Below are 57,355 nucleotides of genomic sequence, written 5' to 3'. Positions count from 1 at the left end.
CATATCTTTGACAAAGTATTCAAACAACTGACACAATACCTCCCAATTTTTAGGTAAAATTTACTTTATTTTTGAAGCGTATGGGTGTAAAGTACAGGTATAAATAACTAACCGAATGAAAAGCAAGAGTAAAATTTCACCGAGTAAACCATTTCAAACAGGCTATTATTTGTGAATCATTGAACAAATAGTGAACATTTTGTGAAATGGTGAGCATAGACATTTCGAATCATTCGGCATGTGAAAGTAAGGGAGGATGTAAGGCTGTGAGTGAGCTGTTTTTAGCAAGATTTCAATTTGCTTCAACGACATTATTTCATTTTATTTTTGTTCCTATGTCAATAGGTTTGGTGTTTATCGTTGCATTGATGCAGACCCTTTATGTCGTCAAGAAAAAAGAGATTTATAAAAAGATGGCGAAGTTTTGGGGTCATCTATTCTTACTCAATTTTGCAGTAGGTGTGGTGACAGGGATTCTCCAGGAATTCCAGTTTGGGATGAACTGGTCAGATTATTCAAGGTTTGTCGGTGATGTATTTGGTGCACCGCTTGCCATTGAAGCACTGCTCGCCTTTTTCCTTGAATCTACATTTATTGGACTTTGGATATTCGGCTGGGATCGTCTGCCGAAGAAGATTCATTTATTGTGTATTTGGCTTGTTTCCCTTGGTACGATCTTTTCGGCGTTTTGGATTTTACTCGCCAACTCATTTATGCAAGAGCCAGTTGGATTTGTCATTAAAAATGGCCGTGCAGAAATGAATGACTTTGGCGCTCTTGTAACGAACCCGCAGCTTTGGGTTGAATTCCCGCACGTTCTGTTTGGTGCGCTGGCTACAGGTGCATTCTTTATTGCAGGAGTTAGTGCCTATAAAATGATCAAAAAACAAGAAATCGCCTTTTTCAAAAAATCATTCCAGATTGCCATGGTTCTCGCTTTAATTTCTGGTTTAGGTGTGGCATTCTCTGGACATGATCAAGCGAAGCACTTAATGGAATCACAGCCAATGAAGATGGCAGCAAGTGAAGCCCTTTGGAAGGATAGTGGAGATCCAGCGGCTTGGACACTATTTGCCAATATTGATACAGATAAAAAAGAAAACTCTGCGGAGATCAATATTCCGTTTGCTTTAAGTTACTTGGCTTATTCGAAGTTTAGTGGAGATGTGCCAGGCATGCTGACCCTTCAAAAAGAATATGAAGCAAAGTTTGGTCCTGGAGACTACATTCCGCCAGTAAAAACAACCTTCTGGAGCTTTAGAATCATGGTTGGTGCCGGCATGCTGATGATTTTTGCCAGTATGATTGGCTTGTACTTGAGCTTTAGAAAGAAACTCGAAACGAACAAATGGTTTTTACGCTTCATGGTAGGGATGATTGCATTCCCGTTTATTGCGAACTCAGCTGGCTGGATCATGACTGAAATTGGGCGTCAGCCGTGGACGGTCTTTGGTATGATGACGACGGCTCAATCGATTTCGCCAAACGTATCGTATGGCATGCTGTTATTCTCAGTCATTAGCTTTACGACGATGTATCTGATTCTTGCCATCTTGCTTGCCTACCTATTCATTCGAGAAATTAAAAAGGGTGCACATTCGGAAGAGGATACAGATCAAAAGGATGAAACGGACCTGTCTACAGATCCATTTGATGGAGGCGCATATCATGGCATATCTTAACGAGATTTGGTTTATTCTTGTCGCAGTATTGTTTGTTGGATTTTTCTTCTTAGAAGGATTTGATTTTGGTGTTGGGATGTCCATGCAGCTGCTTGGAAAGGATGCGCACGAACGCCGCATTTTAATTAACACGATTGGTCCTTTCTGGGATGCGAATGAGGTCTGGCTGATTACAGCTGGGGGCGCTATTTTCGCTGCTTTCCCTAACTGGTATGCCACGATGTTCAGTGGATACTATATACCGTTTGCGGTTCTCCTATTAGCACTCATCGGGCGCGGAGTCGCCTTTGAATTCCGAGGGAAGGTTGAGAAAGCCTCTTGGATCAAAGCATGGGACTGGGTGATCTTCTTTGGCAGTCTGTTGCCGCCGTTTTTACTCGGTGTGCTATTCACAAGTATTTTACGCGGGATGCCAATTGATCAAGACATGAACATGTACGCTGGTTTTACGGATTTTGTGAATCTTTATTCAGTGATTGGCGGGTTAGCTGTGACGGTTCTTTGCCTTCTGCACGGATTGATTTTCGTCACACTTCGTACAGAGGGTGATTTAAGAGATCGTGCGAGAAAGCTTGGCAAGCGTGTCCTGCTTATTGCGCTGCCAGTTCTTGTCCTATTTGTTGGTGTATCTATCATGGAAACAGACATTTATACGGTACGCCCGATCATCACCATTCCGTTAACTGTCCTCATTGTGGTTTGTTACGTAGCGGCGCTATTCTTTATGAAAAAAGAACGTGATGGCTGGACATTCCTATTCACAGGTGCGGGCATCATGGTGACAGTGACGATGCTGTTCACTGCATTGTTCCCGCGCGTCATGATTAGCTCAATCAACCATACGTTTGATCTGACCATTCAAAACGCTGCATCTGGATCTTATTCACTGACGGTGATGACGATTGTTGCCATTTCTTTGCTGCCCTTTGTGCTTGGGTATCAAATTTGGAGCTATTACGTCTTCCGTAAACGTGTAAGCGGTAAGGAGCCAATGACCTACTAATGGATAAACGTTTGCTTCAATTAAAAGGAATGAGAGGGCTTCTTGCCCTCTTAGGTATTGTGTCACTCATCCAAGGAGCAAGTATTATTTTCCAAGCACAGTGGCTGGCACATGCCATTACTACGCTGTTTGACGGGAAAAGCCTTTCGCAGGCAACGCCTTATGTCCTGCTGTTTCTTGCTGCCTTTCTGGTGCGGCACGGTCTCACCTTGATTCGGGAGAAGGTTATGTTTACCTACTCTTCCCGAATTGGAGCAGACGTCAGAAAACAGCTGTTAGACCAACTCTTTCATTTAGGTCCAGCTTTCACAAAGAAAAAGGGTACAGGAAAGCTTGTCACTTTAGCGATGGAGGGAATTGCTCAATATCGTCAGTATTTACAGCTATTTTTACCGAAAATGGTGAACATGGCTGTGATACCGGCAATGGTCCTCATCTATGTTTGGACATTAGACGAAACATCTGCCGTCATTTTAATCGTGACGCTGCCGATTTTAATTGTCTTTATGATTTTGCTAGGTCTTGTCGCTCAGCGTAAAGCGGCCAAACAATGGAGATCGTATGAGAAATTATCCAATCATTTTACTGATTCTCTCCGCGGCCTTGAAACGCTTCGTTACTTAGGCATTAGCAAAAAACATTCCCGCAATATCGGAGAAGTGTCAAAGCGATATCGAAAGGCGACCATGAGCACGCTGAAGGTTGCATTTCTTTCATCATTTGCGCTTGATTTCTTTTCCATGCTTTCGATTGCAACCGTCGCTGTCTTTCTTGGCTTGCGATTAATTGAAGGGGAGCTTCTGTTATTGCCGGCTTTGACGGCGCTCATGCTAGCACCGGAATATTTCCTGCCAGTACGTGAAGTGGGCAATGATTATCATGCCACGCTAAATGGAAAAGAAGCGAATGAGGCGATGCAGGTCATTTTAGAAGAAAAGGGCTTCCGCGCGCAGGAAACACAATCAGTGCAGTTGAACGAGTGGAATGAACAGTCTGCGCTCACCTTGCAAGATGTGAGTGTCCAGCATGACGAACATGCCCCTTATTCGATTCAGGATGTAGATCTCACTGTGAAAGGGAAGAAGAAAATCGGAATCATTGGTGCCAGTGGTTCAGGGAAATCGACATTAACCGATGTGCTCGGCGGCTTTGTTGAACCGACCTCAGGTCAAATCACACTAAACGGCCAGCCGCTTGTTCATTTACAGATGAAGGAATGGCAAAAGGAAGTCGTCTATATGCCGCAGCACCCTTATTTATTTCACATGACATTAAGAGAAAACATTCGTTTTTATGAACCGCATGCAACAGATGAAGAAGTGGAAAGAGCTTCCAGTGAAGCTGGCTTATCTCAGCTCGTGGCGCAGCTGCCAAATGGTCTTGATGAGGTCATTGGAGAACAGGGAAGAGGGCTAAGCGGCGGACAGGCACAAAGAATTGCGCTTGCGCGAACGGTGCTGGGCAAGCGGTCCATTATGCTGTTAGATGAACCAACGGCACATCTCGATATTGAGACAGAGTATGAATTGAAGAAAACAATGCTTCCGCTGTTTGAAGATAAACTTGTGTTCTTAGCGACACATAGGCTTCATTGGATGCCAGACATGGATGAGATCATTGTCATGGATCAAGGAACGATTGCGGAAATGGGTACACATGAATCATTGATGCAAAGAAAAGGCGTGTATTATCAATTGGTACAGGAGCAAATGGGGGCGGTCACACATGGTAAGTAAAGGCTGGTTTATACCTTATATTAAGGAGAATCAAAAGCTGTTTGCGCTAGTTTTATTTCTTGGGGCAATTGCAGTATTCTCTGCTTCTATGCTGATGTATACGTCAGGATTTCTCATTTCAAAAGCTGCCACAAGACCTGAGAATATACTTATGGTCTACGTCCCAATTGTAGCTGTCCGTACCTTTGGTATATCACGCTCAGCTGCCCGCTATGCAGAAAGATTGGCGAGCCACCAGCTCATTTTGACCATGATTGAAAAAATGCGTGTCCGCCTATATGACATGGCTGAACGAAGTGCGAAACAGACAAAGCTGGGTACAGGTGAAATGCTGGGGCTCTTGTCAGATGATGTTGAGAGACTGCAAGATGCCTATTTAAAAACCATCTTTCCATCTATCGGTGCGCTGCTTTTATATGCCGCATCGATTGGGGCACTTGGCCTATTCTCATGGCCTTTTGCTGGCTTGATGCTGCTTTATATGGCACTTCTCGTATTTGTTTTCCCATACGTCACAGTGCTAGTGAACCGGGCGAGACAAATTCAAATGAAAAAAGGCAGAAATGAACTGTACAGCCATTTAACAGATGCCGTCATGGGCGTGAGTGACTGGTTGTTTAGCGGTAGGCAGAAAGATTTTGTTGATGAATATGAACAGAAAGAAGCGCAGCTGTTAGCGCTTGAAGCAGCTAAGCACCGATTTATCCGTCTGCGCCAGTTTTTTGCACAGCTTATCATTGGAGGAGCTGTCGTGCTTGTCGTGTATTGGAGCGGTTCAGTTGTGCAGTCAGGCTCGATGTCACACACCCTGATTGCAGCCTTCGTGCTTGTGCTCTTTCCGTTAACAGAAGCCTTTCTTCCACTCTCAGATGCAGCTGGTGATATTCCAGTCTATCAGCATGCTGTCAGCAGATTACATCATTATGAAAAGCTTTCGTATGAAGGAGAATCTGATCGCAAGATAGTGGATCAGTCAGCTGTTTCTCAAGATGAAGCTGTTTCTTTTGATCAAGTGTCCTTTGGGTATGATTTGCACCAACACGTGCTAAAGCACCTGTCATTTTCATTGAAGCAAGGAGAATCACTTGCTCTCTTAGGAAAAAGCGGTGCAGGAAAATCGACTATTTTGAAGTTGTTAGAAGGAGCTGTCGTGCCAAACCAAGGAGCTGTCAGTATCCAAGGGAAACCGGTCGAAAGCATTCGAGAGAACGTGTCCACCTATGTGTCAGTACTCAATCAACAGCCGTATTTATTCGATACCTCTGTTTTAAACAATATTCGCTTAGGCTCTCCTAATGCGACAGAGGAGCAAGTAAAAGAAGCAGCGAGACAAGTGCAGCTGCACGATACCATCGAATCTTTGCCAGAGGGCTATCACACCGGTGTGCAGGAGACAGGAATTCGTTTCTCAGGTGGAGAAAGACAACGGATGGCGTTAGCCCGGATTTTGCTGCAAAACACCCCGATTGTTGTATTAGATGAGCCCACCGTCGGACTTGACCCACGCACAGAGCGTGAGCTGCTTGAAACCATTTTCCATGTGTTAAAAGGGAAAACGGTCATTTGGATTACCCATCATCTCACTGGCTGTGAGGCATGTGACCGCATTATGTTTATTGAAGATGGACAAATTGAGATGCAGGGGGAGCATCAGGATTTACTGAAAGAAAACCCGCGCTATCAAAAATTGTATGAGATGGATCGTCCGTTTTCTACAATATAAATAGATGAAATGACAAGAACGTTCGGACAGAGATTTCTGCCCGAACGTTTTGTGGTTTTAAGGATTTACCTTTCCAACACCAGCATTTGATACAACTTCTGATTTGACATTGTTCACGTTAAGCAAGGAGTAGTTATAAGGAGGGTTGTACGTACCTGTAGAAGACGTTGGCAGACTGCCTGTGCTGTTAATAAATGAGTTGTTGATGACATGCCATGTACCGACTTGACGGCTGTCCCAGCTGCCGATCGCATTTTTTGTATTTTCAAATACGTTGTGCTCAATTCTCATTTTTGCGCCCATACGAGAGTTAATTGCAGTTGTCAGGATGCCTTTGTAATAGTTGTTATAGACATGTCCTTCCCCAAAGCGCATAGATGGTACACGAGAATTCAGGTTTTCGAAACGGTTGTTGTGGAATGTGATTTTTCGGTTGTAGTTGTCGTTATCAGAGCTGCCCATGAGCATCGTTTTCCAGCTATCATGAACATAGTTCCAAGAGAAGGTAATATAGTCGGAGTCATTTTTCACATCAAATAACCCATCATAATCATCTTTACCAGAGTTTAATGTATTGTACAGTTCATTATGATCGACCCATACGTTTTTAGAAGCGCCTTCGATTCCGATGGCATCCTTATCACCGATTTTGCTGTGATGGATTTTCAGGTTGCGGATGATGATGTTATTGGCACGCCATACTTTAATGCCAATTCCATTAAATTCACCTTTTGTGCCTTTGCCGACGATTGAGACATTGTTTGTATCTTTCACATCGATTTTATTGGCAGATGTATTAGAAGGGGTAATCGTCCCGTCGACAACAATTTTTAATTTTTCGTTTGTTCCTTTACTTTTGAGGGCAGCCAATAGTTCATTTCCAGTTTTGACTGTGACGGTTTTACCGCCTTCACCGCCTGTTGTACCGCCATTTAATGTGGAGAATCCTTGTTGATTAAAATTGGCCATAATAGAAGGGCTTTCGGGATACTTTGCTGCCGCCTTTGCCTCCCCATTAGGTGCAAATAATGAAGTCACGAGACCAACCGCTAACACACCAGCTAACATTGGAACTTTTTTCTTCAAAGTCAACATCTCCATTCATTTTTGTTTTAATGTAAACGTTTCCAAAAATAAGCTGCAATTCAACTGCTCCTCCTTTCTTCGCCAGTATCGCCTTTTTCGGAATGTAGGAAGAGCATAGCATGCAAAAAGGTATCATCGGCTAAGAATTGGCGCTGTGTATTCCATGATTTTCTAGAAAACTAAGGCCATGATTATTTTATTTTCGTCTAAATGAGACAAGGATCATTGACGATAGGTATTGGGATGACCTAGTGATTATGGGGGAGAGCATCTCCGCTTGACAGAAAATCAGAACGCATCATTTTGTTAGAGCCGAAAGAATGTCATAATCATTACATAAGAAAAAACTGGATATTTAACTCTTCAATTGCTGGATCAACAGGGAGAAAAGCAGACAAGCTAAAAAAATAAAATCTATTTTGAACGATATCGTCATACGTGTCGTCTCATGAATAAGAGAAGAAAAAGGAAGGAGGGGTGTGTTTGGAGCAGACAGAAGAGACATTATTGATTCAGCGGGCAAAACAGGGGGATGATGCTGCATTTACAGCTCTTTATCGCCATCATTATTCCTTTCTTTACCGTTATATAATGAAGCTCACCCTTCAACAAGAGCTTGCAGAAGAAATCATGCAAGAAACGATGCTGAAAGCGTACATGAAACTCTCTTCTTTTAGAGGAGATTCCTTATTTTCAACATGGCTCATATCCATTGCATCTAGACAATTTTTGGATCACCAGAAGAAAAGAAAACGTGAACAATTGAGGGAAGGAAAGGCGAATCAAGAGACGATACGCCGTTTTAAATGGGAGATTCAGCAAAAGGGACATACATGGCATGAGATGTGGGATGCTCTTAACGAATTGAAGGCTCAGGAGAGAGCGCCGATTATTTTGCACTATTATTATGGCTTTACTTATCCAGAGATTGCTTCAATGCTCGGGATGAGAGAAGGTACTGTGAAGTCGAGGGTTCATCATGGATTAAAGAAAATTCGAAAGGAGTGGTCTCAATGAAGGAAGATCAGTTCACCGAACTTTTAAAGGAAGAGTTACAGCAGCTAGATGATCAAATCGAAGTGAAAGAGCCAAGTGAACAGGCTGTCATGATGATGCTGAAGCAGGCGAAGGAACAAGAGAAAAGGCGTTTTAAACAAGAAGTACTGGCGTACGTTCTCATCAGTCTGACCATTCTCACACTATTTGTCGCTGCCATCACCCATTTGCCTATCATCTTCATTCTTCTTCAAGTAGTGAGTGTGCCGCTCTGCGTCATTGTCGGCATCAAGGAATATCAACATAGTAAAGGAGGGTCTTCCTTATGAGTCAGTCGGAGATGATCATCTTATTGTGCGCATTGCCGTTACTATTTGCGCAGGGCCTTCTTTTATTTATGGATGCCAAAAAAAGAGGACGTTATAAGTGGTTTTGGGGCATTGTCGGTTTAATTAACTTCCCATCGTCTTCTATTTTATATTGGCTTTGTGTCGTGTACCCTGATCGAAAAAAAGAGAAGGAGATCCGAAAAGATTGAGCAGAGGCCTATAAAACTTTAGGCCTTTTTTCTTGTTGAAGATCAACTAGAAATCATTCATGGTTCATCTAATTGTCAAAGAGTGCGGGATATATAACGTCTAAATCATGATTTCTAGCTCAATAGTCATTCTGTAAGAGATACTTTCTAAAAACGATTGCGGCGGCTGCTTGATCCATCTCAAATCGGCATCATTTTCATCTGTTATCAGTATTGATCCGTTTTTACAAATGGTGTTAAATTAATCTCAATATGCGTTAGAAAATCTAACAGGATAAATGTGTGAAGATATACAAAGGAGGCAGATGAGACATGTTGACCTTAGATCGAGCAGCACAAACAGCACAAAGCTACATCGACCGTGTGTTAGAAGAGGTGGAAAAACGAAATCCTGGTGAGGAGGAATTTCAGCAAGCCGTAAGAGAAATTCTCGAATCACTCGTTCCCGTTTTTGCAAAGCATCCAGAGTATGAAAAACAAGGCATTTTAGAACGACTCATCGAGCCTGAGCGGCTTGTGGTATTTCGCGTACCATGGGTAGATGATGAGGGGAAAGTACAAGTTAATCGGGGATTTAGGGTTCAATTCAACAGTGCCATCGGTCCTTATAAAGGAGGCATTCGTTTCCACCCATCTGTCAATGCAAGCATTATTAAGTTTTTAGGATTTGAACAAATCTTTAAAAACGCACTGACTGGTATGCCGATCGGTGGAGGAAAAGGTGGATCAGATTTTGATCCTAAAGGGAAATCGGATGGAGAAATCATGCGTTTCGTTCAAAGCTTTATGAGTGAGCTCAGCCGATATATTGGACCTGATCAAGATGTGCCAGCAGGTGATATTGGCGTAGGGGCACGCGAAATTGGCTATATGTTTGGGCAGTACAAGAAAATGCGTGGTGCTTATGAAGCAGGTGTGCTCACAGGGAAAAGCCCTGGATTTGGAGGCAGCTTAGCGAGAAAAGAAGCGACAGGCTATGGATTGGTGTACTTTATGGAAGAAATGTTAAAAGCGCATGGACTTCAATTTGAAGGACGTTCAGTTGTCGTGTCCGGCTCAGGGAATGTGTCTATTTATGCGATGGAGAAGGTCATAGAGCTAGGTGGTAAGGTCGTTGCGTGCAGTGATTCAAGCGGAGCGATTTATGATCCACAAGGCATTTCACTTGAAACAGTGAAGCAGCTGAAGGAAGTAAGCAATCAACGGATTGGGGCATACATAGACATTCACCCGCATGCTGAATTGATTGAAGATTGCGAACAAATTTGGTCTGTTCCTTGTGACATTGCGCTTCCATGTGCAACGCAAAATGAAATATCTGAGATGCAGGCACAGCAACTCGTGGAAAATGGTGTCATTGCGGTAGGAGAAGGAGCGAATATGCCTTCTACTCTAAAGGCAGTCAAAGTTTTTGAACAGAATGATATTCTATTCGCGCCGGCAAAAGCGGCGAATGCAGGCGGGGTAGGTGTCTCAGCGCTGGAAATGGCGCAAAATAGTGCAAGAATGTCTTGGACATTTGAGGAAGTAGATGATCAGCTGAAACAAATGATGCAGACGATTTATCGTCAGTGTACAGAGACAGCAGACGAATATGGACACTCTGGAAACTTAATAGTAGGAGCAAATATTGCAGGATTTCGCAAAGTGGCAGATGCGATGATCGCACAAGGCGTGATTTAACTCCTGCTCTCCCGCACCTGTTTATTTCATGACAAGATGGGGAATCTTCCTTGTAAGAATGACAATAAGGAGGCGCGGGAGAAATGAAAAAATGGCTGAAACAAATTTTTAAATGGGCACCTGTGATTTATCCAGTGGTGAGAAAAATATATAAAGAGCGGAAAGCATCTAAACGTCGTAACGTATCAGCCGGATAATCCGGCTTTTTTTTATGCAAGCATGACCGAATTGTGCGCTAAACAAAAAAGATGATAGATTTGAATGATCCATTTCATGCTTCTTTCCGTTAAGTACATAACAAACGGAAAGAGGAGGAAAAACAGATGAACATGAAAAAAGCGATTTTAACCATTCCGCTTAGCGCAGCATTACTATTTCCGGCAGCCCATAGCGCAAGTGCACACGAAGGACATATGCATGGAGAGGCAAAGAAGACATCTTCGTCACAAGAGGTGTCAAACAAAGCAACCGATCTTCGAGCAGCACTAGACCAGTTATTTTCGGAGCATGCCTACTTAGCAGTCATCACAATGCAAAAGGGAATTGACGGCAGCAAAGATTTTAAACAAGCAGCGGCAGCGCTAAATGACAACACAAATGACTTATCGGAAGCCATCGCTTCTGTGTACGGAAAAAAAGCAGGGAAACAATTCAAAGACATTTGGTCAAGCCATATCGGCTACTTTGTGGATTATGTACAAGCAACCGCAAAGAAAGATGAGGCAGGTAAAAAGAAAGCTGTCAAGCAGCTTGATCAATATCGAGTCAAACAAGCCGACATGCTCGATCAAGCAACAGGCGGGAGATTGAAAGCAAGTGAGCTTGAAGAAGGCTTGAAGATGCATGTGAACGAATTATTAAAAGCGTTTGACAGCTACACAGAAAAGGATTTTGATACGACCTATGAGACTGTTAGAAAATCCATTCATCATATGTTTGAAGTAGGCAAAGGCGTATCGTGGGCGATCACAGATCAATTTCCTGGGAAATTTGATCATAAATCTGTCGATACACCAGCCGCAGATCTTCGTGAAGATTTAAACTACTTGTTCTCAGAGCATTTGGCACTTGCGGTCGTTGCCATGCAAAAAGGAAATGATGGTAGCAAGGACTTTGATCAAGCAGCAGCAGCTTTGAACGAGAATACAAATGATTTATCTAATGCGATTGCATCTGTTTATGGTAAGGGTGCAGGAAAACAATTCAAATCCATTTGGTCAAGCCATATTGGTTACTTAGTTGATTATGTCAAAGCGGATGCATCAGGAGACAAAGAAGCGAAAGAAAAAGCTGTGAAAAACTTGGATGCATATCGGATGAAGCAAGCGAAATTTCTAGATCAAGCGACAGATGGCCGTTTAAAGGCGGCGGATTTAGAAGCTGGCTTAAAAATGCATATTGATGAGCTGATCAAAACATATACGTCTTACCATAATGGCGAATATGATCAGCTTTATCCAACAGTGAGAGAAGCATACGGTCATATGTTCATGGTCGGTCAAGATGTCGCAGCAGCGATTGTTGATCAGCATCCTGAACTGTTCAAATCTAACATGCCTAACGAAATGCCGAAAACAGGTATGGGAGGCACAGCCGGTCCTTTAGGTATGTCATATGAAGCATTTGCGGGATTAATCGCAAGCTTGATCCTAGCAGGCGGTGCAATGGGTGCGTTCTTCCTAATTCGTCGTAAGACATCAAATTAAGCTTATATCAAAACAAAAGGGGGGGAACGTGCACAATCGTGCCGTTCCTTTCTTTCAAAGGAGGCAGACTGACTTGAAAAGGTGGCTGTTTGGTCTTCTGATGCTTCTTGTCATCACGGGCTGTGCATCAAAATCGATGGATGATTCGTCATCCGCTAAAACAACCTCATCTCCTGAAAAAATGACAACAAACCAAGCCACAAAACAGTCTCATTCAAAAGCCATGTTAAAAGACGAACCGTCCGGTATTGTCCCGGCTGAAATTGCGATTCCGGCGATTGATGTCAAAGCAAAAGTAGAGAAAACCACTTTATCAAAGGATGGCAGTATGGGCGTTCCAAAAAATACGGACAACACAGCTTGGTTTAAGGATGGTCCGAAGCCAGGAGATAAAGGAAATGCCGTTATGAATGGTCATGTTGATAATAAGTGGGGACCTTCTGTTTTTTATCGATTGAAGGAGCTGAAAAAGGGAAACAAGGTAATCGTGACATCCATATCAGGTAAAAAGCGAACCTTTGAAGTCGTCAAAGTGCAAAGCTATCCGCGTGAAGAAAAACCAAATGCGTTTTTCGGGTATGCTTTTACACGGAATCTCAATTTAATCACGTGTACAGGGACATTTGATCATGCAGCAGGGACTCATGAAAAAAGATTGGTTGTCTTTACGCAGCTGATTTCTTCATAAAAGGCGATGATACGGAGGTGTATCGCCTTTTTTTCATGGTTTCCCCAACGGTCCTGCCAAAAGATTCATAGGTCATTGGATAGGGTTTGTTGTATAAATAGGGGCGTTTGTCATATAAATGAGATGGCAATTTTTATTTCTTTTCAGTAGAATATGAGTAATGAAGAGAACTGCAAGCGTATACACCTTGTCCAGACAAGGCAGATTCTCCACCCTTACATAAGGAGGCCGATCTGATGCTGAGTAAAAGACTGGCGCACATCTTAAGTCAGCTCATGGCAGCGGAGACCCCGCTCACAAGCGCTGCGCTTTCTGTCAGTTTACAAGTAACAAGCCGCACCATTCGTACAGACATCAAGGAACTGAACGACTGTCTTGCTCCTTATCAAGCGGCTGTAACAGCTGTTCGAGGAGCTGGTTATGAGCTGTTGATCAACGATGAGAATGCCTTTCGCCGTTTTATGAAAGAGGAGGTCGAACAGGAAGAGCCGCTGGCGGTCCTTCCGGAGGAGCGAGTCCGGTTTATTTTAAAAAAGCTGCTTCTCGCAGAGTCTTATGTGAAACTGGAAGACTTACAGCAGCTGCTGTTTATTAGTAAATCGACGATGAGTAACGATATGAAATGGGTCAAACGCAAGCTTGAGCCCTTTGATCTGAAGCTGGAAGCGAAGCCGAATAAAGGCTGCCGGATCAAAGGATCGGAGATGAAAATTCGTTATTGTATGTCAGAGTATTTATTCAGTGAACGCCGATCCTGCCAAACGATGCTGAACACGGCAGTCACCATTTTGCCAAAACATGAACTGGAATTGATTCAGAAAACAATCATTGATTATATCAATGAAGAACGAATGAATCTATCAGACATTTGCATGAATAATTTAATCGTTCATGTCGCGATTGCCTGCAAACGAATTAGACACGGAAACTATGTATCTGTTTTGCCAGAGGAAATCAATGAGATTCCACGGGCAAAGGAATACGAGGTGGCTAAAAAAATGGTGGAATGCCTTGAAGGACTGCTGGACGTCTCTTTTCCACAAGAAGAGATCGTCTATATCGCCATTCATTTATTAGGAACAGCCAAAATGGTGCAGTCCTTTTCATCGAGCGCTCAAAAACAAATTGTGGATGATGACACGAGCCGTCTTGTCCAGCTGATGCTCCAAGCCGTTGATCAAAAGCTGCAGCTTGATTTAGCCGGTGATGCGGAATTAATGATTGGGCTGAGTCTGCACTTAAAGCCAGCCATGACCCGGTGTAAATATGGAATGAACTTAAGAAATCCAATGCTTGATGAAATAAAGGCGGGGTATCCACTTGCCTTTGAAGCAGGAATTATCGCCAGCAGGGTCCTTGAAGAAGAGGAGGGGCTGAGTATTCATGAGAATGAAATCGGATATATGGCGCTTCATTTTGGTGCGGCTTTAGAGCGGAGGAAAATGGAGATTCCGCCGAAGCGATGTCTCATTGTCTGTGCATCTGGTGCAGGGAGTGCAAGGCTGCTTCAGGATCGTTTGCGGTCACAATTTGGGACTAAGCTGACCATTTTAGGAACAGCAGAGCTTTATTCGCTTCCGCATGTCTCTTTACATGCCATGGATTTGATTATTACAACGGTCCCGATTCAGATGGATTTACCGATTCCAGTCATACAAGTGAACACCATTTTGGGAGGCGGCGACTTTTTAAAAATTGAAGAAGCCTTGACGAGTGAAACAAGGGTGACATTGGCCTCTCAATATATGAAAAAGGAATTGGTCTTTACAAAACGCGCCTTTCAAACAAAGGAAGAGGTCATCACTTTTCTCACGAAACAAGTTATCGATATGGGATTAGCACCAGCAGAACTTACACCTTCTGTGATGGAAAGAGAAGAGGCTGCACCGACATCCTTCGGGCATTATACAGCCATTCCGCACCCTATGACGCCGCTGACAGAAGAGACATTTTGGGCGATCTGTTCATTAGAAAAACCGATCATATGGGGAGAGAAAAAAGTTCAATTTGTTTGCTTGCTTTGTGTCGAAAAAGAGAATGCCAAAGATTTAAAAGGGATGTATCGTCTGCTGGGCGAGCTTGTGCACAATGTGAAATTCATTCAGCATCTCATCGCCTGTGATACATTTGAAGACATGCTCGATATCATGTATAAAAAGGCCCCTTCGTACAAGAGCTAACAATGTGATCTTAACTTTTTCCGCTTCCTAAAGGAAAAAGTATAGGTGTTTATGAAAGCGGTTTCATAATATGATGAATGTGTAAAGAAAAGCTACACACTTTCAAAAGGGGGCGTTTACACATGAACATCTTATTGGTTTGTGCAGCAGGTATGTCAACAAGCTTACTAGTCACAAAAATGGAGAAAAGCGCACAAGAACAAGGAAAAGACTATCGTATTTGGGCAGTATCTGGAGATTCAGCAAAAAATCATATTGATCAAGCCGATGTGCTTTTATTAGGACCACAGGTTCGATATTTATTACCACAAATGAAAAAGCTCGGAGAAGAAAAAGGGATTCCAGTCGACGTCATCAATACCGTGCATTACGGCGTATGTAATGGGGCTGAGGTTTTAAAATCTGCTGAACAGTTAGTGAACGGATAAAGGGGGCGGAAGGGATGAATGGATTCAACCGATTTCTAGAAGAGAAGGTCATGCCGTTTGCAGGGAAGATTGCCGCTCAAAGACATTTACAAGCATTGCGTGACGGAATTGTTTTAACCATGCCTCTCATTATTGTCGGTTCACTGTTTCTCATTTTAGCCAACCTTCCGATCCCAGGATACAGCGATTTTATGGCAAGTATCTTCGGAGCAGAATGGGCCACGAAACTATCCTATCCTGTTAATGCGACCTTTGACATTATGGCACTTGTTGCAACCTTCGGGATTGCCTACAGGCTTGCTGAAAAGTATGCAGTGGATGCCCTATCATCTGGTGCGATCGCTGTTGCAGCTTTCCTTTTGGCAACACCATATCAAGTTCCTTTCACACCTGAAGGCTCAACAGAAGCCATCTTAGTAGGTGGGGGAATTCCAGTTACATTGATGGGCAGTAAAGGGTTATTCGTTGCCATGATTATTGCCATGCTTTCAACTGAAATTTACCGATTCATCGTCCAGCGGAATATCGTCATTAGGATGCCTGATGGTGTACCGCCAGCAGTGAGTAAATCGTTTATCGCACTTATTCCAGGTTTTGTGGTCATCACGCTGATCTGGGTCGCTAGACTTTTGATTGAGATGACACCATTTGAGAGTATTCATAATATCATCACGGTCTTAATTGGCACACCGCTTTCCATTCTTGGTGGAAGCTTAGGCGGAAGTATTGTCGCCATTGGTGTGCAAATGCTCCTCTGGGCATGTGGTATTCACGGAGCAACCATTGTCGGCGGCGTCATGGGTCCAATTTGGCTCGGTGCGATGGATGAGAACCGTCTCGCATTCCAAGCAGGAGAAGTGCTGCCAAATATCTTCACAGCGCAGTTCTTTGAAATCTTCATCAATGTCGGCGGAAGCGGTGCAACGCTTGCCTTGGTGCTGACGATGATCTTACGTGCCAGAAGTAAACAAATGAAACAGCTTGGCCGACTTGCCATTGGGCCAGCCATCTTTAACATCAACGAACCGATCATCTTTGGAATGCCGATTGTTATGAATCCAATGCTTCTGATTCCGTTTATCCTTACGCCTATCATGATGATCATCACGACATATATCGGAATGAGCACAGGGCTTGTCGCAAAACCGGCGGGGATTGCGGTCCCATGGACGATGCCGCCTATCATTTCAGGCTATCTCGCCACAGGAGGCAAAATCTCAGGTGCTGTCATGCAGCTGATTAACCTAGCGTTGTCATTCGCTTTATACTACCCATTCTTTAGAATGTGGGATAAGCAGAAATTAAAAGAAGAAAGTGAACTAGAAACAAATGCAACAACTGATGAAAATGTCGTCAGCATGTAATAGAGGAAACAAGGGGGATGCGGCCGATGGAAATGGAACAAATTGTGTTTCAACTCATCTTACACGGCGGGAATGGCAGAAGCTCTGCGATGGAGGCCATTACATGTGCAAAGCAAGGGAATTTTGATGAGGCGAAGCAAAAATTGCAGGAAGCACAAGACGCGTTAAATGAGGCGCATCACGCACAGACAGAGCTGATCCAAGGAGAAATTAGAGGAGAAAAGACCGATATTAGCCTCTTAATGATCCATGCACAGGATCATCTCATGAACGCAATGACCGTCAAGGAGCTTGCGGCGGAAATCATCGAGCTCCATGAAAAAATGAAGCAACTCGGAGGTGTCAATTCATGAAAGATGGAATCAAAATTGTCACAATAGGCGGAGGATCAAGCTATACGCCTGAGCTTGTCGAAGGGTTTATCAAACGATATCATGAATTGCCTATAAAGGAATTATGGCTCGTGGATATTGAAGCGGGTCAGGAAAAGTTAAACATCGTGGGTGCTCTCGCGAAACGCATGGTCGAAAAAGCCGGTCTGCCGATTGAGGTACACCTGACGCTTGACCGCCGGGAAGCCCTGAAGGACGCAGATTTCGTGACAACACAATTTCGTGTAGGACTGCTGGAAGCACGGGCTAAGGATGAGAGAATCCCACTTAAATATGGCGTCATCGGTCAGGAAACGAACGGACCAGGCGGCTTATTTAAAGGCCTTCGAACCATCCCAGTCATTCTAGATATCGTGAAGGATATGGAAGAGCTTTGTCCAGATGCATGGCTTGTGAACTTTACAAATCCGGCGGGCATGGTCACAGAAGCTGTGCTACGCTACACAAATCTAAAAAAAGTAGTCGGTCTATGTAATGTCCCAATTGGGATAAAAATGGGGATTGCCAAGGCGCTTGATGTGGAAGTTGAACGGATCGAGGTACAGTTTGCCGGTCTCAATCACATGGTCTATGGATTAGACGTGTATTTAGACGGGGTCAGCATTATGGATCAAGTACTCGATGAATTAGGAAACCCGAATAGTCAGTGGTCTATGAAGAACATTGAAGCGAAAAACTGGGAACCTTCTTTTGTAAAAGGATTAGGAGTGATCCCATGTCCGTATCATCGCTATTACTATAAAACAAAAGATATGCTGGAAGAAGAGCAAAAAGCGGCCCAAGAAAAAGGAACAAGAGCAGAGGTAGTCCAGCAGGTCGAGCACGAATTATTTGAGCTCTATAAAGATCCTGATTTATCGATTAAACCACCACAGCTCGAAAAAAGAGGCGGGGCATATTACAGTGATGCGGCATGTAACTTAATCAGCTCCATCTATAATGATAAGCATGACATCCAACCAGTCAATACAGTGAACAGAGGGGCGATTGCAAGCATTCCGGCTGAATCAGCGGTTGAAGTGAACTGTATCATTACGAAGGACGGACCAAAACCAATCGCGACGGGTGATCTGCCTGTAGCTGTGAGAGGACTCGTTCAACAAATCAAATCATTCGAGCGTGTGGCAGCAGAAGCGGCAGTCACAGGAGATTACGAGACGGCTCTTGTGGCAATGACGATCAATCCGCTTGTCCCTTCTGACGAAATTGCAAAGCAAATTTTAGATGAAATGCTCGAAGCACATCGTGAATATTTACCGCAATTCTTCAAATCAGTCAAAGCGTAAAACAAAATGGCCCCTTTATGGGGTCGTTTTTTATCATTGCCCCATATGGAAATTCAAGAAAGAAGTGTATGATAGTAAAAAACAACATGTATGGCTTCAAAGAAAGGACGGTTTGAGTATGGTTGCAATTGGTTTAATGCTTTACGGCTTTATCGTTCAACCTCTGTTGAGTTATGGCACAGTGGTCTTGTTTTTGTATGGAATCATCGCTTCTTTTATTGGTCTTATTCGTCATAGACAGTATGTATGGATTTATGTTCTTCGCCTACTCGTTTGTTTTACCATTCCAGCAACCAACCTGTTGATGTATTTCGCAACAATTGGTGGAGATGAAAGAGACTTTGATTTTCAGCCGATGCCGTTTGTTTATTATCTTGTCTTTATAATAGAAATCATCATCGTCTTTTTACCAGAGATTTTTTTACTGATCGAAAGAAAGCGGAGCATCAAAGGGAAACAGTGGATATATATAGGGGCGATTGTGGGTGTATCGGTCTTGTTTTGGTGCACGATTTGATGGAAGGCTGACTGGACATCTAAGTCTATTTCCCCTTCTTGTTGCGTAACCTTTTTCGTCTAACCTTTACAAAAGTAATAGAAAGAACAAGGATAGAAATTCCGAGAAACTTAAATAGAAACCGGGTGTGGAACGGTGAATCGTCGAAGCCTGTAGCGATGATGATCGATCCGATGCAAATACCAAAGAACGCTAGTAGATAAGTAAAAAACATACCATCACTCCTCAATGTGTTATTACCATTATAAGGTATATCAGAGAGGTAATTAAACAAAAAAAGAACCCTTCATGATTGAAAGGTTCTTTTACATGCTTAAGCTTGTTTGACGACCGAATCGACTTCTACTGTCCAGCCGAAGATATCTGGTTGTGTTCCTTTTTGAATACCCGTAATGGCTTCATACAATTTCTTCGATACTTCACCTGTTTGACCATCTTGAATCACATATGGCTGATCGTGATAAATTAATTCCCCGACAGGAGAGATGACGGCCGCTGTTCCAGTTCCAAAGATTTCTTCAAGCTCGCCTGATTGATGTGCTTCAATTAACTCATCAATTGAAATTTTACGCTCTGTCACTGGAATTCCCCAGTGTTTTAATAGCTCAAGTACAGAGTTACGTGTGATGCCTTCTAAAATGCTGCCGTTCAGTTCAGGCGTCACGATTTCTCCATTGATTTTAAAGAAAATATTCATACTCCCAACTTCTTCAATGTACTTTTTCTCGACTCCATCAAGCCAAAGAACTTGTGAAAAACCTTTCGTTTCAGCGACTTGCTGTGCCTTGAGGCTTGAGGCGTAGTTCCCAGCTGTTTTGGCATTTCCTGTTCCGCCTTTAACGGCACGGACAAATTCGTTTTCAACGGCAATTTTGACAGGATGGATGCCTTCTTTATAGTAAGACCCCACTGGAGATAGGATAATGAGCAGCTTATATGTGCTTGACGGCGCAACGCCTAAATACGGCTCAGTGGAAATAATGAATGGACGGATATACAATGAAGTGCCCTCTGCATCAGGTACCCAATCCTTATCAATGCGAATGAGTTCATTTAAGCCCTCTAAAACCGTTTCTGTATCAATTTGTGGGATGCACAGGCGGTCATTGGATCTGTTTAAGCGTTCCATGTTCTTTTCCGGACGGAATAAGAGAATTTTCTGATCCTCAGAAACATAAGCCTTCAAGCCTTCAAAAACAGATTGCCCATAATGGTAGACCATCGAAGCTGGGTCCATTGGAATGGCCTGATAAGGGATAATTCTTGGATCATACCAGCCTTGATCAATGGAATAATCCATCACAAACATGTGATCTGTGAAGATTTTTCCGAATTCAAGTTGATCAGATTGAGGTTTTGGTTTTTTTGTTGAACTAAGTTCAACGCGGATGGGTTGTTTTGGCATCGTAAATCTCCTTGCTATTTGATTATTTGAAAATTCTAATAATATGAAATAATTATGATTCTATTCTATACCTTCACAAAATATTAGCAATAGGTTTTCTGGAATTCAGACAAGAAAAATCTGTTAAAGCGCTTTCCTTCTCTCTGCCGTCAGTCTGCCTCATGTCACCCCTTTTTAATAAAGAAATAAAATCCAAATACATTATTAACTGATTAATCTGACAATTTAAAAGCGGATAAATTACCTGTAAGATATTCTTTCAACCATACACCTTTTGACTAGTACATTGCAAGGGGCATTGTCATATTTTAATCCTCTTTTTTTTAACCGATAAAGGAAGAAGAGAAGTGAAAGGAGCAAACAACAAGATGAAACGAGCGATACCAAGCATTTTACTCATTTTATTCATGACCGTGATCAGCTTCGGCTGTCAAGCGATGACAGAGGAGGCTGGCGCCAAGCAGGGAACTGCCTATTACGTGGCGACAAACGGGAACGACAAAAGCCCAGGAACGAAGCAAAAACCTTTTCGCACGCTGAAAAAAGCGGCAAGTATGGCGAAAGCCGGGGCAACCATTTACGTGAGAGGCGGCACATACAAAGAGAAATTGATTGTCCGCCATTCAGGGACAAAGAAAGCACCTGTTATCTTTCAAGCTTACGGAAAAGAAAAACCTGTCATTAGCGGGGCTTCACTCAAAGGAAATCAAGCAGATGGCGGTCTTGTCACGATCGATCAAAAAAGTTACATTACCCTCAAAGGTCTGACGGTGGGACATCTCAAGACGAATAAGGAAGATCTGACCCCAGTCGGTATTTTCATCAAAGGAAGCGGGAAAGGCGTCAAACTTCTCAACAACCGAGTGTATGACATTCAGACGACACACACAAATGGGAATGCGCACGGTATTGCGGTCTATGGAACAAAAGCTCCTGCAGCCATTGAAGACATTGAAATCAAAGGAAACACTGTTGAAAAATTAAAACTGGGCTTCAGTGAAGCGCTTGTGCTCAATGGGAACGTCAAAAAGTTCCGTGTGACACATAACACCGTCCGCCACACTGATAATATAGGCATTGATTTAATTGGTTTTGAGAACGTAGCACCTTCTAAAAAGTACGATCAAGTCAGAAATGGTGTCGTATCTAGAAACAAAGTGTATGAGATTACGAGTGTAGGAAATCCAGCCTATGGCAAAGACATCTCCGCTGGCGGAATTTATGTGGATGGCGGGAAGGACATTGTGATTGATCATAACATCACACATCACAATGACCTAGGGATTGAAGTCACAAGTGAACATAAAGGAAAAATGGCAGATCGCATTCGCATCGAACACAATCAAGTGTATTTGAACCGTTATACAGGCATTTCAATTGGCGGCTATGATAAAAAGCGAGGCGGAACAACAAATACGACGATCTCACATAATATTTTATACAAAAATGACACAGCCGGCTTAGAAGGCGGTCAATTGTTGATGCAATATCAAGCTGTGAACAATCGAATCACGAGCAATATCATGACAGCGAGTGCCTCGCATTACTTAGTCGTGAATCTTTATGGAGTAAATCAAAAGAATATCTTCCAGAAGAACGTATATGACGACCGCAAAGGTGCAAAAGCATCACAGTGGGTATGGCGCGGGAAATGGATGGAAGGCTACAAAACGTATCTCTCTAAAAGCGGTCAAGATAAAGGATCAGCACATCTCAATCCACAATTTATGAATGAGAAAAAATATGATTTTCGCCTGAAGAAGTCATCACCTGCTAAGAAAATCATCGGAAATTAAGCAAGTCTGAATCCAAACTCATTGTTTTAAATTTTCAAAAAAATCATTGACATTGATGTGACATCACATTAAAGTAAAGAAGACATTTCAACGAAAACAAAATTTCATAACGGATCTCTTATCAAGAGAGGCAGAGGGACTGGCCCTATGACGCCCGGCAACCGTTTCTACTATAGAAATTGGTGCTAATTCCTGCAAAGCTGTTACAGCTTTGACAGATAAGAGAGGAAGAATCCCGATACATGTTTCATGCAACGGTGATCAAGCCTCTCTTTCCAAGAGAGGCTTTTTTTCGTCTCTTTTTCAAATGAAAGAACAGTTTACTGGCGTTTTCCCACATTTTTACCTAGTTTTCCGATGTGAAAAATAAAAACAACTTGAGGAGGAACAGCAATGAAGCGTAACTATTTTACATCTTGTCTTATATTTTTAACGGTATTGACCGTCCTATTAACAGGCTGCGGCACTGGATCAAGTGCAGGCTCAAAGACAAATGCGAACGAAAAGGTCTCCTTTGACAATGTACCGAAGCGATTTGCAAAGGGACAGGGAGCAAAAATTAAAGTCATTCGTAAAATTGGAGGAGATGATCATACAGCGCAGTTTTTAGCTGGGACGAAGGCAGAAGGTGAAGCGCTTGGCTTAACGGTAGATGTCTACACCGCAAATGGAGATACAGCGAAGTTCCATGACGCGATCTCTCAGGCGCTGGAAGAAAATTATGATGGCTTTATCATCTCTCATGGGGACGACGAGGCGACCGTCGCTGACGTGAAAAAGATCACAGCGAAGGGTATTCCAGTCGTAGCGTTCGATTCAAATCCTAAGCTGAAGGACATCAAAGGAGTCACAGTGACGTCTCAAGATGACGAACAATTAGCGAAAAAATCACTAGACGCACTCGTGTCTGACTTTAAAGGAACAGCAAATATTGCGTACCTCTGGGTAGATGGATTCCCGCCAATGGTGAGACGGAACAAGGTCTATCAAGAAACGCTCAAACAACATGCAGGGATCAAGGAACTTGACCGCTTTGGTATTGCCTCCTCTGATACGTCTGTTCAAACACAAAATGCAGTGGCAGCGATGCTGAATAAATATCCAAAGGGCAAACTTGACGCTATTTTTGCTACGTGGGATGCCTTTGCCATTGGCGCAGCAAGAGCGCTAAAGGAAGCAGGAAGAACAGAAGTGAAGATTTATGGGATTGATGTGTCAAATGCGGATCTTCAAGAAATGACAGCAAAAGACAGTCCATGGAAGTACACAGCAGCGGTTGATCCGAAGCTCATTGGCGCAGTTGACGTGAGAATTCTTGCGAAGAAAATAGCGGGTGAGAAAACCCCGTCTTCCTATGATCTTGAGGCCTCTCTCATCTCACAAAAACAGCTTAAACAATCAGGAAAGGCCATCAATATGGTCAATCTTGCAGACGAAGGGAAGGGGTTCGGCTCATCGACTGCCTTTGAAGAAGATTGGATGAAGACCTTGAAGAAGCATTATACAAAATAAACGCCGTGCACTCTCTTCTATAGAGGGTGTTTCGTTTTTCAAATGATGATCATGAGAAGGAGGACATCTATGACTTCGCCGCTAGTTTGTATGAAACATATTTCGATTGAATTCCCAGGAGTAAAAGCGTTAGATCAAGTGAATTTCACATTAAAAAAAGGGACAGTTCATGCACTGATTGGAGCGAATGGTGCTGGGAAGTCCACGTTAATGAAAGTTCTTTCTGGCGCTCATTCGCACTATGAAGGAAGCATCCAAATCAATGGTCAGGCGGCATCGATTCAAACCCCAAAGGATGCGGCCTCATATGGTGTGCAGACGGTTCATCAAGAAGTGGATACAGCTCTCGTTCCCTACTTAAGTGTTGGTGAGAATATGATGATGCATCAGATTGAGAAGAAAACATTTGTCGACTGGAAAGAGCTGCACCGTAAGGCAGCTCAACGATTAAAAGTACTGGACATCGACATCTCCACAAAACGCCTTGTAAGTGATCTGACCCTTGCGGAAAAACAGATGGTGCTCATCGCCAAAGCCGTTTCAATCAAATGTAGCATTTTAATTTTAGATGAACCAACAGCTCCGCTAAGTCATACAGAAACAAACAAATTATTTTCAATGATTGACCGGCTGAAACAGAATGGAACGGGCATTGTGTTTATCTCTCATCGCATGCCTGAAATTTTCACCATTTGTGATGAACTGACAGTGATGCGAAATGGAACCGATGTCGCAGCTCATCTTGTTCAAAATACAAATCCGCAGCAGATCATTGAAGAAATGCTAGGTGCGCCATTAGAGGAGCAATTCCCGCTCCGTACACCGTTGAAGGATGCACCTATTGCCCTTGAAGTGAAGCAGCTAAACGACCAGCATAAATTACGCAATATTCATCTTCATGTGAAAAAGGGTGAAATTCTCGGAATTGCGGGCCTTGTCGGTGCTGGAAAAACGGAATTGTGTAAAGCCCTTTTCGGCGCCTCAGAAAAAACGACAGGGACTGTGAAGCTTCATGGTCAAACCGTTCGCATCACATCGCCTCATCAAGCGGTGAGAGCTGGAATGGCCCTTGTGCCAGAAGAACGGAGAAAGGAAGGGATTCTGACAGAAGAGAGCGTGGGGTGGAACTTAACGGCCGCAAGTCTTCGTTCATTCTCAAGCGTGTTCAGCTTTTTACATCGTTCGAAGGAAAAGCGGAAAGCAGACGAAATCGTCAAACGACTAGGTGTCAAAACCCCATCTCTTGAAGCAAAGGTGAAGCATCTATCCGGTGGAAATCAACAGAAGATTGCCATCGGAAAATGGCTGCTGGCTGAAGCGGATGTCTATCTCTTTGATGAACCAACTAAAGGTGTTGACGTTGGAGCGAAAAAAGATATTTTCACGCTGATTGCAGAGCTTGCCGCCCGCGGGAAATCTGTGATTTATGCGTCAAGTGAGCTGTCGGAGATTGCAGGGATCGCAGACCGAGTCTATGTGCTGTATGATGGCAGCATTGCCCGGGAAATGACTGCCCCAACGACTGAGGAAGAGCTTTTATATCATTCAACAGGAGGACAATCATGAGTGAACAACAAATTCCAGCCCCTGTGCAGCAAACGAAAAAACAGCGGCCATCCTTTCATCTATTTGATTTCTTTTATCGATATGGCACGATCTTAACCATTGCTGTATTGATTGTGGTATTTGCGGCAGCGAATCCAGCGTTTTTGCAATCAGGGAATATTATCAATATTTTACGGTCTATCTCCATTGTGACCATTATTGCGGTGGGCCTTACCATCTCCTTGGCAGTCAACGGCTTTGATTTATCGGTCGGATCAGTCGCAACGTTATCGAATGCAATTGTGATTTCTATGTTTGTGTGGTTTTCGCAAAACCCGCTGATTGCGATCCTCTCTGCGCTAGCGGCTGCCCTTATTGTTGGTTTACTCAATGCCTTGATGATTGTCAAAATGAAAATTCCAGATATGCTCATGACATTAGCCATGATGTTTATTATTCAAGGGCTGGCTCAGACGTATACGAAAGGGGCGACCATTTCTGAAAACATGGTGCTGCCTGATGGTACATTCTCAACGGGTACAATCCCTGCCTTTTTCAGCAAAATCGGACAGGTGCCATATATCATTCTCTTAATGGCAGTGATTGTGCTATTTGCACATGTTTTCATGACCTACACAAAGCACGGACGATATATGTACATCATTGGAGGGAATAAGGAAGCGGCTCGATTGTCCGGTATTCATGTGAATAAATATAAAATCGTGGCATATCTGCTTTCGGCTTTATTTGCAGCAATCGGCGGTATTGTGCTGGCATCAAGGGTAATGACAGCGGAAATAAATGCGGGCACACCATATTTAATGGATGGCGTAGCGGCAGCTTTTATCGGTTTTTCCGTCATGGGAGCAGGAAAACCAAATGCATTTGGTACTTTTATTGGGGCTGTGCTCATCGGTATTTTGCAAAATGGACTTGTGATGATGTCTGTCCCTTATTACGCGATGGATATTGTGAAAGGCTCTGTACTCGCCCTTGCGCTGGCGTTGACATATTATAAACAGCGAGGCTGACGACGTATTTTTTAAAACCTTTCGAGTCCCGTCTCCGTCTAGTAAACGGAAAGCGGTGCTGCCGCCGTTTCCCAAAAGGAGATGACAAAAAGAAATGAATATGTCAGCAACTCATGTAGAAGATTTGAAAAACGTCATGGAAGACTGGAAAAATGAATTATTAGTATATAAATTTGCATTAGATGAAATGGATACGAAGTTTTCAATCATTAGCCAGGAATATAATTTAATCCATGGCCACAATCCAATAGAGCATACAAAATCACGGATCAAATCCTTTGAAAGCATTGTAAATAAATTAGCAAGAAAAGGATGCGACATCACAACACAATGTGCCAAGGAGTATATTCATGATATCGCAGGTGTCCGTATCATCTGCTCCTTTATTCAAGATATCTATAATATTATGGATGTATTGAGGCAAAGAGAGGATCTAAAAATCCTTGAAGTGAAGGATTACATTCAACATCCAAAACCAAATGGCTACAGAAGTGTGCATTTAATTGTGGAAATCCCTGTGTACTTAACGAATCGTGTGGAGCATGTGAAGGTTGAGATTCAGGTGCGGACCATAGCGATGGATTTTTGGGCGAGCCTTGAACATAAAATCTATTATAAACTGCAAAACGATGTCCCTCATCAGCTAACCGATGAATTAAAGGAAGCGGCAGATATCGCCCATTACTTAGATGAAAAAATGCAAAATATTAAACGAGAAATCGATTAACGTATAAAAAAGAGCAGCTGCGATATTCACAGCTACTCTTTTTCTTGTTTAAGGATTGGTGCCGCGGTCTCTCTTTTGAATGATATCTTGAGATTGTGCAGATTGGCTCTCTTTTTGGATTGAAGCGCCAATAGAAACACCTGTTATCAAGAGTGTCAAAATCGCAGTTGTGATAAGCCATTTTTTCATCATACATCACTCCATATTCTTAACAAGTTTTTAAGGACAACGCCTTGTTCCAGAAATAAGTGGATTCTTCATGAAGTCCAATATCTGTTAAGTAAGCAGCTGCATCCTGACAGATGGCTTCAAGATCGACAAGAAAATTCATAGTTTCTAATTGATCACAATAAGACTTGATTTGCTCTATCATGTTGTCTTGCTGAAGCATAAGTGTTTCTAAAATAGATAATTTAAGAGAAATGTTTCGTTGTTTTAAATTTTCTGCTTTTTGAAGTGAAAGCTGCACATAATAGTGGAACAAACCAGGCTTTTTCAGCTTGAATAGTGCTTTTGTGTAGGCATACATGGCAAGTAAGTAGCCGCCTGGAGAAGACGTTTCAAATGTCTCGATCAATAAAGCCTTTTCTAGGAGCGGCACAGCTTCACTGTATTCATTTCTAAGACTTTTAATAAAAGCTGCATTGCAATACGCGTGACCAAGTAAATCTGGGTCTTCCATTTGTTCTAGTGAATGAATCACTTCTTCAAATAATGACTCTGCCTCATCATATTTTGATTGATCAGCATAATTCAAAGCGAGCATCATTTGACAGCTGATTGATTTTTTCACATAACATGGATCTGCGTCATAAATAGATGAAGCCATTTTCAAGTGGTGTATGGAGAGGAGCGTGGATCTTATATTATAGTAAAGACACCCTGTTTTATAATGAAATTCTGCTTTTTCAATGTCATCGTGGACGAGATCTAATTTATCCTCTGCCAATTTTAAAAGGTGAAATGCCGTATCCTGATTGCCTCTGCGCATTTCATACATCCCTTTAAAGAAATAGAAATAGTAGCTGAGCATGTCATCTGTACGGATTGCATTTTCATCAACAAAAAGACTGTGATCCAGCGAAGCTGTATCTTCAATGAGATCCTTAAAACGGTACTCTAGCAATTGATAGTAAAGTAGGACATCTTGATTCTCTTCCATGCGATCAAACGCTTGAAGAATCTCTTCTTTTAGCTGGATCGCACCTTGTATTTCTCTTTTTTTCATCATGACATACCAGTCATTTAACATATTCGCTACATCAACGGACGACAAAACACCTGTTTCTGCCAATTTATATCCTCCTTTCTTCATCTATCCATCTCGTTCGATTCCCGCTCATCTGAATTCACTTTCCATATTCAGTATCTTCTTATATTTTAAGCGCTCTCTCGCAATTTGTAAAACATGTTTTTTGATGTAAATTCAACCAGTTGTGAAAGAAATAGGGATCATGTGCCTTTTGTATACGCTTACATATTTTTAGGTAAAAAGAGGGTTTTAGAGAAGATATATTACGATATCAATAGAGAGAAGAAGATCATTCAAGTGTCTGTTTTTGTATGTTAGAAAAAACGGCGGTTTTCAAGGTGTTATCTCGTTTTTTGTGAGATTATCTCACATTATGATTGTGAATCGCTCTTCTTTTAGAATAAAATGAGTTATTCGCAAAAAAGTAAAATTTAAAGAGACTATTGATCTAGAATTGTATGGATCTTTGGTATTGATAAAAAACATCACACACTATAGCTTTAGCGTGGTATAGTATTATTGGTATTGCGAATATTTAGATAAAACTGACAATAAGGGGCGTGTTTTATGAAAAAATCGATGTTACTGATCATGGGACTCATAGTTGTGCTCATCATGGCAGCCTGTGGATCAAAATCGGACAGCGGTTCGGGAGAAGGCAAAGGCACATATAAAATTGGGATAGATGTAACATATCCGCCATTCGAATTTGAAAAGGGCGGTAAAACTGAAGGAATCGACGTTGATCTGATTAACGCCATCGCGAAAGACCAAGACTTCAAAGTGAAACTTGAAGCGATGGACTTCTCAGGCATTATCCCGGCAATGCAGGCAGGTCAGCTTGATGTAGGGATGGGCGGAATGAGCATTACAGATGAGCGTAAGAAGAAGGTAGATTTCTCAGATCCGTACTTCGACGCTGGATTGACAGTTGTTGTTAAAAAGGACAGTAGCATCAAATCAATTGATGATTTAAAGGGGAAAAAGCTAGCTGTTAAAAATGGGACGACGGGTGCAAAATTTGCATCAGATAACGCAGATAAATATGGGTATGAAGTGGTTCAATTTAATGACAGCCCATCGATGTTCCAAGAAGTTTCAAACGGAAATGCAGATGCCTTAATTGAGGATTATCCTGTCATTACGTATGCAATTGCACAGCAAGATTTAAAATTGAAAACAGTTGGAGACCGATTGAATGGAGACCAGTATGGTATCTCTGTGATGAAGGGGAAAAACCAAGACCTATTGAAAAAGATCAATAAAGGTCTAGAGAACCTAAAGAAAAACGGTGAATATGACAAAATTATTGATAAATATTTGAAGTCATAATACAAGCGAGGCGCGCTCCGAGCGCGCTTTCTTTATGATGCGTCGTATGTGAATTAGGGAGGGAGAAACATGGACACGATTATTAATGCATTTCCGTATTTAATGGATGGTTTGCAAACCACTTTATATATTTTTGTTGTTGCCATCATTTTAGGATTTATCATCGGCTTAATAGTGGCATTATTCCGTCTGTCACCTTTTAAAATCTTAAATTTCATCGCACTTGTCTTTGTCAATGCCATCCGAGGCACACCATTTATCGTACAGCTATTCTTCATTTACTTTGGTTTGAATACACTTGAATTCATATCGCTTGATCGAGTGCCGGCAGGGATTATTACAGTAGCGATTAATGCAGGAGCTTATTTCTCAGAAATTATTCGTGCTGGGATTCAGTCCATTGATAAAGGACAAACAGAAGCTGCGCGTTCCTTAGGTTTTACAGGGGGACAAAACATGCGCTTTATCGTCCTTCCACAGGCATTTCGCCGCATGCTTCCAGCAATTACAAACCAAGCCATCATCAGCTTGAAGGACACGTCTCTCTTATCAATTATCGGAATTGCCGATATTATGCAGCGGGGACAAGTACAGGCATCGGCAACATTTGATCCTTTGAATGTCTGGCTCATTGTCGGTATCATTTATTTCGTGATCATTTATTTACTTTCTCTACTGGCTAGCTACGCAGAAAGGAGATTTGATATCAAATGAGTATGATTACGGTGAAAAATTTAAAGAAATCCTTTGGCGATCACGAAGTGTTAAAGGATATTAATGCAGTCATCGAAGAAAAGGAAGTAGTGTGTGTGATTGGTCCTTCTGGATCAGGCAAAAGCACGTTTCTAAGATGTCTCAATAAATTAGAAGATATTACGGCTGGTGAAGTCGTTGTCCACGGACATACGATTACAGATCCAAAGGTGAATATCAATAAAGTACGACAAGAAGTGGGGATGGTGTTTCAGCACTTTAATTTATTTCCTCATAAAACCGTTTTAGAAAACATCACGATCGCACCGATGAAGGTAAAAGGTACCGACAAAAAGGCGGCAGTCGATAAAGCGATGGACCTGCTTGAAAAGGTCGGCTTAAAAGACAAAGCCAAAAGCTACCCTAACCAATTATCTGGTGGACAAAAACAGCGTGTCGCCATCGCAAGAGCCTTGGCAATGGACCCGAAAGTGTTATTATTCGATGAACCGACATCTGCTCTTGACCCTGAAGTCGTCGGGGATGTATTAGCAGTTATGAAACAATTAGCCGTCGAAGGCATGACAATGATTGTGGTCACACATGAAATGGGCTTTGCGAGAGAGGTAGGAGACCGCGTGATCTTTATGGATGGTGGATATATTGTCGAAGAAGACAAACCCGAAGCTCTCTTTGGAAACCCGCAGCATGAGCGTACAAAATCATTTCTTAGTAAGGTGTTATAAAAAAAGAGTAAGGGCATATGGATGCTCTTACTCTTTTTCTTTTACGGAGCCTAAAGGGAACTGGTCCCATTTCCTAGGAAATATTAGCGCTGGAAGAATTCGATCCATTCTTGGTCTGGCCCTCTGAAAAAGAAGTAGCAGTATCCATTTGGTAGCGTCGTAATTTCTTCATCAATTAATTCGATTTGCAGCTTTTGAATACGATTGAATTCAGCATGAATATTGTCAGTTGTAAAGGCAAGATGGTGAACCTTTCCTTCAGATGGCAGATCGCTGCTGTACCCTTGGATGAGCTCAATTTCCGTTTCTGCCTCATCTTTAAAGCCGAGAAATGCAAGCTCAATGATTCCGTTTGTATGAGTGATGCGATCCTTTAATTTCATGCCCACGACTTTTTCATAAAAATCAATGGACGTATCAATATTTGAAACCATAATACCTGTATGATCTAATCGTATTGTCGTCAAAAAAAGAGCCTCCTCTATGGTGTGTTGATATTTTTCTCCTCATCTTATCATAATAGAAGTAACGTATACATTCATATGATAGGATAGAGAGAGTCAATTTAGGATAAGGATGACACGAATGAAAAAAATCTCATTAAAACAAACATTTGCAGAACAAGTGAAAAAGGGATATCCGCTCATTTCTAAAGATGCTGTATCACATGTAAACGGTATGAAAGAAGGCGAGCTGATTGAATGGGTGGATGAGCGAGGCACCTTTTTAGGAAAAGGATATTATGGTGTGCAAAATAAAGGGATCGGCTGGGTACTCACCTTTGATGCCAACGAAAAAATAGACCATGCCTTTTTTGTCTCCAAGCTTGAGCAGGCAGCGAAAAGCAGAACGCATTTATTTCATGATGCACAGACGACTGCTTTCCGTGTGTTCAACGGAGAGGGAGATGGCATTGGCGGGCTCACGATTGATCATTATGACGGCTTCTATCTCATCCAGTGGTATAGCGAAGGAGTTTATACATTCAAGGCGGAAGTATTGGCTGCACTTGAGCATGTATATCCAGACTATAAAGGCATTTATGAAAAGAAACGATTTGATACGTCGGGACAGTATATAGAAGATGATGATTTTGTAAAAGGGGAGAAAGGTCAATTTCCTCTCATCGTGAAAGAAAATGGCATGAACGTAGCGGTTTACTTAAATGATGGTGCGATGACAGGCATTTTTCTTGATCAACGTCATGTGAGAAAAGCAATTCGAGATCGTTATGCAAAAGGAAAGACCGTGCTCAATACATTTTCTTACACAGGTGCTTTCTCCGTGGCAGCAGCGCTTGGCGGAGCGAGCCGGACGACAAGTGTAGATGTCGCAAACCGCAGTTTGAAAAAAACATCTGAACAGTTTGAAGTCAACGATATAGATGTGGACGGGCAGGATATTAAAGTCATGGACGTCTTTAAGTACTTTCCGTTTGCTGCGAAAAAAGGATGGATCTATGATCTTGTCATCTTAGATCCGCCATCCTTTGCACGCACGAAAAAGCACACATTCAGTGCGGCGAAGGATTATAAGAAGCTATTAAAAGAAGCTATCCAAATCACAGCTGAGAACGGCGTCATTGTGGCATCAACGAATAGCAGTGCATTTGGTATGAAGAAATTCAAAGGATTTATTGCGCAGGCCTTTAAAGAATCAGGACAAACCTATCGTATCCTTGAAGAATATACACTTCCTGAGGATTTCCGTACGACGAAGAATTATCCAGAAGGAAATTATTTAAAGGTTGTCTTCATACAAGCATAAGAAAAAAGCCATTTTCCGATAAAGGAAATGGCTTTTTTTATAAGGCAAACGACATGAGGAGAGGTGCTGCACATAATGTAATGATGGCTGAAAGAATCATCGACACACTTGAGATCGTCCCTGAGACGGAGCTCATTTCAAATGCCTTCGATGTTCCTGCCCCGTGTGCCCCAGTACCAAGCAGGACGCCCATGGCAATGTCATTATCAATACGGAAATAACGAATGATCATTGGACCGATGATTGACCCAAACAGTGCGGTTAAAATGACGAATACTGCCGTAACGGACGGCATCCCGCCAATCATTTCTGACACACTCATCGCCACTGGTGTTGTGACCGACCTTGGAACAAGACTTTCAATAAGGCCTGTATCCAAATGAAACAACTTCGCGATAAATGCCGTAGATAGAATCGCAATGACAGAACCGCAAGCCACATTCAAAATAATTTCCACTGCATGCTTCTTCAGAATGTGAAAATACTTATATAAAGGAATGGCAAAAGCAACAGTCGCAGGCTGAAGCATATTCGTGAGCCATTTCCCGCCTTGATTGTATGCATCGTAAGGAATGTTGACGATTAACAGAAAGACGACAAGGACAAGCGGTGTCACAAGTAATGGTGAGACATAGACCTTCGGATGCCGTTTATACACCGCTTTTGATCCGAGATATAAAAGAACCGTTAAGATCAGAAATAGTGCGCCAACTAACATAGCTTTTTCCGCTCCTTTCTTTTCGCAATCATTTGCGTCATGATACCAGTCGAGAGCATGACGACAAAGGTACTCAGTAAGACGACAAGGACAATACTTGTACCAGATTGAGAAATCAATGTTCCATAATCAATGACACCAACGGCTGATGGGATAAAGAATAGCAGCAGTTCTCCGAGCAGCCATACGGCACCAAGTTCAATCCATTTTAATTGAATGATTTTAAAATGAAGTAATAAGAAAATGACCAGAATGCCTAAAATCGTACCCGGTATTCTTAAATGCAAAAAGGCCGCGAGCACATTCATCAATTTCGCAAAAACAAACAAAGCCATAATCTGAAGGACAGCAATCAGCGGCGTTTTGAGCAATTTCACTTTCTGTTCACTCCTTTTTCTATATAAATTGTTCACTGTTTCACAAAAACATGACAACGTTCCAATTGATTAGCTTACTTTAAAGTGTACAGCACGTTCAGTTATAGGTAAAATACATATATCGAATAATTAGTATTCCTTTTGTCTATAGGAAGGGTGAGTCATGTGGACATTAGACATTTAACATATTTCTTAGAAGTGGCGAGGTTAAAAAGCTTCACAAAAGCATCACAATCTCTTTATGTGTCGCAGCCTACCATTTCCAAGATGGTCAAAAATCTCGAGGATGAGCTGGGGGTGCAGTTGTTTTATCGGAATGGCCGACAGGTTGAAATGACAGATGCTGGACAAACGATGTATACCCAGGCGAGTGAAATCACACAATCATTTCAAAATTTAACGAGCGAGCTAAATGATCTAATGAATGTCAAAAAAGGGCATATTCGCATCGGGCTGCCGCCGATGATTGGATCGAGTTTTTTCCCGAATGTCATGGGGGAATTTCGTCAGCAGTATCCTGATGTCACATTTCAATTAGTGGAGCACGGCTCTATTAAAGTAGAGGAAGGGGTCGAAGATGGTTCGTTAGATATTGGTGTCATTGTTCTGCCTGCAAATGATAAAATCTTTCATACGTACACCATTATTAAAGAGGACATGAAGCTCGTGACGCATCCATCACATCCGATGGCAGGTCGAGATAAGGTTGATTTAGCTGATTTAAAGGAAGAGTCCTTTATTTTCTTTCGAGAAGACTTTGTTCTGCATAGCCGGATATTGAATGAATGTATGAATGCGGGCTTCCGGCCCAATGTCATTTATGAAACGTCTCAATGGGATTTCATTAGTGAGATGGTAGCCGAGAACTTGGGAATTGGCCTTCTGCCTGAGCGGATCTGCCGTGATCTTGATCCTGAAAAGGTGAAAGTCATTTCCTTAAATACGTCGATCCCATGGCATTTAGGAGTCATTTGGCGAAAGGATCGCTATTTGTCGTTTGCGGCAAGAGAATGGTTAAAGCATACGAAATCCTATGTATGGGGAGCAGAGTAAAAGGGAGGACGATACGGATGAAAACAAGCATCGCATCTCATTTATTGGAAAAGGTTCGAGCGGAAAATCCACTTGTTCATAATATCACCAATCAAGTCGTGACGAACTTTACAGCAAATGGTCTGCTTGCTTTAGGCGCTTCGCCGGTCATGGCAAATGCCAAAGAAGAAGTGGCTGAAATGGCGCAATTAGCCGATGCGCTTGTGCTGAACATTGGCACACTGACCAAGGAGACGGTGGAGGCCATGATTCTGGCTGGACAATCTGCCAATAAAAAGGGGATACCTGTTCTATTAGATCCTGTCGGCGTTGGTGCGACGGCGTTTCGAATGAAAGCGGCAAAACAGCTGTTAGAGCAAGTGAACATGACAGTTGTCAGAGGGAACGCTGCAGAAATTGCTCATTTACTTGAAGTGGATGGCTGGGAGTCAAAAGGCGTGGATGCGAAAGCAGCGAACGGAGATGTATCGGCACTAGTCAAACAAGCAGCGAGGACACTTCAGACAGTTGTGGTGATCACAGGGGAAGTCGATGTAGTTTCAAATGGAGAGGACGTGTTGTCTATTCATAATGGACATGAATGGCTCACCAAGGTGACGGGAACCGGCTGTTTACTGACGTCTGTCATCGGGGCATTTTGTGCAGTAGGTGAAAGGCCGCTTCACGCGTCGGCAGCTGCTCTATTATTTTATGGTGTCGCAGCTGAAAAGGCAGCTCAGTACAACCAGAATAAAGGGCCAGGTACGTTTCAAATGGAATTGCTCAATGCACTCTCACACACAACTGGCGATGATGTGTTGTCGATAGGGAAAATAGGGGGAATGTCACATGACAAAGGCTGATCAACAGCAAATCAAACAGCAATTATCGGTTTATTTTATTATGGGAACAGTGAATACAAGCCGGCAACCGCATGATGTTTTGAAAGAGGCGATTCAAGGCGGAATCACCATGTTTCAATTTCGAGAAAAGGGCGAGGGAGCCTTGCAAGGAGAAGAGAAGAAACAATTGGCTCGCCAACTTCAAGTACTTTGCCAAGAAGCGAATGTTCCTTTTATTGTAAATGATGATGTGCAGCTAGCGATAGATCTTGATGCAGATGGCGTACATGTTGGCCAGGAAGACACAAACGCAAAAGATGTCAGACAAAGGATTGGGAATAAAATATTAGGCGTGTCAACGCATAACCTAGATGAAGTGAAACAAGCCATGAAGGACGGCGCAGATTATGTCGGCATGGGTCCAGTTTATCCAACAGAAACGAAAAAGGATACACGCAGTGTCCAGGGAGTATCATTGATCACTGAAGTGCGTCATCATGGTCTTCATATTCCGATTGTTGGCATCGGGGGTATCACATATGGCAATGCAGCACCAGTCATACAAGCAGGGGCAGATGGTATTAGCATCATCAGCGCCATTAGCCAGAGCGCTGATCCTAAAAAAGCAGCAGAAGAATTGAAAGCACTTGTTGCATCAGAAAAAGTATCTCTTTAATCTGGAGGAGACATGGATTGACTCAATTCATGTCTTTTCTGATTTCGGGGAAAATAGACAGGTGAGAAACAATTGTGTACAATCAAATTGTTCGATTATTGTCGAAATGACAGGTAAATAAAGGAGAATGAACAATGGAAGTGCTCGATACGTATTTTCGCCGCTACGATGAAGCTGGAAAAGGGCAGGAGCAAATGGATGAATTGCTCGCATTGTTTTCTGACGATGTCATGATTGTCTTAAATGGTGCAGAGAAGCCTGGGATCCAAGCGTTTACACAGTTTTTAAACACATTTTTCCACGTGCATGAAGACATCAAGCATATGTGGGATGGGTGGAAAAAAAGAGAAGACGGAAAGTATGAAACCAACTGGGCCGTTTGTGGAAAACTTTCGGATGGCCGTGTTTATACAGCAGAAGGAATTGATATTGCACAACTGGACGACAAAGGAAAAATCGTTTATTTAGAAAACGTTCCGAAAAATCCAGAGTTATTTCAGCGCTATTAAATAAAAAGCCGGCTCATCAGCTGGCTTTTTTATTTGTCTAAAGAATATGCCTCAATGGCTTCTTTCGCCGATGTTTCTTTATCAAAAATAAGGTGGCGGCTGTACACCTCACTTAAATGCAGTGGTTCTTGATCTAAGTCATCTACAAGCTCAAAGACATCTAATATGGCTGCTAATTTTATGGTCGTTTGTCCGCCTTCAGCATTATCAAAGGTTTCTTCTGGAAAGCTTTTTTGGATGATATCCTTTACTTTACAATGGTTTTTTGCTCGCACCAAAATGATTCGTTCTTCAAATATTTTATCGGGCATACTGCTTGGTGATGAGATGGATTCGAATAATAACTTGGCAGCATATATTTGACGCATAAGTAATGTCACTTCTTTCTTGCAGTTTTTTTTGTTCAAATGAGAGTTTCTCAACATGTGAAATGATTTCCAGTATGTGTATAAAATGATAACATATGAATGATGTTGTGTAGGAGGATGTTTGAACACACATAAAAAGGAGGTGATAGGGATGAAAAGTGTGATTGATAATAGAGGGGAAGAGCATGAAATTTTGTTGATCCTCGTCACATGCTGCTCTTTGATCACACGTAGAAGGTTTGCCAGATTAGAGAAGTATAAAAATAAGTTAAAAGGTCAATTTATACCTTACTGAAACTTGTTTTTGAGAAGAACACAAAAAGCCGGCTCATCAGCCGGCTCTTCCTTATGAATCAGTATCCATATGCATCCCTGTATGTGCCTTTACTTGTATTTCCGTAAAGGTGTCTTCATCTGCTTTTTCAGAGGAGAAGATCGTGCCTAAGTAAGCGGCAAGGAATCCAAGCGGGATCGAGATAATTCCAGGGTTCGACAGCGGGATGAGTGGGTCTCCTGTAAAGATGGCTGCTCCCGATGGGTCCCAGACGCTTGGGCTGAGCGAGACGATAATCAGTGCGCTCAGCAGTCCTACTAAGCTCCCTGCAATGGCACCCGTAGAATTAAATCGTTTCCAAAAAACAGTGAAGATAATCAATGGTAAATTTGCACTTGCTGCCACTGCGAAGGCAAGTGACACAAGGAAAGCAACGTTTAACGATTGGGCAAATAATGCGAGAATGATAGAAAGAATGGCCACGCCGATGGAAGCAAAGCGTGCCGCTTTTACCTGTTCACGTTCACTCGCTTTCCCTTTGCGGATGATCTGACTATAAAAGTCATGCGCAAAGGCAGACGCGGCGGATAGGACGAGACCAGTTACGACCGCCAAAATGGTCGCAAAGGCTATAGCGGAAACAAAGGCAAATAGCAAATCTCCTCCAAGGGCTTGGGCGAGCAGTGGAGCGGCCATATTTCCGGCTGCATCTGCTGCTGTGATCGCTTCTGTTCCAACAAAGGCAGCAGCACCGAAGCCAAGGAAAACTGTCATTAGATAAAAAATACCGATGATCCACGTAGCGGATAGAACAGATTTACGCGCAGAAATGGCATCCTTCACCGTATAAAACCGGATCAAAATGTGCGGCAAACCTGCTGTCCCAAGCACTAGAGCAAGGTTCAAAGACAGGGTCTCTAAAGGCACATCATATTTATTTCCCGGGTGAAGAAATGCCCCACCGAGCGGGGTCGCTGTTTTCATCTCCTCAAACATCTTCAGCAGGCTAAAATCAAACTTTGCAAATACAAGCAGTGAAATAATCAGTGTCCCAAGCATGAGAAGCACAGCCTTTGTGATCTGTACCCAGCTGGTTGCAATCATGCCGCCAAACACGACATAAATGGTCATCAAGACACCTACGATCAGCACCGCAATCCAGTAATCAATGCCAAGAAGCAGCTTGATTAATGCACCTGCCCCAACAAGCTGTGCAATCATATAAAAAGTAGAGACTGTGATTGTGTTAAACGCAGCAACTCCTCGAATGGCAGGACGCTTAAATCGTGCAGCAATCATATCGGCCATCGTATATTTTCCTAGATTTCGAAGCGGTTCGGCCACAACGTAAAGAACGACAAGATACGCCACTAGAAAGCCAATGCTATAGAAAAAGCCGTCAAATCCATTTAAAGCGATCATTCCAGCGATCCCTAAAAATGAAGCGGCAGACATATAGTCCCCGGCGATGGCAAGGCCGTTCTGAAACCCAGTCAGACCTCCGCCTGCTGTGTAAAAATCGCTCGCATTGCTCGTTTTTTTCGCAGCAAAATATGTGATGACCAATGTGAGCCCTACGATCGCTATGAATAAAATAAAAGCGGTCATGCTCATTCGTCATCACCTCTCGATTCAATTTTTAAAGCGCTTACATATTTGTCGAACTGAGCTGCTTTCCTCGCATAAAGTCCACATAATACCCAGGTCATCACAAATTGTGTGAGGGCGAATAACCACGCCCATGAGATCGCGCCAATTGCCGGCGTGTTCAAAAAGGTGAAGTAGGATGTAGCAACCGGAAGTGAAAAGTAAAAGAGAAAAAAGAAAATCGTCATCGGTACGATAAATCTGCGTTTTTCCTCGAGAAGTTTTCGAAAATCCTCTGAAGCGGCAACCTTCTTATAATGAACTTTTTTGTCTGCCATTGTTTCCTCCTTTGTACGAATTAGGGACAAGGTACTCCAATGCATATGAGACGATCTGGCTGTTTATGACAGTATATCATAAAAAAGGCACCCGAAAAGGGTGCTTTCTATCGATAATTTGCAAGAAATGTTTGTCTCGCTTTTTCATATGCTTCCGCATCAAAATGATCTCCGCATTTGTGGATGCACCAAGGCTCTTCTTGTTTCGCAATGCCAACCTCATAGCCCTGTTGCATGAATTCAAAGGATTGCGAAACATCATAAAAATGAAAGCCATCAAAGAGGTCCTCACGCCACTTCACATCATATTGCGTCGCCATGAAAAGACCATCAATCGCCGAAGCGTTCATATAATCTTGCGCTTCTGCCTGTTGACGACCACTTTCAAACGAAAGCAGCTGATAGGTGTCGTGACGATATTCAATGACTTTCCCCCTGCAATCAGAACTTTCCCACCAGATCCCATTGTCAGGCACGCTTTCTGCACCTATGACCCCAATCATCCCAAGTGATGGATGCTGTAAAAAAAGCGGGATCAACTCAAGCAGCATATGCTGTTTGACAATCAAGGTGTCTTGATGAAGATAAATTTTAAACTGAGCTGGATGAGTGATGGCTTCATTATAAGCAGAGGTCATACTGGATGCATGTCTAATCGGCAAAACCTCCACATGATATCCATGGGGAGCAGGAAGTGAAGCGAGCTGCCGAAAGCAAGCCTGAAACATAGACTCATCATTTACACATAAAACAAACAGGATGGTGGGGTTACTCATGAAGCTGAACCGCCTCAACCACATACTGATAGGCGGTAGCGGCCTCATGAAAATCTGAACGAATGCCATGCTTCATGAGTAATTCATGTAAATCATTCATCACGCTCGCGTAGGAAGGATGCTGTACGCGAATGGTTTCGAGTTCGCGAATACGAAAGCCTGCTGAATGAAACAGTGCATGAATTTCATGAAGAGTGAAGAAACGTAAATGAGTTTGATCCATTAATCCTGCATCTGTATAAGTGAATCTGCCGGCTAATAATTCTAAAACGGTTGATATGTGACCGATATTTGGAATGGATGACAGGATGGCTCCTTCTTTTTTAAGGAAAGGTTTGACCTTCTTTAAAACGGCCCACGGGTCCAATAAATGTTCAAGGACATCTCCGAATATAATGCAGTCAAATTGTTCCTGTTCGTAAGGGAGCGTCATCTGTTCAATATTTCCGCATAGCACATGATCTAGCTCTTGCTCAGCCTCTTTTGCTGCATTCTCAAACGATTCAATTCCATAAATGGTCCGGCCCTTTTGTTTCAGGACTTTTCCAAGCTTGCCTGTGCCGCATCCGATATCCAATAAAGACGTCCATTCCTCACGAATACGGCTGACAATGACCGGGTTCACGCCATGATAATACTGATCCTTTTTTTGGTGATAATAGGAAAGGGAATCTGAACTCACGCTCTACCCACCTTTCTGCTTTCTCATTGTTTTCATGCTTAATATATGGGTGGGGAGCTTGGTTTTATAACGAGAGAAGAACAATTTTTATGAATGGTGACTAAAAAGGGATCATATAAAGAACGGGAAACGGACTGTCCTCCTAATATAGAAAGACAGAACCCCATGAGTGGAAGGGATTGGTATGAAGGGGTGTTCTACTGTAGCGTATCGTCATGAAAGGATTTTTAAAAGGTCAATTGACAAGTCAGAACTTTTAGCCAAAGCAGTCTGAAAGACAAAGGATAACGGCGTTGATTTACGGTTTGTTTATCATCTTCTGATCACCGTTGGATGTTAAAAAAGCTTGTATTTCTTCGATGGCTAGTCCAATTTTTTTCGCTTCCTGAATCAAATAAACCCACTCTTCGTCAACTCTTCTTTTCACTTGCGTATCCATAATATCCTCCAGTTCAATAAGACATATTCATCTGCAACCAATGACTTGAACAAACCGTCTAGTAACTGTACGTGTGGATGAAAACAGCGCAAAATAGATTTTGTCGAAAAATGATGACATTTAACCTATTTTGTAAAATCTATCACCTACCACGTTCCTAAAAAAATGACTAAAAAACCCATAAATATTGATTTCTTACTTCTAATAATAAACAATTGTAAAGTCAGTTAAAAGATTATAAATTAAAATAATGAAAAAGACCTAAAACATTTGGCTTATATAAACCAATTAGGTGACATATGCCATCGAGTAGAACAAATTTCATCTGTGCAGGACGTACATATTGTTCGTTTGGGAAGTTCTTCTCAAGATGGTATTCTAAAAGAAACAGAAACCACCAAGAAGGAATGAAGAAAGACATGTATAGCCTTTTTCAAAAGTATCAAGAAGTTGTCATGTATCTTGTGATGGGTGTGTGTACAACCATCGTCAACATAGTCAGCTTCTACTTATTCGTTGAGATGTTTTCCATGGATTATAAAACAGCTACAGTTGTTTCATGGGTATTTGCTGTTCTCTTTGCTTATATCACCAATAAGAAGTATGTCTTCAAGCAAAAGGCCCGTGATACGAAAAGCCTTATGCGTGAGCTTTCTTCATTTTTTAGTGTTCGTCTCATGTCTCTAGGTGTAGATCTAGGGCTGATGATTTTATTTGTGACCCAAATGGCGCTCAATGAAACTGTCGCAAAAATTCTTGTCAACTTTGTGATTGTGGTCGTGAATTATGTCGCCAGTAAATGGTTCGTCTTCAAGAAAACAAAAGAAGATGCGATTTAACACTTGAAAAAAGATAGGTGATATGAAATGAGCAGCAGGCCAGACGAATTATATGATGTCATATATCAGCAAACAGAAAAGCAGCATGAACAAGTGCTGAGGCTAGTCAAAGAAATGACCGCACATCCAGAAGCGTTTTCGGAACAAGAAAAGGAAAAGATCAACCGAATGGACATTGCGCTTCAAACAGCAACGGACATTTTGGAAAACTTAATGACACCTGACACGCAAATGACCATTGTTTTAAGACAAGGGAGAATTCATGTTGACCTGACGAAAGCGTAAAAGAAGCAGCCAATTGTGAAAGCGGCTGCTTTTTATTATGCATCGCTTGTTTCCCGCAGTTGCTTTGGAGACATGCCGATTTTCTTTCGAAAGACTTTATTCAAGTAATTCGCATTTCTGTAGCCGCACTGTATGGCGATTTCTTCAATCGAGTATTTTGTTGTTTTCAGTAACGTTTCCGCCTTTTCTAACCGAATATTGGTTAGATAGTGAATAGGTGTGAAGCCAGTGGCCTTTTTGAATTCCCTCGTAAAATGACTTTTGGATAAACGTGCCGCAGCTGCCATATCGTCCGGGCCAATTTCCTCGTGAAAATGATGGCTGGCAAACAATGCCGCTTGAACGATAGGCTCGGGCCATTTCTCCATTTGTCCCTCAAGCTTTGGCAAATATGAATACAGTTCCATGACAAATTGATAAGCAAGGCTAGACCCCTCAAATGGATTGGTAATCCGTCTTTCACTGGCTTCATCATAAATGGTCTTGAGCAGGCGGATAGGTCTGGAATTCGGATGAAAACGCATGACCTGCTTTCCTTGGTCAATAAATTGGTCAAAGCAAAGATCGCAGGCTTCCCCGTAAAGCGTTAAATAAAGAAATTCCCAATGCTCACTGTCTTCTGGAAAATAATATTGGTAGGCACTTGGGCTTTTCACGAGAAAGGCCTGACCCGGCAATACTTTGAAACGTTTCTCTCCGATTTCAATCATGCCATGTCCAGACAGTGTGAGCTGAAAGATGCACTTGCCCTGATCCTTCCGCTCCACGCCATTCCAGCTATATAACGAAGAAGATTGAACTTCCCAGCCAACAGACCAGATTTGTGCTGGCAATGTCACATCAGAATGGTGAAAACGAAATGCAAATGCTTCTTTCTTCAAATTGGAAACCCTCCTTCACAGCAAAAAACAACCTTTTTCTATTTAGAATCATGTTACACCTCATATCACATCGTACCATTCACAGCAAAAAAAGGGTATTTTTTAACGATTTTTTTACCATTGAACTGATGCTGCTGGGACAACTAAAATAAAAAGTATCAGAAGAGAAAAGGGGAATGGATATGATCGATACGTTACGCGCGGCATTTCACCAGCAATTTGGAGATAGAGAAGAACTTCGCTACTTTTTTGCCCCAGGAAGAGTGAACTTGATTGGTGAACATACAGATTACAATGGAGGACATGTATTTCCATGCGCGCTTACTCTCGGGACGTATGCTGCTTGTGCGAAGCGGTCAGATGGCCGCGTGAGAATGTATTCCTTGAACTTTGATCGCGATGGTGTGAAAGAATTCAATCTTTTTGAAATCGCTTACGTAGAATCGGACGGCTGGGCAAATTATCCGAAGGGTGTGTTCAAACAGTTTATCGAAGCAGGAATGAAGATAGAAGAAGGCTTTGACATTGTGTACAGTGGCAATATTCCAAATGGTGCAGGCCTGTCTTCCTCTGCCTCCATCGAGCTTGTCACCGCCGTCTGCATCAATGAATGGCATTCATTCGGCGTTTCAAATGCCCGTCTTGCCCTCCTTTCGCAGCGTGCAGAAAATGAATTTATTGGCGTCAATTGCGGCATCATGGATCAGTTTTCAATCGCTCTTGGAAAAGAAGATCACGCCATCTTGCTCAATTGCGATACCCTTGATTTTGAATACAGTCCGTTTCGGCAAGAGGGGCTGGCGCTTGTCATTGCCAATACAAACAAAAAGCGGACACTGGCAGACTCCAAATACAATGAACGCAGGTCAGAATGTCAATCGGCCTTAAATGATTTACGAAAAGAAATCGATCTTGCCCACTTATGTGAGCTCACAGCAGATGAATTTGCCGAGCATGCCCACTTGATTCAGGATGAAACATGCCGCAAACGTGCAAGACACGTGGTGACAGAAAACGATCGAACCATAAAAGCAGTCAAATTTCTGAAAGATGATAAAATGGAAGAAATAGGTGCGCTTATGAAGGCATCTCATCTCTCTTTAAAGAATGATTATGAAGTGACTGGATTTGAACTGGATACACTGGCAGAAGCCGCTTGGCTCCACCCTGGGACGATTGGCTCCCGTATGACTGGTGCAGGTTTTGGCGGCTGCACGATCAGTATTGTGAAAGAAAAGCAGCTGGCATCATTTATAGAAGAAACGGGTGCGATTTATCAAGAGAAGACGGGCATTCAAGCCTCTTTTTACACAGCTGGAATTGGAGGCGGCGCAAGAGAACTGACGAAGGAGGAAGTGTCATGACAATTTTAGTGTGTGGGGGAGCAGGGTACATTGGCAGTCATGCGGTAGCGGCTCTTTTAGCGAAAGGCGAACAAGTGGTGGTAGTGGATAATTTGCAGACAGGCCACAAAGAAGCTGTTTTGGAGGGAGCTGTTTTAGAAGAGGGAGATTTACGAGATCAAGATTTTTTAAGACAGGTTTTCAAAACGCATCAAATAGAAGCGGTGATGCACTTTGCCGCAGATTCACTTGTCGGTGAGAGTGTAACAGACCCGCTAAAGTACTATGACAACAACGTTGGAGGAGCAACAGCTTTACTTCAGGTGATGAATGAATTTGATGTGAAACACATCGTCTTCTCTTCAACCGCTGCCACATATGGTGAACCAAAACGTGTGCCGATCGTTGAAACGGATGAGACGCACCCAACCAATCCTTATGGAGAAACGAAACTAGCGATTGAAAAAATGCTGAAGTGGTCTGAGCAGGCATATGGATTAGAATACGTCGTGCTTCGCTACTTTAATGTAGCTGGTGCCCATACAAAAGGACTTGTCGGAGAGGATCATCAGCCTGAGACGCATCTCATTCCAATTATTCTGCAAGTTGCTTTAGGAAAACGGGATCAAATCATGATTTACGGTGATGATTATGAGACAGAGGATGGCACGTGTATTAGAGATTACATTCATGTGATGGATTTAGTAGAGGCACACATCTTAGCTGTTGACCGGCTGCGTGCTGGAAAAGGCAGTGCGACCTACAATTTAGGGAATGGAACAGGGTTCTCTGTGAAGCAGGTCGTAGAAGCCGTCAGAAAAGTCACGGGGCATGCTATCCCTGCACAAGTGGCAAAAAGGCGCGCGGGAGATCCAGCAAAGCTGATTGCTTCTTCTGAAAAAGCACTGCAAGAATTGGGATGGACACCTCAATATGCTGACCTTCACACGATCATTCAGAGTGCGTGGGAATGGTTTCAGAAGCATCCAGATGGCTACCAAAGTGAATAAAACGTAAAGGCAGGCAAGAGAGGGGACAGAGGGAATGGCGATTGATATTTTTGAAAAGCTGGAACAGCTGATTCAATACGGGATGAATAAAGAGCTGATAACATCACTAGATATCGAATATACGAGAAATCGACTGCTTGAGGTGCTCAGACTCGATGAAGCGGAAGCAAGAACAGTCTCAGGAGAAGAAGACCTTGAAGACATCTTAATGCCGATGCTCGATTGGGCAGTAGAAACAGAACTTATTCCTGAGGGGACGGATACGTATCGTGATTTACTAGATGCGAAAATCATGGGCTGCTTGGTGGCACCTCCAAGTGTCATCTATGCGAAGTTTGAGGAAAAACGTCAGCAGGGAGGACCGAAGGCAGCTACGAGCTGGTTCTATGAGATGCAGCAGTATGCACACTACATTCATACAGGCAGGATCGCCAAAAATGTACAGTGGTTTACACGAACAGACGATGGTGTGCTAGAGATCACCATTAATCTATCGAAGCCGGAAAAGGACCCCAAAGCCATCGCTGAAGCCAAGAAGCTCAGCCAAAAGCAATATCCTCTTTGTCTCCTTTGTAAAGAAAACGTTGGGTTCGAGGGACGGATTAACCATCCAGCGAGACAGAATCATCGGATTATTCCTGTGTCACTCTCAGGTGAATCGTGGTTTCTGCAATTTTCACCTTATGTGTATTACAACGAGCACTGTATAGTGTTCAAAGGCAAACATGAGCCAATGAGCATTACCAAAAAGACCTTTGAACGACTGCTTTCCTTCATATCTATATACCCGCACTATTTCATCGGGTCGAACGCCGACCTTCCGATTGTCGGAGGCAGTATATTAAGTCATGACCATTTTCAGGGCGGTGCACATGAATTTCCGATGGCAAAAGCAGAGATGGAAGAGGTCTTTTCTCTCAATGCCTTTCCAGGTGTGCGAGCTGGTATTGTGAAATGGCCGATGTCTGTGATCCGCCTTCGAAGCAGTGAGCGGCAGTCGCTCGCAGACGCAGCAGACTTTATCTTACATGAGTGGAAACTGTATTCAGATGAAGAGGTGGGGGTCATCGCTCATACAGGAGAGACACCTCACAACACCATTACACCTATTGCGAGGCGCCACGGGGATGACTATGAATTAGATTTAGTGCTTCGTAATAACCGTACAAACAAGCAGCACCCGGACGGCATTTTCCATCCGCACGAAGAAGTCCACCATATTAAAAAAGAGAATATCGGATTAATTGAAGTCATGGGCCTTGCTGTGCTTCCTGGTAGATTAGCAGAGGAAATAAGCCAATTAAAAGAGGCTTTGCTATCCGAAAATCCACTTGAAGAAATCAAAGCCCGTCCTGCTATCATGAAGCACGAGGCTTGGGCGAAGCGGCTGCTTGAAGAGAATTCCTTTACAGAGAACAATACCGAAACCATTTTACAAAAAGAAATTGGCTTTATTTTTTCTCGAATTCTCTCGCAGGCAGGTGTGTTTAAAAGAACTGAGCAAGGGAAAATAGCTTTTAACCGTTTCATTCAAACACTTCAAACAGGCAGGTGATTAGATGATTGAACAAGTAAGAGAACTAATGGAAGTAAAGCAGCTTGAGGGTGTTTTGATTCAAAAGCGAAATAACTTCTCCTGGCTGACAGGCGGAAGAAGGAATCATATTGTGTTAAATACGCCAGAGGGCGTGTGCCAGCTGCTCGTCTTAAAAGACGACCTCGTTCTCATTGTGAATCAAATGGAAGAAAAGCGGATCATTGAAGAGGAAATGGCGTACGTCGATCATCCGTTTCAAGTGGTCACAATGGATTGGTATGAGGATGAGACCCCATACATTCAAGAACTCACAAAAGGTAAACGAATTGGGACGGACATTCAAATGGATGGATTCGAATGGATCGAACCGGATTTGTCGAATATTCGCTCGATCCTAACTGCCTCACAGCTCAGACAATATGAAACGCTCTGTCATGAAACAGCGGTCATTGTAGAAAGTGTCTGTCAAGAAATCGTTCCAGGGCAGACCGAGCACGAGATTGCTTCGCTTGTTGCTCAAAGAGCCATTGCGCAAGGGATGACGATAGAAGTCCTGCTTGTGGCCACGGATGACCGGATCCATCAATACCGTCACCCGATTCCAACAGATAAAGCTCTTCAAAAGCACGCGCTTGTTGTTCTCTGCGCGGAGCGGCACGGGCTCGTTGCAAATGTTACAAGGTCTGTTTACTTTGGTCAGCTTCCGAAGGAGCTTGAAGAGAACAAAGAGCGGCTAGCACGAATTGACACGGTCATGAATGCCGCCACACGTCCTGGGGAAACATTAGGAGATGTTCTGAAAGCAGGTATTGCTCAGTACGAAAAAGAGGGCTTCCCTGATAGCTGGAAAAAGCTTCATCAAGGGGGGAAGACGGGATTTGTATCTAGGGAAATCATTGCTGTTCCCTCATCGAAGGAAGAAATTAAGCTTCATCAAGTGTTTACATGGAACCCTTCATTGCCTGGACTGAAATCAGAGGATACGATTGTTGTAGAAAAAGAGGGCAACCGCTTTTTAACGTATACAGGCAAGTGGACGTACATGGACATTGAACATGAAGGGAAGATCTATAGACGACCTGACATCTTAGTGAGAGATGAATAAATGCAGAGTACCGGCGCTGAGCCGGTTTTTTGTTGGAAGTCTTTAGCGAGATTCCACTAATTCAGCATCATTACCAATTCTTACAGCGTATACACAGAGGATCGATACTTTCTTTTCTTGTGAACTTGCGTTAAAATGAGTAAGGTTTTTGTTAAATGTGGGGATACCTATTTTGAAATTGTTTACCTAGATAAAATTTCATTAAGTTAAATTGAAATTTGACCAAACTTTTTTATTGTGGTAAACCTAAATTTGACAAAGTTCTTGATTGTTTGTCCTTTGCCTTCAACTCTCAACTTTTCAAAATCCTAGAAATTTATTGTGTGTGCAATAATATAAATTTATGTCGAATTTATGACATTTTAATAGAAATCTGTTGAAAAATAAATGAACTTTTGAAAAAAGGGAAGCTAACTCTAACAGATTTTGATAGCATTACAAAGGGAAGAAAAGTTTTCGAAGGCAGATGGCTTTTCACAATTATTCAGCAATATATACATTATCTAAGGAAGGATGGTGATCTTCTTGTTCAGAGCCATTAAACCTATGCTTTTATTAGCGATGCTCGTGAGTGTTTTTTTATTAGGAGGTTGCAGCAATATCGCTGTTTTAGATCCTAAAGGACCTGTCGCAGCACAACAAAAAGACTTAATCCTTTTATCCATCGGATTCATGCTCTTTATCGTTGGTGCGGTATTTGTACTGTTTACCATCATTTTGGTAAAATACCGTGAGCGTAAGGACGTTGGAAACGCCTCTTATAATCCAGAACTACACGGGAATACGCTTCTAGAAGTTATCTGGACAGTGATCCCAATATTAATCGTTGCTGCCCTTTCAGTTCCAACTGTAAAAACAATTTACTCTTTGGAAGAGGCACCTCAAGCAACAAGCCATAAAGATCCTCTTGTCGTTTATGCTACAGCTGTTGATTGGAAATGGATCTTTAGCTATCCTGAGGAAAATATTGAGACAGTGAACTACTTAAACATTCCAAAAGATCAGCCGGTTTTATTCAAAATCACTTCTGCTGATACAATGGCATCACTATGGATTCCTCAGCTAGGCGGGGAGAAGTATGCGATGGCTGGAATGGAGATGGAACAATATCTTCAAGCTGATCAAGTTGGCACATATGAAGGAAGAAACGCCAACTTCACAGGCGAGGGCTTTGCTCAGCAAAAATTCAAAGTCAATGCGATGAAGCAGTCTGACTATGATAAATGGGTAAGCAAAACGAAAAAAGAAGCACCAAAGTTAACGAAGAAAACGTATGACTACTTGATGCTTCCTGATGCTGCAGATGTGCAGACATTCTCATCAACACATTTATCCTTTGCGAAGCATGGAGAGGATTCTGAATACGCACTCCAAGCACGCAAACGTTTAGGTTACCAATCAGTTTCTCCGCATTCCAAAACAGATCCTTTCGAGAATGTGAAGAACTATAAAAGAAAACTAGATAATGAATAAACTGACTAAGGAAAGGAGGAGGCCGTTATGCATTTGAAATGGGATGAGTTTTTTGTAACTGGAGACCCATTAATTCTTGGTGCGCAAATTTCTATCGCTCTTACTTCCATTGCTATCGTGTTTGTTTTAACCTACTTTAAAAAGTGGAAATGGCTTTGGAAAGAATGGCTAACATCAGTTGATCATAAAAAGCTTGGGATCATGTATATCCTTGCTGCTGTGATTATGTTCTTCCGCGGTGGGGTAGACGGACTGATGATGCGCGCACAGCTGGCGCTTCCTAATAATACGTTTTTAGATTCCAACCACTATAATGAAATTTTCACAACGCATGGTACGATCATGATTCTATTCATGGCGATGCCATTTTTAATTGGTTTAATCAACGTCGTTGTACCTCTTCAAATTGGTGCACGTGACGTTGCATTCCCTTATTTGAACAACCTGAGCTTCTGGACATTTATGGTCGGAGCGATGCTGTTCAACATTTCCTTCGTCATTGGAGGATCACCAAGTGCAGGCTGGACGAGTTACATGCCGCTCGCCGGAAATGATTTCTCACCAGGACCTGGACAGAACTATTACTTGCTCGGGCTCCAAATTGCAGGTATTGGTACACTTATGACTGGTATTAACTTCATGGTGACCATTTTAAAAATGCGTACAAAAGGTATGACGCTTATGCGTATGCCAATGTTTACATGGACAACATTGATCACGTCTGTCATCATCGTATTCGCATTCCCTGTACTAACAGTTGCTTTAGCACTTATGACATTTGATCGTTTATTCGGTTCTGCATTCTTTACACTCGAAGCAGGCGGTATGCCAATGCTTTGGGCGAACCTTTTCTGGATTTGGGGACATCCTGAGGTATATATCGTGATCCTGCCGGCTTTCGGTATTTTCTCAGAAATCTTTGCGACGTTCTCAAGAAAACAGTTGTTTGGTTACAAAGCGATGGTTGTATCGATTGTGGCAATCTCTGTTCTTAGTTTCCTTGTGTGGGTTCACCACTTCTTTACAATGGGGAACAGTGCAGCGGTTAACTCATTCTTCTCGATTACAACAATGGCAATTTCTGTACCAACAGGTGTGAAAATCTTTAACTGGCTCTTTACGATGTATCGAGGCCGTATCAGCTTTACTTCACCAATGCTTTGGGCACTTGGTTTCATCCCGAACTTCGTTATCGGTGGTGTCACTGGGGTTATGCTTGCGATGGCAGCTGCGGATTACCAGTACCATAACACGTACTTCCTTGTATCCCACTTCCACTATGTATTAATCGCAGGTACTGTGTTTGCTTGTTTTGCTGGTCTTGTTTTCTGGTATCCAAAAATGTTTGGTTACAAGTTAAACGAAAGAATCGGCAAATGGTTCTTCTGGGTATTCATGATCGGATTTAACATCTGTTTCTTCCCGCAGTACTTCTTAGGACTGCAAGGAATGCCAAGACGTATTTATACGTATGGACCAGAAGATGGCTGGACTGCACTAAACTTTATCTCAACAATTGGTGCATTTATGATGGGTGTCGGATTCATCATCCTTTGCTACAACATTTACTACAGCTGGAGACACGCGAAGCGTGAAGTGTCTGGAGACAGCTGGGGAGAGGGACGTACTCTTGACTGGGCGACATCTTCTGCAATTCCGCCGCATTATAACTTTGCAGCACTTCCAGAAGTGACAACACCAGATGCATTCCATCATTGGAAGCAAAACAATGTAGACGTTCATCCTGAAAAAGAATTCAAGAAAATTCACATGCCGCACAATTCAGGCAGACCGCTTATCATGTCTGCATTCTTCGGACTTGGTGCATTCGGTCTTGTATTTGAATGGTACTGGATTGGCGTTATTGGCTTAATCGGTGTATTTGCAACGATGATTTTACGTTCATTCGAATACGACGATGGCTACTATATTCCTGTTGAAGAAGTGATTGAAACAGAGAAAAAGAATAAGGAGGCGCAGAAGTAATGGGACATAATGATAGCAGCTATGCAAATGCACCGCTTGAATATCAGTCTGAAACGGGACGTTTAAACATCCTTGGTTTCTGGATATTCCTTGGCGCGGAAATCGTGTTATTCTCAACACTTTTTGCGACCTACTTTGTTCTTCATGGCAGAACAGCTGGCGGCGTTTTACCAGCTGAGCTGTTTGATATGAAGCTTGTATTGATCATGACATTCCTGCTATTGGTTAGTTCATTTACATGTGGGATTGCCGTTCATGAAATGCGCCGTGGAAGTACAAAAGGGGTTGTCATTTGGACGATTCTGACACTGCTTCTAGGTGCAGGCTTCGTTGGCTTTGAGATTTTCGAGTTCTTCCATTATGTACATGAGGGCGCGAGCATTCATACAAGTGCGTATTGGTCTGCATTCTTTGTACTCTTAGGAACTCACGGACTACACGTATCCATCGGTATCTTCTGGATTACCGGGGTCTTGTTCCAAATTAAAAAACGTGGATTAACTCCACAAACAGCATCGAAGATTTTTATCTCAAGTCTATACTGGCATTTCCTTGATGTAGTATGGATTTTCATCTTCACAGCTGTTTACTTGATCGGATTAGGGGGGCTTTTGTGATATGGCTGGAAAAACAAATTCCTCAGCAGAGCACGAACACTTCCCTTGGAAACACGTAGTTGGCTTCATCCTATCCATCGTGCTAACGATCTTAGCATTCTGGATTGCCATTGGAGCTGAAATTGGCAGTTCTGCAAAACTTTGGATTATCTTTGGTTTTGCCTTCATTCAAGCGTTCTTGCAGCTATTCATGTTTATGCACATGACAGAAAGCGAGAACGGAACTGTTCAAGTCGGAAATACATTGTTTGGTCTGTTTTGTGCGATTATCTTCGTTATCGGATCTGTTTGGATCTTTGCGGCTCACTACAGCCACGGAGAGAACAGCAAAGACGGTTATTCACCTTCTGCGCCAAAGCAATCGGAGCATTCAGAGAAATAATAAAAAACCACTCATCTCTCAAAGGTGAGTGGTTTTTATCATGATGTTGATAACGTCTCCAATAAGTGGTGCGTTATTTATCTGGTGCTACTGAATCTTTTGCGAATGAATGGAAGTCCATAAATGAGGAACGCTGCAATATGTGCCAAAATGACGTTAATGGCAAAGAATGCGATCATGAAGGTATGTCCTGCTGGAGATAAACTGCTTGTCATGTAAAGACCGAAGAAAATCCACATAATCATAATGGGTGGAATTGAAGCTAGCGCAATTTTTCTGTTTTCAAGCCATAAAAACAGGGGTGTAGCCGTTGCAATACATAGGTACGCAAAGAACATATCCATCGTATCCAACTCCTTTGTAAGTTGATGTTCAATTCAAATGAGAGGTCAGGATGCAATTGTGTCTGTTTTTAGGAGATATTGTGAACATTTTGTTACAAGTATTATACCACAATTGACTTTGAAGTAAACTCAATAATTGGAAAATGGGCCTTATTCCATAGAAAGTGGCTTTTTCCTTTTCTCTTCATAAAACTTATGCTGACTTGATAATTGCTTGTCATATTGCCACATAGGTCATTGAATTTTCCCCTTAATATCTGTAAAATAATCTTTTTAAAGGACTCGTGATCGGTTGAATGGAAAGAGTATAGAGGAATTTTTTCCTATTGTTAGGATGAAAAGTATTTCATTTTTTGAAAAATGATTGGAACCTTTCGGATGTATCTTCCGTCATATTTAAGGTGAGTTGCTTTTGTGAAAATTTCAATCTAATATAAATAAGGGCTTTTATGTTTTGTAATAAGGGTGGTTAGTTCATGAACAAGCAGAATACATCTCCGTACTATCAAGGGGATTTAATTTTTATATTTTTAGCCTTCTTTGCCATCAGTGTCATTGCGATTTATGCTGCGGGTCAATTTGGGCAGTATGGATCTAATGCATGGACCAGACAGATCATTTACTACATGATCGGGGTCATATTTATTGTAGCCATAAATTACTTTGACTTGGAGCAATTAGAGAAGCTCAGTCTCTATATTTTTATAGGCGGCATACTGTTGTTAATTTTTCTAAAAATCGCTCCTGCAAAAATTGGAAGTCATGATTTTGCTCCTACTATAAATGGTGCAAAAAGTTGGTTTGTTCTGCCGGGTGTTGGAACATTTCAGCCTTCAGAGTTTATGAAAATAGGTTTGATCATGATGTTGGCTTCGGTAATTGGCAAAGCAACACCTAAAGGAAGACGAAGATTAGAAGATGACATATATCTACTATTAAAAATTGCAGGAGTTTCCATAGTCCCAGTAGGCTTAATTTTCTTGCAGGATGCTGGTACTGCTGCTGTTTGTATGTTTATTGTAATGGTAATGGTATTTTTATCTGGAGTTAATTGGAAGATAATTTCATTGATTGGTTCTGTTGTTGTACTCTTAATAATTACGGTTCTGTCTGTAGTTTTATTATTTCCAGATTTCGCTAAAGAAAGTCTCGGTGTTAAACAATATCAAATCAATAGGATTACTGCTTGGATTCCAGATAGTTCTGCGAACTCTGAAGAAGCTAAAATACAAGATGCTACAAGTAGTGATAAGTTTCAGGTTGATAGGGCCATTATGGCTATTGGTGCTGGACAGATTTTTGGGAATGGAGTTAAAAACTTAAAGGTCTATGTCCCAGAAGCACAAACAGATATGATTTTCTCCATTATAGGAGAAGCCTTTGGCTTTATCGGCTGTGCGTTTGTTGTGATCATGTTCTTCTTCTTGATCTACCGGCTTGTCGTGCTGATTGACCGTATCCATCCTTATAGCCGATTCGCGTCATTCTTCTGTGTGGGATATACAGCACTTATTGTGATCCATACGTTCCAGAACATTGGGATGAACATAGGTGTGATGCCTGTAACAGGAATTCCGCTCCTATTTATCAGCTTCGGAGGAAGCTCTGTTTTATCTGTTCTCATTGGATTCGGGATTGCTTATAATGCAAGTGTTCAATTAACGAAATACCAAAGTTATTTATTTAAATAAAACGGGTAAGGGCAGTCTAAGCATAGACTGTCTTTTTTCATTCGAGTTTTAATTTTTGAAAAGCCATATGTCTTTGCCTTATGATAGTAGAAGTGAAGGAGGTCTTCGAATTGAACAAAACGATAGAAACGATATTAAATCATCGGTCCATCCGTTCGTTTACAGACGAGCGTTTGTCCGAAGAAGAGGTGCTGACACTTATTAAAAGTGCACAGGCTGCTTCGACATCAAGCTATGTACAGGCGTATAGTATTATTGGGGTGACAGATCAGGAGAAGAAGGCCAAGCTTGCTGAACTGGCTGGGAATCAGCCATACGTTGAGAAGAATGGGCATTTCTTTGTCTTCTGTGCAGACTTGAAACGCCATGATGATATTGCAAAAAAAGCAGGGAAGAATCATCAGGAGGCGCTTGAGAATACGGAAGCCTTTCTCATTAGCGTCATTGATACGGCGCTCGCTGCGCAAAATATGAGTATAGCCGCAGAATCAATGGGACTTGGGATTTGCTATATAGGCGGTCTGCGTAATCAACTGAGAGAAGTCTCTGATTTGCTTGAAACACCATCATATGTGCTTCCGTTATTTGGTCTGGTTGTCGGACATCCAGCGAGTCAATCGTCACAAAAGGAACGACTGCCAGTTGAACTCATTTATCATGAAAATTCATATCAGCAAGATGAAACGCATGTGGATCGTTATTTAAAAGAATACGATGATCGTATTTCATCATATTATGAAGAACGGACAAACGGAGAGAGAACAGATACTTGGTCTAAGCAGATGCTTCGCGGCTTTAGTCAGCCAAAGCGTGCCTTCCTTGGAGAATTTGTGAAAGAGAAGGGCTTTAATCGAAAATAAATAAGACATCCCCCCTTTCGATTGAGAGAGGGGGATTTCTGTAAGAGGTGCAGTAAGATGAAATTAAGTATACTGGATCAATCTCATTTGATTGGAGATGCAACACCTGCTGAAGCCTTAAAGCAAACGGTTGAATTGGCAAAGCAGGCAGAGAAGTGGGGCTATCACCGTTTTTGGGTATCAGAGCATCATTTTTCAAACCGGCTTGCAGGATCAAGTCCAGAGGTGCTTCTTGGTCATTTATCAGCCGTTACGTCAAACATACGTATTGGCTCAGGCGGTGTGATGCTGCCCCACTACAGTGCCTATAAAGTAGCAGAGAACTTCAGGGTTCTTGAAGCCCTCGCTCCTGGCAGAATCGATCTTGGGATTGGACGTGCTCCTGGTGGTATGCCCATTTCCTCCATAGCTCTTCATCATGGTGAACGAAAACGTCTAGGTGATCAATATCCTGAGCAGGTAGAAGAGCTGAAGGTCTATTTACACGACCTAGCAGATGAATTTTATTCACTGCCTCATTTAATCGCTTCTCCGAAGGTAGAGACTGCACCAGAGGTATGGATGCTTGGTTCCTCTGGAGGAAGTGCAAGACTTGCGGCGAAAGCAGGTGCAGGCTATACGTTTGCGCTATTTATCAATGGCGAAGGCGGAGAAGATTCTGTGGAGCAATATATCAACCGGTTCGAACCTTCAGCATTCGGTGATGAGCCGCGCGTTAGTCTGGCGGTCTTCGTTTTATGTGCTGAAACAGAGGAACAGGCAGAAAAACTGGCAGTCAGCTTAGATTTATCCTTACTTGCCAATGAACAGGGGCAAAGCCTCGGGGGCTTTCCTTCATATGAAGAGGCACAGGCTTATTCCTATAGTCCGTATGAACAAAAACGAGTGGCTGCCAATCGTCAAAGGATGGTGGTTGGAACGCCATCTTCTGTGAAAAAACAGCTGACGGCACTAACGAAGGCTTATCGTACAGATGAAGTGATCGCCGTGACCATCACTCACCGCATGCAAGACCGGCTCACATCTTATCGTTTATTAAAAGAAGCCTTTGATGCATAACGTATGTATGTCTGTTTACCGTCCACGCAGCCGGTAGATAGGGAAGAGGAGCATCATGATGAAAATAAATGTGGATGTCACTAGCAAACTAAGCGGGTAAATGAAGGACACATAGACCGTCAGCTTGCATGCTTGATGAAAAGGACGAGGATGTTTCGCATATAAAAGGGTGAAAAAATACACCAAGGTGATCGTTAGAAAAAAAGCAGTAAAAAAAGAAACGATCCATAGCAATATCAACATCAGTCTCTCTTTCCTCCGTATATGATCGAAAAGCCTTGATGAGCTGATCCGCTCATACAAGGCTTTTCTTGTGATTCACATTTATTCACGATAAATATCGAAAGGTTCCTTCGTTTGAACCGTGTCGGATTTCCCTTTCAAACTTGCATACGCAAGCATTGTATACTCACCAGGTTCGAGCTTTTGACCTTGATTAATTGTGCCATTCCATTTTACGCGGTGTTCTCCTTTATCAACATGTTGATAAACACCTGCTTCACCTAAATAC

General features: G+C 42.4%; 59 protein-coding genes and 1 riboswitch (1 of these 60 only partly in view). Of the genes, 43 read left to right on the top strand and 16 right to left on the bottom strand.

All coding sequences use genetic code 11. The features are described from left to right. The first annotated feature begins 266 nt into the window (after positions 1-266). Genes NSQ36_RS18045 through cydC form a run of 4 tightly spaced genes read left to right on the top strand, consistent with a single transcriptional unit; the run spans position 267 to position 6,144 of the window. On the top strand, positions 267-1,682 hold the full coding sequence (locus NSQ36_RS18045; protein WP_003214979.1) for a cytochrome ubiquinol oxidase subunit I: 1,416 nt from the start codon (positions 267-269) through the stop codon (positions 1,680-1,682). Beyond that, a complete protein-coding gene (gene cydB / locus NSQ36_RS18040; RefSeq protein WP_044140290.1) occupies positions 1,669-2,685 on the top strand; it encodes a cytochrome d ubiquinol oxidase subunit II in 1,017 nt (338 codons plus the stop codon). Before NSQ36_RS18045 ends, cydB begins: the two co-directional genes overlap by 14 nt. Next, complete coding sequence (cydD, locus tag NSQ36_RS18035; protein WP_251190631.1) at positions 2,685-4,421, top strand: thiol reductant ABC exporter subunit CydD; 1,737 nt, start codon at positions 2,685-2,687, stop codon at positions 4,419-4,421. The genes cydB and cydD overlap by 1 nt, the downstream gene beginning before the upstream one ends. Next, positions 4,411-6,144 carry a thiol reductant ABC exporter subunit CydC gene (gene cydC / locus NSQ36_RS18030; protein WP_310026276.1) on the top strand — a complete coding sequence of 578 codons (1,734 nt, stop codon included), beginning with the start codon at positions 4,411-4,413 and terminating at the stop codon, positions 6,142-6,144. Before cydD ends, cydC begins: the two co-directional genes overlap by 11 nt. Before the next feature lie 57 nt (positions 6,145-6,201). Here the strand turns inward: cydC and NSQ36_RS18025 are convergent, their stop codons facing one another. Next, positions 6,202-7,239: a pectate lyase gene (locus NSQ36_RS18025; RefSeq protein WP_251190633.1), complete on the bottom strand. Its 1,038-nt coding sequence runs from the start codon at positions 7,237-7,239 to the stop codon at positions 6,202-6,204. 474 nt (positions 7,240-7,713) lie between these two features. Between NSQ36_RS18025 and sigY the strand changes: the two genes are divergently transcribed. From sigY to NSQ36_RS17960, 13 genes are all read left to right on the top strand, one after another. Further along, entirely contained in the window at positions 7,714-8,247 is a 534-nt protein-coding gene (gene sigY, locus NSQ36_RS18020; RefSeq protein WP_003214662.1) for an RNA polymerase sigma factor SigY, read from the top strand. Beyond that, complete coding sequence (locus NSQ36_RS18015) at positions 8,244-8,555, top strand: YxlC family protein (protein WP_251190634.1); 312 nt, start codon at positions 8,244-8,246, stop codon at positions 8,553-8,555. The genes sigY and NSQ36_RS18015 overlap by 4 nt, the downstream gene beginning before the upstream one ends. Further along, positions 8,552-8,764 (top strand): hypothetical protein, encoded by a 213-nt coding sequence (locus NSQ36_RS18010; RefSeq protein WP_003214995.1) that lies wholly within the window; start codon positions 8,552-8,554, stop codon positions 8,762-8,764. Before NSQ36_RS18015 ends, NSQ36_RS18010 begins: the two co-directional genes overlap by 4 nt. 312 nt (positions 8,765-9,076) lie before the next feature. Further along, positions 9,077-10,447, top strand: a complete 1,371-nt coding sequence (gene gdhA, locus NSQ36_RS18005) for an NADP-specific glutamate dehydrogenase (RefSeq protein WP_003214886.1) — start codon at positions 9,077-9,079, stop codon at positions 10,445-10,447. An 83-nt stretch (positions 10,448-10,530) separates the two neighbouring features. Next, positions 10,531-10,644, top strand: a complete 114-nt coding sequence (locus tag NSQ36_RS18000; RefSeq protein ID WP_003214702.1) for a hypothetical protein — start codon at positions 10,531-10,533, stop codon at positions 10,642-10,644. A gap of 126 nt (positions 10,645-10,770) precedes the next feature. Continuing rightward, positions 10,771-12,153: a copper amine oxidase gene (locus tag NSQ36_RS17995; protein ID WP_251190635.1), complete on the top strand. Its 1,383-nt coding sequence runs from the start codon at positions 10,771-10,773 to the stop codon at positions 12,151-12,153. Between the two features lie 73 nt (positions 12,154-12,226). Continuing rightward, complete coding sequence (locus NSQ36_RS17990) at positions 12,227-12,841, top strand: sortase (RefSeq protein WP_251190636.1); 615 nt, start codon at positions 12,227-12,229, stop codon at positions 12,839-12,841. Between the two features lie 236 nt (positions 12,842-13,077). Further along, a complete protein-coding gene (locus tag NSQ36_RS17985; RefSeq protein WP_251190637.1) occupies positions 13,078-15,021 on the top strand; it encodes a PRD domain-containing protein in 1,944 nt (647 codons plus the stop codon). 122 nt (positions 15,022-15,143) lie between these two features. After that, entirely contained in the window at positions 15,144-15,449 is a 306-nt protein-coding gene (locus NSQ36_RS17980) for a PTS sugar transporter subunit IIB (protein WP_003214824.1), read from the top strand. 14 nt (positions 15,450-15,463) lie between these two features. Beyond that, positions 15,464-16,813, top strand: coding sequence for a PTS cellobiose transporter subunit IIC (gene celB / locus NSQ36_RS17975; RefSeq protein ID WP_003214998.1), 1,350 nt, complete (start codon positions 15,464-15,466; stop codon positions 16,811-16,813). A 26-nt stretch (positions 16,814-16,839) separates the two neighbouring features. Beyond that, complete coding sequence (locus NSQ36_RS17970) at positions 16,840-17,166, top strand: PTS lactose/cellobiose transporter subunit IIA (RefSeq protein WP_003215078.1); 327 nt, start codon at positions 16,840-16,842, stop codon at positions 17,164-17,166. Beyond that, entirely contained in the window at positions 17,163-18,491 is a 1,329-nt protein-coding gene (locus NSQ36_RS17965) for a 6-phospho-beta-glucosidase (RefSeq protein WP_050944533.1), read from the top strand. Before NSQ36_RS17970 ends, NSQ36_RS17965 begins: the two co-directional genes overlap by 4 nt. Before the next feature lie 118 nt (positions 18,492-18,609). Further along, positions 18,610-19,008, top strand: coding sequence for a hypothetical protein (locus tag NSQ36_RS17960; RefSeq protein ID WP_050944532.1), 399 nt, complete (start codon positions 18,610-18,612; stop codon positions 19,006-19,008). Between the two features lie 313 nt (positions 19,009-19,321). Here the strand turns inward: NSQ36_RS17960 and NSQ36_RS17955 are convergent, their stop codons facing one another. After that, the gene (locus NSQ36_RS17955; RefSeq protein WP_003215056.1) at positions 19,322-20,413 is read right to left on the bottom strand and encodes a branched-chain amino acid aminotransferase; all 1,092 of its coding nucleotides are present in this window, start codon (positions 20,411-20,413) and stop codon (positions 19,322-19,324) included. 368 nt (positions 20,414-20,781) lie between these two features. On the opposite strand from NSQ36_RS17955, the gene NSQ36_RS17950 reads away from it, so the two are divergent. The 5 genes from NSQ36_RS17950 (at position 20,782) to NSQ36_RS17930 (ending at position 27,024) form a co-directional block, all read left to right on the top strand. Beyond that, the gene (locus NSQ36_RS17950; RefSeq protein ID WP_339206326.1) at positions 20,782-22,209 is read left to right on the top strand and encodes a right-handed parallel beta-helix repeat-containing protein; all 1,428 of its coding nucleotides are present in this window, start codon (positions 20,782-20,784) and stop codon (positions 22,207-22,209) included. A gap of 115 nt (positions 22,210-22,324) precedes the next feature. Continuing rightward, a riboswitch (SAM riboswitch) is annotated at positions 22,325-22,434 on the top strand. Between the two features lie 168 nt (positions 22,435-22,602). Continuing rightward, positions 22,603-23,721, top strand: a complete 1,119-nt coding sequence (locus tag NSQ36_RS17945; protein ID WP_339206324.1) for a sugar ABC transporter substrate-binding protein — start codon at positions 22,603-22,605, stop codon at positions 23,719-23,721. Positions 23,722-23,790: 69 nt separating this feature from the next. After that, entirely contained in the window at positions 23,791-25,287 is a 1,497-nt protein-coding gene (locus NSQ36_RS17940) for a sugar ABC transporter ATP-binding protein (RefSeq protein WP_339206321.1), read from the top strand. Beyond that, entirely contained in the window at positions 25,284-26,297 is a 1,014-nt protein-coding gene (locus tag NSQ36_RS17935) for an ABC transporter permease (protein WP_339206319.1), read from the top strand. The genes NSQ36_RS17940 and NSQ36_RS17935 overlap by 4 nt, the downstream gene beginning before the upstream one ends. A 94-nt stretch (positions 26,298-26,391) precedes the next feature. After that, positions 26,392-27,024: a GTP pyrophosphokinase family protein gene (locus NSQ36_RS17930; RefSeq protein WP_050944526.1), complete on the top strand. Its 633-nt coding sequence runs from the start codon at positions 26,392-26,394 to the stop codon at positions 27,022-27,024. A gap of 48 nt (positions 27,025-27,072) precedes the next feature. On the opposite strand, the gene NSQ36_RS17925 is transcribed toward NSQ36_RS17930, so the two are convergent. Together NSQ36_RS17925 and NSQ36_RS17920 are read right to left on the bottom strand one after the other, a co-directional pair. Continuing rightward, entirely contained in the window at positions 27,073-27,213 is a 141-nt protein-coding gene (locus NSQ36_RS17925) for a hypothetical protein (protein ID WP_169901775.1), read from the bottom strand. Positions 27,214-27,232: 19 nt separating this feature from the next. Then, positions 27,233-28,318: a Rap family tetratricopeptide repeat protein gene (locus NSQ36_RS17920; protein ID WP_137054205.1), complete on the bottom strand. Its 1,086-nt coding sequence runs from the start codon at positions 28,316-28,318 to the stop codon at positions 27,233-27,235. A 525-nt stretch (positions 28,319-28,843) separates the two neighbouring features. On the opposite strand from NSQ36_RS17920, the gene NSQ36_RS17915 reads away from it, so the two are divergent. The 3 genes from NSQ36_RS17915 to NSQ36_RS17905 all read left to right on the top strand — a co-directional run bounded on the left by NSQ36_RS17915 (position 28,844) and on the right by NSQ36_RS17905 (position 31,047). Next, positions 28,844-29,608, top strand: coding sequence for a transporter substrate-binding domain-containing protein (locus tag NSQ36_RS17915; RefSeq protein ID WP_339206317.1), 765 nt, complete (start codon positions 28,844-28,846; stop codon positions 29,606-29,608). Between the two features lie 69 nt (positions 29,609-29,677). Next, positions 29,678-30,322, top strand: coding sequence for an amino acid ABC transporter permease (locus tag NSQ36_RS17910; RefSeq protein ID WP_003215015.1), 645 nt, complete (start codon positions 29,678-29,680; stop codon positions 30,320-30,322). Then, positions 30,319-31,047, top strand: a complete 729-nt coding sequence (locus NSQ36_RS17905; protein WP_003215369.1) for an amino acid ABC transporter ATP-binding protein — start codon at positions 30,319-30,321, stop codon at positions 31,045-31,047. The genes NSQ36_RS17910 and NSQ36_RS17905 overlap by 4 nt, the downstream gene beginning before the upstream one ends. A gap of 83 nt (positions 31,048-31,130) precedes the next feature. Here the strand turns inward: NSQ36_RS17905 and NSQ36_RS17900 are convergent, their stop codons facing one another. Beyond that, entirely contained in the window at positions 31,131-31,514 is a 384-nt protein-coding gene (locus NSQ36_RS17900) for a VOC family protein (RefSeq protein ID WP_339206315.1), read from the bottom strand. Positions 31,515-31,632: 118 nt separating this feature from the next. On the opposite strand from NSQ36_RS17900, the gene NSQ36_RS17895 reads away from it, so the two are divergent. Then, on the top strand, positions 31,633-32,814 hold the full coding sequence (locus NSQ36_RS17895) for a class I SAM-dependent rRNA methyltransferase (protein WP_339206313.1): 1,182 nt from the start codon (positions 31,633-31,635) through the stop codon (positions 32,812-32,814). A gap of 37 nt (positions 32,815-32,851) precedes the next feature. Here the strand turns inward: NSQ36_RS17895 and NSQ36_RS17890 are convergent, their stop codons facing one another. Next, positions 32,852-33,532, bottom strand: coding sequence for a CidB/LrgB family autolysis modulator (locus NSQ36_RS17890; protein WP_050944523.1), 681 nt, complete (start codon positions 33,530-33,532; stop codon positions 32,852-32,854). Then, positions 33,526-33,909: a CidA/LrgA family holin-like protein gene (locus NSQ36_RS17885; protein WP_003215226.1), complete on the bottom strand. Its 384-nt coding sequence runs from the start codon at positions 33,907-33,909 to the stop codon at positions 33,526-33,528. The genes NSQ36_RS17890 and NSQ36_RS17885 overlap by 7 nt, the downstream gene beginning before the upstream one ends. A gap of 165 nt (positions 33,910-34,074) precedes the next feature. Here NSQ36_RS17885 and NSQ36_RS17880 point away from each other — a divergent pair, with 165 nt between their 5' ends. From NSQ36_RS17880 to NSQ36_RS17865, 4 genes are all read left to right on the top strand, one after another. Further along, positions 34,075-34,962 (top strand): LysR family transcriptional regulator, encoded by an 888-nt coding sequence (locus NSQ36_RS17880; RefSeq protein ID WP_003214744.1) that lies wholly within the window; start codon positions 34,075-34,077, stop codon positions 34,960-34,962. Positions 34,963-34,979: 17 nt separating this feature from the next. Next, entirely contained in the window at positions 34,980-35,804 is an 825-nt protein-coding gene (gene thiM / locus NSQ36_RS17875; protein WP_251190641.1) for a hydroxyethylthiazole kinase, read from the top strand. After that, the gene (thiE, locus tag NSQ36_RS17870) at positions 35,791-36,459 is read left to right on the top strand and encodes a thiamine phosphate synthase (protein ID WP_212045693.1); all 669 of its coding nucleotides are present in this window, start codon (positions 35,791-35,793) and stop codon (positions 36,457-36,459) included. Before thiM ends, thiE begins: the two co-directional genes overlap by 14 nt. Positions 36,460-36,593: 134 nt before the next feature. Beyond that, positions 36,594-36,968 carry a nuclear transport factor 2 family protein gene (locus tag NSQ36_RS17865; protein WP_003215339.1) on the top strand — a complete coding sequence of 125 codons (375 nt, stop codon included), beginning with the start codon at positions 36,594-36,596 and terminating at the stop codon, positions 36,966-36,968. Positions 36,969-36,997: 29 nt separating this feature from the next. Here the strand turns inward: NSQ36_RS17865 and NSQ36_RS17860 are convergent, their stop codons facing one another. The 6 genes from NSQ36_RS17860 to NSQ36_RS17835 form a co-directional block, all read right to left on the bottom strand. Then, complete coding sequence (locus NSQ36_RS17860) at positions 36,998-37,336, bottom strand: DUF4288 domain-containing protein (protein ID WP_251190642.1); 339 nt, start codon at positions 37,334-37,336, stop codon at positions 36,998-37,000. Positions 37,337-37,682: 346 nt separating this feature from the next. Further along, a complete protein-coding gene (locus NSQ36_RS17855) occupies positions 37,683-39,224 on the bottom strand; it encodes a cation acetate symporter (RefSeq protein WP_003214799.1) in 1,542 nt (513 codons plus the stop codon). Then, positions 39,221-39,535 (bottom strand): DUF485 domain-containing protein, encoded by a 315-nt coding sequence (locus NSQ36_RS17850; protein ID WP_003215154.1) that lies wholly within the window; start codon positions 39,533-39,535, stop codon positions 39,221-39,223. The genes NSQ36_RS17855 and NSQ36_RS17850 overlap by 4 nt, the downstream gene beginning before the upstream one ends. Positions 39,536-39,642: 107 nt before the next feature. After that, the gene (locus NSQ36_RS17845) at positions 39,643-40,311 is read right to left on the bottom strand and encodes a glycosyltransferase family protein (RefSeq protein WP_050944518.1); all 669 of its coding nucleotides are present in this window, start codon (positions 40,309-40,311) and stop codon (positions 39,643-39,645) included. Further along, positions 40,304-40,993, bottom strand: a complete 690-nt coding sequence (locus tag NSQ36_RS17840; protein WP_137054212.1) for a class I SAM-dependent methyltransferase — start codon at positions 40,991-40,993, stop codon at positions 40,304-40,306. Before NSQ36_RS17840 ends, NSQ36_RS17845 begins: the two co-directional genes overlap by 8 nt. Before the next feature lie 298 nt (positions 40,994-41,291). Next, positions 41,292-41,432, bottom strand: coding sequence for an anti-repressor SinI family protein (locus tag NSQ36_RS17835; RefSeq protein WP_003215413.1), 141 nt, complete (start codon positions 41,430-41,432; stop codon positions 41,292-41,294). A 455-nt stretch (positions 41,433-41,887) separates the two neighbouring features. Here NSQ36_RS17835 and NSQ36_RS17830 point away from each other — a divergent pair, with 455 nt between their 5' ends. Then, positions 41,888-42,271: a GtrA family protein gene (locus tag NSQ36_RS17830; protein ID WP_034620336.1), complete on the top strand. Its 384-nt coding sequence runs from the start codon at positions 41,888-41,890 to the stop codon at positions 42,269-42,271. 27 nt (positions 42,272-42,298) lie between these two features. Continuing rightward, positions 42,299-42,556: a hypothetical protein gene (locus tag NSQ36_RS17825; RefSeq protein ID WP_003215318.1), complete on the top strand. Its 258-nt coding sequence runs from the start codon at positions 42,299-42,301 to the stop codon at positions 42,554-42,556. Between the two features lie 35 nt (positions 42,557-42,591). On the opposite strand, the gene NSQ36_RS17820 is transcribed toward NSQ36_RS17825, so the two are convergent. Next, positions 42,592-43,437, bottom strand: coding sequence for an AraC family transcriptional regulator (locus tag NSQ36_RS17820; protein WP_003214606.1), 846 nt, complete (start codon positions 43,435-43,437; stop codon positions 42,592-42,594). Positions 43,438-43,613: 176 nt separating this feature from the next. Between NSQ36_RS17820 and NSQ36_RS17815 the strand changes: the two genes are divergently transcribed. The 8 genes from NSQ36_RS17815 (at position 43,614) to qoxD (ending at position 52,890) form a co-directional block, all read left to right on the top strand. Then, complete coding sequence (locus tag NSQ36_RS17815) at positions 43,614-44,801, top strand: galactokinase (RefSeq protein WP_339206309.1); 1,188 nt, start codon at positions 43,614-43,616, stop codon at positions 44,799-44,801. Beyond that, on the top strand, positions 44,798-45,790 hold the full coding sequence (galE, locus tag NSQ36_RS17810; protein ID WP_339206307.1) for a UDP-glucose 4-epimerase GalE: 993 nt from the start codon (positions 44,798-44,800) through the stop codon (positions 45,788-45,790). The genes NSQ36_RS17815 and galE overlap by 4 nt, the downstream gene beginning before the upstream one ends. A 34-nt stretch (positions 45,791-45,824) precedes the next feature. Further along, positions 45,825-47,345, top strand: a complete 1,521-nt coding sequence (gene galT, locus NSQ36_RS17805; RefSeq protein WP_251190647.1) for a UDP-glucose--hexose-1-phosphate uridylyltransferase — start codon at positions 45,825-45,827, stop codon at positions 47,343-47,345. Positions 47,346-47,349: 4 nt separating this feature from the next. Further along, the gene (locus NSQ36_RS17800) at positions 47,350-48,432 is read left to right on the top strand and encodes an aminopeptidase P family N-terminal domain-containing protein (protein WP_339206305.1); all 1,083 of its coding nucleotides are present in this window, start codon (positions 47,350-47,352) and stop codon (positions 48,430-48,432) included. 516 nt (positions 48,433-48,948) lie between these two features. Continuing rightward, positions 48,949-49,905, top strand: a complete 957-nt coding sequence (gene qoxA, locus NSQ36_RS17795) for a cytochrome aa3 quinol oxidase subunit II (protein WP_095117964.1) — start codon at positions 48,949-48,951, stop codon at positions 49,903-49,905. Positions 49,906-49,932: 27 nt separating this feature from the next. Next, positions 49,933-51,891, top strand: a complete 1,959-nt coding sequence (qoxB, locus tag NSQ36_RS17790; protein ID WP_003215069.1) for a cytochrome aa3 quinol oxidase subunit I — start codon at positions 49,933-49,935, stop codon at positions 51,889-51,891. Next, positions 51,891-52,508, top strand: coding sequence for a cytochrome aa3 quinol oxidase subunit III (gene qoxC / locus NSQ36_RS17785; protein WP_003214975.1), 618 nt, complete (start codon positions 51,891-51,893; stop codon positions 52,506-52,508). Before qoxB ends, qoxC begins: the two co-directional genes overlap by 1 nt. Before the next feature lies 1 nt (position 52,509). Then, positions 52,510-52,890, top strand: coding sequence for a cytochrome aa3 quinol oxidase subunit IV (qoxD, locus tag NSQ36_RS17780; protein ID WP_003215204.1), 381 nt, complete (start codon positions 52,510-52,512; stop codon positions 52,888-52,890). A gap of 77 nt (positions 52,891-52,967) precedes the next feature. On the opposite strand, the gene NSQ36_RS17775 is transcribed toward qoxD, so the two are convergent. Next, positions 52,968-53,234, bottom strand: coding sequence for a spore morphogenesis/germination protein YwcE (locus tag NSQ36_RS17775; protein ID WP_003215279.1), 267 nt, complete (start codon positions 53,232-53,234; stop codon positions 52,968-52,970). A 476-nt stretch (positions 53,235-53,710) separates the two neighbouring features. Here NSQ36_RS17775 and NSQ36_RS17770 point away from each other — a divergent pair, with 476 nt between their 5' ends. The 3 genes from NSQ36_RS17770 to NSQ36_RS17760 all read left to right on the top strand — a co-directional run bounded on the left by NSQ36_RS17770 (position 53,711) and on the right by NSQ36_RS17760 (position 56,844). Next, complete coding sequence (locus NSQ36_RS17770) at positions 53,711-54,925, top strand: FtsW/RodA/SpoVE family cell cycle protein (RefSeq protein ID WP_050944513.1); 1,215 nt, start codon at positions 53,711-53,713, stop codon at positions 54,923-54,925. A 110-nt stretch (positions 54,926-55,035) separates the two neighbouring features. Continuing rightward, positions 55,036-55,785 (top strand): oxygen-insensitive NADPH nitroreductase, encoded by a 750-nt coding sequence (nfsA, locus tag NSQ36_RS17765; protein ID WP_180309880.1) that lies wholly within the window; start codon positions 55,036-55,038, stop codon positions 55,783-55,785. A 57-nt stretch (positions 55,786-55,842) separates the two neighbouring features. After that, on the top strand, positions 55,843-56,844 hold the full coding sequence (locus NSQ36_RS17760) for an LLM class flavin-dependent oxidoreductase (RefSeq protein ID WP_339206302.1): 1,002 nt from the start codon (positions 55,843-55,845) through the stop codon (positions 56,842-56,844). Between the two features lie 324 nt (positions 56,845-57,168). On the opposite strand, the gene NSQ36_RS17755 is transcribed toward NSQ36_RS17760, so the two are convergent. Beyond that, positions 57,169-57,355 carry the end of a S8 family serine peptidase gene (locus tag NSQ36_RS17755; RefSeq protein ID WP_339206300.1) on the bottom strand. Its footprint extends 2,240 nt past the window's final position, so the window shows 187 of its 2,427 coding nt (coding positions 2,241-2,427); the start codon falls outside the window, past its right edge — the gene reads right to left on this strand; it ends in the stop codon at positions 57,169-57,171.

This window comes from Bacillus sp. FSL W8-1143, from assembly GCF_037965155.1.
In the GTDB taxonomy this organism is placed as follows: Bacteria; Bacillota; Bacilli; order Bacillales; family Bacillaceae; genus Bacillus; species Bacillus pumilus.
This window is presented reverse-complemented; position numbering and strand designations above follow the sequence as displayed.

What these genes read in the sequence shown, in the direction of transcription:
- NSQ36_RS17950 (WP_339206326.1), top strand. Translation starts at nt 20,782, where the DNA reads ATGAAACGAGCGATACCAAGCATTTTACTCATTTTATTCATGACCGTG.
- NSQ36_RS17935 (WP_339206319.1), top strand. Translation starts at nt 25,284, where the DNA reads ATGAGTGAACAACAAATTCCAGCCCCTGTGCAGCAAACGAAAAAACAG.
- NSQ36_RS17965 (WP_050944533.1), top strand. Translation starts at nt 17,163, where the DNA reads ATGAAAGATGGAATCAAAATTGTCACAATAGGCGGAGGATCAAGCTAT.
- thiM (WP_251190641.1), top strand. Translation starts at nt 34,980, where the DNA reads ATGAAAACAAGCATCGCATCTCATTTATTGGAAAAGGTTCGAGCGGAA.
- qoxD (WP_003215204.1), top strand. Translation starts at nt 52,510, where the DNA reads ATGGCTGGAAAAACAAATTCCTCAGCAGAGCACGAACACTTCCCTTGG.
- cydC (WP_310026276.1), top strand. Translation starts at nt 4,411, where the DNA reads ATGGTAAGTAAAGGCTGGTTTATACCTTATATTAAGGAGAATCAAAAG.
- cydB (WP_044140290.1), top strand. Translation starts at nt 1,669, where the DNA reads ATGGCATATCTTAACGAGATTTGGTTTATTCTTGTCGCAGTATTGTTT.
- NSQ36_RS18015 (WP_251190634.1), top strand. Translation starts at nt 8,244, where the DNA reads ATGAAGGAAGATCAGTTCACCGAACTTTTAAAGGAAGAGTTACAGCAG.
- NSQ36_RS17865 (WP_003215339.1), top strand. Translation starts at nt 36,594, where the DNA reads ATGGAAGTGCTCGATACGTATTTTCGCCGCTACGATGAAGCTGGAAAA.
- galE (WP_339206307.1), top strand. Translation starts at nt 44,798, where the DNA reads ATGACAATTTTAGTGTGTGGGGGAGCAGGGTACATTGGCAGTCATGCG.
- celB (WP_003214998.1), top strand. Translation starts at nt 15,464, where the DNA reads ATGAATGGATTCAACCGATTTCTAGAAGAGAAGGTCATGCCGTTTGCA.
- NSQ36_RS17830 (WP_034620336.1), top strand. Translation starts at nt 41,888, where the DNA reads ATGTATCTTGTGATGGGTGTGTGTACAACCATCGTCAACATAGTCAGC.
- galT (WP_251190647.1), top strand. Translation starts at nt 45,825, where the DNA reads ATGGCGATTGATATTTTTGAAAAGCTGGAACAGCTGATTCAATACGGG.
- NSQ36_RS17905 (WP_003215369.1), top strand. Translation starts at nt 30,319, where the DNA reads ATGAGTATGATTACGGTGAAAAATTTAAAGAAATCCTTTGGCGATCAC.
- NSQ36_RS17980 (WP_003214824.1), top strand. Translation starts at nt 15,144, where the DNA reads ATGAACATCTTATTGGTTTGTGCAGCAGGTATGTCAACAAGCTTACTA.
- thiE (WP_212045693.1), top strand. Translation starts at nt 35,791, where the DNA reads ATGACAAAGGCTGATCAACAGCAAATCAAACAGCAATTATCGGTTTAT.
- NSQ36_RS17930 (WP_050944526.1), top strand. Translation starts at nt 26,392, where the DNA reads ATGAATATGTCAGCAACTCATGTAGAAGATTTGAAAAACGTCATGGAA.
- NSQ36_RS17775 (WP_003215279.1), bottom strand. Translation starts at nt 53,234, where the DNA reads ATGGATATGTTCTTTGCGTACCTATGTATTGCAACGGCTACACCCCTG.
- NSQ36_RS17985 (WP_251190637.1), top strand. Translation starts at nt 13,078, where the DNA reads ATGCTGAGTAAAAGACTGGCGCACATCTTAAGTCAGCTCATGGCAGCG.
- NSQ36_RS17995 (WP_251190635.1), top strand. Translation starts at nt 10,771, where the DNA reads ATGAACATGAAAAAAGCGATTTTAACCATTCCGCTTAGCGCAGCATTA.
- NSQ36_RS17770 (WP_050944513.1), top strand. Translation starts at nt 53,711, where the DNA reads ATGAACAAGCAGAATACATCTCCGTACTATCAAGGGGATTTAATTTTT.
- NSQ36_RS17815 (WP_339206309.1), top strand. Translation starts at nt 43,614, where the DNA reads ATGGATATGATCGATACGTTACGCGCGGCATTTCACCAGCAATTTGGA.
- NSQ36_RS17895 (WP_339206313.1), top strand. Translation starts at nt 31,633, where the DNA reads ATGAAAAAAATCTCATTAAAACAAACATTTGCAGAACAAGTGAAAAAG.
- NSQ36_RS17860 (WP_251190642.1), bottom strand. Translation starts at nt 37,336, where the DNA reads ATGCGTCAAATATATGCTGCCAAGTTATTATTCGAATCCATCTCATCA.
- NSQ36_RS18000 (WP_003214702.1), top strand. Translation starts at nt 10,531, where the DNA reads ATGAAAAAATGGCTGAAACAAATTTTTAAATGGGCACCTGTGATTTAT.
- NSQ36_RS17760 (WP_339206302.1), top strand. Translation starts at nt 55,843, where the DNA reads ATGAAATTAAGTATACTGGATCAATCTCATTTGATTGGAGATGCAACA.
- NSQ36_RS17955 (WP_003215056.1), bottom strand. Translation starts at nt 20,413, where the DNA reads ATGCCAAAACAACCCATCCGCGTTGAACTTAGTTCAACAAAAAAACCA.
- gdhA (WP_003214886.1), top strand. Translation starts at nt 9,077, where the DNA reads ATGTTGACCTTAGATCGAGCAGCACAAACAGCACAAAGCTACATCGAC.
- cydD (WP_251190631.1), top strand. Translation starts at nt 2,685, where the DNA reads ATGGATAAACGTTTGCTTCAATTAAAAGGAATGAGAGGGCTTCTTGCC.
- NSQ36_RS17970 (WP_003215078.1), top strand. Translation starts at nt 16,840, where the DNA reads ATGGAAATGGAACAAATTGTGTTTCAACTCATCTTACACGGCGGGAAT.
- NSQ36_RS17925 (WP_169901775.1), bottom strand. Translation starts at nt 27,213, where the DNA reads ATGAAAAAATGGCTTATCACAACTGCGATTTTGACACTCTTGATAACA.
- NSQ36_RS17910 (WP_003215015.1), top strand. Translation starts at nt 29,678, where the DNA reads ATGGACACGATTATTAATGCATTTCCGTATTTAATGGATGGTTTGCAA.
- NSQ36_RS17845 (WP_050944518.1), bottom strand. Translation starts at nt 40,311, where the DNA reads ATGAGTAACCCCACCATCCTGTTTGTTTTATGTGTAAATGATGAGTCT.
- NSQ36_RS17945 (WP_339206324.1), top strand. Translation starts at nt 22,603, where the DNA reads ATGAAGCGTAACTATTTTACATCTTGTCTTATATTTTTAACGGTATTG.
- NSQ36_RS17915 (WP_339206317.1), top strand. Translation starts at nt 28,844, where the DNA reads ATGAAAAAATCGATGTTACTGATCATGGGACTCATAGTTGTGCTCATC.
- NSQ36_RS17850 (WP_003215154.1), bottom strand. Translation starts at nt 39,535, where the DNA reads ATGGCAGACAAAAAAGTTCATTATAAGAAGGTTGCCGCTTCAGAGGAT.
- NSQ36_RS17855 (WP_003214799.1), bottom strand. Translation starts at nt 39,224, where the DNA reads ATGAGCATGACCGCTTTTATTTTATTCATAGCGATCGTAGGGCTCACA.
- NSQ36_RS18025 (WP_251190633.1), bottom strand. Translation starts at nt 7,239, where the DNA reads ATGTTGACTTTGAAGAAAAAAGTTCCAATGTTAGCTGGTGTGTTAGCG.
- NSQ36_RS17890 (WP_050944523.1), bottom strand. Translation starts at nt 33,532, where the DNA reads ATGTTAGTTGGCGCACTATTTCTGATCTTAACGGTTCTTTTATATCTC.
- NSQ36_RS17835 (WP_003215413.1), bottom strand. Translation starts at nt 41,432, where the DNA reads ATGGATACGCAAGTGAAAAGAAGAGTTGACGAAGAGTGGGTTTATTTG.
- NSQ36_RS17800 (WP_339206305.1), top strand. Translation starts at nt 47,350, where the DNA reads ATGATTGAACAAGTAAGAGAACTAATGGAAGTAAAGCAGCTTGAGGGT.
- NSQ36_RS18010 (WP_003214995.1), top strand. Translation starts at nt 8,552, where the DNA reads ATGAGTCAGTCGGAGATGATCATCTTATTGTGCGCATTGCCGTTACTA.
- qoxC (WP_003214975.1), top strand. Translation starts at nt 51,891, where the DNA reads ATGGGACATAATGATAGCAGCTATGCAAATGCACCGCTTGAATATCAG.
- NSQ36_RS17825 (WP_003215318.1), top strand. Translation starts at nt 42,299, where the DNA reads ATGAGCAGCAGGCCAGACGAATTATATGATGTCATATATCAGCAAACA.
- qoxB (WP_003215069.1), top strand. Translation starts at nt 49,933, where the DNA reads ATGCATTTGAAATGGGATGAGTTTTTTGTAACTGGAGACCCATTAATT.
- NSQ36_RS17960 (WP_050944532.1), top strand. Translation starts at nt 18,610, where the DNA reads ATGGTTGCAATTGGTTTAATGCTTTACGGCTTTATCGTTCAACCTCTG.
- NSQ36_RS17940 (WP_339206321.1), top strand. Translation starts at nt 23,791, where the DNA reads ATGACTTCGCCGCTAGTTTGTATGAAACATATTTCGATTGAATTCCCA.